Source organism: Bacillus sp. NMTD17 (assembly GCF_002998735.1).
Taxonomy (GTDB): domain Bacteria; phylum Bacillota; class Bacilli; order Bacillales; family Bacillaceae; genus Bacillus.
The window spans coordinates 458,767-516,437 of the sequence record NZ_PVRH01000003.1; the positions used below are offsets into that span (position 1 = coordinate 458,767).

Annotated in this window: 52 protein-coding genes and 3 pseudogenes (2 of these 55 only partly in view); 38 read left to right on the forward strand and 17 right to left on the reverse strand. The window is 42.3% G+C overall.

Going from position 1 to position 57,671, the window contains the following annotated elements; all coding sequences use genetic code 11:
* Both C6347_RS12030 and C6347_RS12035 read right to left on the reverse strand, forming a co-directional pair.
* Positions 1-180: pseudogene (locus C6347_RS12030) on the reverse strand (Tn3 family transposase) (its annotated part extends 267 nt beyond the left edge of the window); the annotation flags it as partial.
* A 451-nt stretch (positions 181-631) separates the two neighbouring features.
* Positions 632-1,378: an NADPH-dependent F420 reductase gene (locus tag C6347_RS12035; RefSeq protein WP_034660874.1), complete on the reverse strand. Its 747-nt coding sequence runs from the start codon at positions 1,376-1,378 to the stop codon at positions 632-634.
* 221 nt (positions 1,379-1,599) lie between these two features.
* Between C6347_RS12035 and C6347_RS12040 the strand changes: the two genes are divergently transcribed.
* From C6347_RS12040 to C6347_RS19555, 6 genes and pseudogenes are all read left to right on the forward strand, one after another.
* The gene (locus C6347_RS12040; protein WP_170938387.1) at positions 1,600-1,959 is read left to right on the forward strand and encodes a winged helix-turn-helix transcriptional regulator; all 360 of its coding nucleotides are present in this window, start codon (positions 1,600-1,602) and stop codon (positions 1,957-1,959) included.
* Positions 1,960-2,373: 414 nt separating this feature from the next.
* Complete coding sequence (locus C6347_RS12045) at positions 2,374-2,799, forward strand: MarR family winged helix-turn-helix transcriptional regulator (protein WP_034660872.1); 426 nt, start codon at positions 2,374-2,376, stop codon at positions 2,797-2,799.
* A gap of 261 nt (positions 2,800-3,060) precedes the next feature.
* Positions 3,061-4,401 carry an NtaA/DmoA family FMN-dependent monooxygenase gene (locus C6347_RS12050; RefSeq protein ID WP_106047897.1) on the forward strand — a complete coding sequence of 447 codons (1,341 nt, stop codon included), beginning with the start codon at positions 3,061-3,063 and terminating at the stop codon, positions 4,399-4,401.
* A gap of 16 nt (positions 4,402-4,417) precedes the next feature.
* A complete protein-coding gene (nfsA, locus tag C6347_RS12055) occupies positions 4,418-5,158 on the forward strand; it encodes an oxygen-insensitive NADPH nitroreductase (RefSeq protein ID WP_060596507.1) in 741 nt (246 codons plus the stop codon).
* A gap of 40 nt (positions 5,159-5,198) precedes the next feature.
* Positions 5,199-5,909: pseudogene (locus tag C6347_RS12060) on the forward strand (MFS transporter); the annotation flags it as partial.
* 83 nt (positions 5,910-5,992) lie between these two features.
* Positions 5,993-6,220 (forward strand): hypothetical protein, encoded by a 228-nt coding sequence (locus C6347_RS19555; RefSeq protein WP_308729465.1) that lies wholly within the window; start codon positions 5,993-5,995, stop codon positions 6,218-6,220.
* A 246-nt stretch (positions 6,221-6,466) separates the two neighbouring features.
* Here the strand turns inward: C6347_RS19555 and C6347_RS19460 are convergent, their stop codons facing one another.
* On the reverse strand, positions 6,467-6,727 hold the full coding sequence (locus tag C6347_RS19460; protein ID WP_141227720.1) for a hypothetical protein: 261 nt from the start codon (positions 6,725-6,727) through the stop codon (positions 6,467-6,469).
* A 183-nt stretch (positions 6,728-6,910) separates the two neighbouring features.
* Between C6347_RS19460 and C6347_RS12065 the strand changes: the two genes are divergently transcribed.
* Complete coding sequence (locus tag C6347_RS12065) at positions 6,911-7,930, forward strand: LLM class flavin-dependent oxidoreductase (protein WP_060596504.1); 1,020 nt, start codon at positions 6,911-6,913, stop codon at positions 7,928-7,930.
* Between the two features lie 38 nt (positions 7,931-7,968).
* Here the strand turns inward: C6347_RS12065 and C6347_RS12070 are convergent, their stop codons facing one another.
* Positions 7,969-8,589 (reverse strand): acetate uptake transporter, encoded by a 621-nt coding sequence (locus C6347_RS12070; protein WP_060596503.1) that lies wholly within the window; start codon positions 8,587-8,589, stop codon positions 7,969-7,971.
* 142 nt (positions 8,590-8,731) lie between these two features.
* Between C6347_RS12070 and C6347_RS12075 the strand changes: the two genes are divergently transcribed.
* Positions 8,732-9,553 carry a uroporphyrinogen-III synthase gene (locus C6347_RS12075; RefSeq protein ID WP_060596502.1) on the forward strand — a complete coding sequence of 274 codons (822 nt, stop codon included), beginning with the start codon at positions 8,732-8,734 and terminating at the stop codon, positions 9,551-9,553.
* Between the two features lie 40 nt (positions 9,554-9,593).
* Here C6347_RS12075 and uptA read toward each other — a convergent pair whose 3' ends face one another.
* Positions 9,594-10,196 (reverse strand): undecaprenyl phosphate transporter UptA, encoded by a 603-nt coding sequence (uptA, locus tag C6347_RS12080; RefSeq protein WP_095285257.1) that lies wholly within the window; start codon positions 10,194-10,196, stop codon positions 9,594-9,596.
* A gap of 357 nt (positions 10,197-10,553) precedes the next feature.
* On the opposite strand from uptA, the gene C6347_RS12090 reads away from it, so the two are divergent.
* Together C6347_RS12090 and C6347_RS12095 are read left to right on the forward strand one after the other, a co-directional pair.
* The gene (locus tag C6347_RS12090) at positions 10,554-10,784 is read left to right on the forward strand and encodes an excisionase family DNA-binding protein (RefSeq protein WP_034660863.1); all 231 of its coding nucleotides are present in this window, start codon (positions 10,554-10,556) and stop codon (positions 10,782-10,784) included.
* 79 nt (positions 10,785-10,863) lie between these two features.
* On the forward strand, positions 10,864-11,853 hold the full coding sequence (locus C6347_RS12095; RefSeq protein WP_223250437.1) for a hypothetical protein: 990 nt from the start codon (positions 10,864-10,866) through the stop codon (positions 11,851-11,853).
* Between the two features lie 12 nt (positions 11,854-11,865).
* Here the strand turns inward: C6347_RS12095 and C6347_RS12100 are convergent, their stop codons facing one another.
* From C6347_RS12100 to C6347_RS12125, 6 genes are all read right to left on the reverse strand, one after another.
* Complete coding sequence (locus C6347_RS12100) at positions 11,866-12,966, reverse strand: Ger(x)C family spore germination protein (RefSeq protein WP_106071669.1); 1,101 nt, start codon at positions 12,964-12,966, stop codon at positions 11,866-11,868.
* The gene (locus C6347_RS12105; protein WP_106071670.1) at positions 12,963-14,063 is read right to left on the reverse strand and encodes a GerAB/ArcD/ProY family transporter; all 1,101 of its coding nucleotides are present in this window, start codon (positions 14,061-14,063) and stop codon (positions 12,963-12,965) included. The genes C6347_RS12100 and C6347_RS12105 overlap by 4 nt, the downstream gene beginning before the upstream one ends.
* A 12-nt stretch (positions 14,064-14,075) precedes the next feature.
* Complete coding sequence (locus C6347_RS12110) at positions 14,076-15,563, reverse strand: spore germination protein (protein WP_060596497.1); 1,488 nt, start codon at positions 15,561-15,563, stop codon at positions 14,076-14,078.
* Positions 15,564-15,636: 73 nt separating this feature from the next.
* The gene (locus C6347_RS12115; protein WP_060596496.1) at positions 15,637-16,980 is read right to left on the reverse strand and encodes a (Fe-S)-binding protein; all 1,344 of its coding nucleotides are present in this window, start codon (positions 16,978-16,980) and stop codon (positions 15,637-15,639) included.
* A complete protein-coding gene (glcD, locus tag C6347_RS12120) occupies positions 16,977-18,386 on the reverse strand; it encodes a glycolate oxidase subunit GlcD (RefSeq protein WP_060596495.1) in 1,410 nt (469 codons plus the stop codon). Before glcD ends, C6347_RS12115 begins: the two co-directional genes overlap by 4 nt.
* Before the next feature lie 77 nt (positions 18,387-18,463).
* Complete coding sequence (locus C6347_RS12125) at positions 18,464-19,597, reverse strand: CdaR family transcriptional regulator (RefSeq protein WP_066030805.1); 1,134 nt, start codon at positions 19,595-19,597, stop codon at positions 18,464-18,466.
* Positions 19,598-19,722: 125 nt separating this feature from the next.
* Here C6347_RS12125 and C6347_RS12130 point away from each other — a divergent pair, with 125 nt between their 5' ends.
* Entirely contained in the window at positions 19,723-20,301 is a 579-nt protein-coding gene (locus C6347_RS12130) for a branched-chain amino acid aminotransferase (protein WP_106071671.1), read from the forward strand.
* Positions 20,302-20,325: 24 nt separating this feature from the next.
* On the opposite strand, the gene C6347_RS12135 is transcribed toward C6347_RS12130, so the two are convergent.
* Positions 20,326-21,096 (reverse strand): DeoR/GlpR family DNA-binding transcription regulator, encoded by a 771-nt coding sequence (locus C6347_RS12135; RefSeq protein ID WP_060596492.1) that lies wholly within the window; start codon positions 21,094-21,096, stop codon positions 20,326-20,328.
* A 122-nt stretch (positions 21,097-21,218) separates the two neighbouring features.
* Here C6347_RS12135 and C6347_RS12140 point away from each other — a divergent pair, with 122 nt between their 5' ends.
* From C6347_RS12140 to C6347_RS12185, 10 genes are all read left to right on the forward strand, one after another.
* Complete coding sequence (locus C6347_RS12140; RefSeq protein WP_060596491.1) at positions 21,219-22,025, forward strand: tyrosine-protein phosphatase; 807 nt, start codon at positions 21,219-21,221, stop codon at positions 22,023-22,025.
* A 24-nt stretch (positions 22,026-22,049) separates the two neighbouring features.
* Positions 22,050-23,588, forward strand: coding sequence for a glycoside hydrolase family 10-like protein (locus C6347_RS12145; protein WP_106071672.1), 1,539 nt, complete (start codon positions 22,050-22,052; stop codon positions 23,586-23,588).
* Positions 23,589-23,730: 142 nt separating this feature from the next.
* Entirely contained in the window at positions 23,731-24,873 is a 1,143-nt protein-coding gene (locus C6347_RS12150) for an acyl-CoA dehydrogenase family protein (RefSeq protein ID WP_106031129.1), read from the forward strand.
* 42 nt (positions 24,874-24,915) lie between these two features.
* Positions 24,916-26,553: an AMP-binding protein gene (locus C6347_RS12155; RefSeq protein ID WP_106071673.1), complete on the forward strand. Its 1,638-nt coding sequence runs from the start codon at positions 24,916-24,918 to the stop codon at positions 26,551-26,553.
* An 8-nt stretch (positions 26,554-26,561) separates the two neighbouring features.
* Positions 26,562-27,911, forward strand: a complete 1,350-nt coding sequence (locus C6347_RS12160; protein WP_095285246.1) for an acetyl-CoA carboxylase biotin carboxylase subunit — start codon at positions 26,562-26,564, stop codon at positions 27,909-27,911.
* Positions 27,908-28,123 carry an acetyl-CoA carboxylase biotin carboxyl carrier protein subunit gene (locus tag C6347_RS12165; protein ID WP_034660850.1) on the forward strand — a complete coding sequence of 72 codons (216 nt, stop codon included), beginning with the start codon at positions 27,908-27,910 and terminating at the stop codon, positions 28,121-28,123. The genes C6347_RS12160 and C6347_RS12165 overlap by 4 nt, the downstream gene beginning before the upstream one ends.
* 11 nt (positions 28,124-28,134) lie before the next feature.
* Positions 28,135-29,043, forward strand: coding sequence for a hydroxymethylglutaryl-CoA lyase (locus C6347_RS12170; RefSeq protein ID WP_106071674.1), 909 nt, complete (start codon positions 28,135-28,137; stop codon positions 29,041-29,043).
* Positions 29,044-29,057: 14 nt separating this feature from the next.
* Positions 29,058-29,840, forward strand: a complete 783-nt coding sequence (locus C6347_RS12175) for an enoyl-CoA hydratase (RefSeq protein WP_106071675.1) — start codon at positions 29,058-29,060, stop codon at positions 29,838-29,840.
* Between the two features lie 18 nt (positions 29,841-29,858).
* Positions 29,859-31,382 carry an acyl-CoA carboxylase subunit beta gene (locus C6347_RS12180; protein ID WP_106037285.1) on the forward strand — a complete coding sequence of 508 codons (1,524 nt, stop codon included), beginning with the start codon at positions 29,859-29,861 and terminating at the stop codon, positions 31,380-31,382.
* A gap of 13 nt (positions 31,383-31,395) precedes the next feature.
* Positions 31,396-33,330: an AMP-binding protein gene (locus C6347_RS12185; protein WP_106071676.1), complete on the forward strand. Its 1,935-nt coding sequence runs from the start codon at positions 31,396-31,398 to the stop codon at positions 33,328-33,330.
* Between the two features lie 29 nt (positions 33,331-33,359).
* Here the strand turns inward: C6347_RS12185 and cysI are convergent, their stop codons facing one another.
* The gene (gene cysI, locus C6347_RS12190) at positions 33,360-35,078 is read right to left on the reverse strand and encodes an assimilatory sulfite reductase (NADPH) hemoprotein subunit (protein ID WP_106071677.1); all 1,719 of its coding nucleotides are present in this window, start codon (positions 35,076-35,078) and stop codon (positions 33,360-33,362) included.
* A 37-nt stretch (positions 35,079-35,115) separates the two neighbouring features.
* Positions 35,116-36,936: an assimilatory sulfite reductase (NADPH) flavoprotein subunit gene (locus C6347_RS12195; RefSeq protein WP_106071678.1), complete on the reverse strand. Its 1,821-nt coding sequence runs from the start codon at positions 36,934-36,936 to the stop codon at positions 35,116-35,118.
* A 180-nt stretch (positions 36,937-37,116) separates the two neighbouring features.
* On the opposite strand from C6347_RS12195, the gene C6347_RS12200 reads away from it, so the two are divergent.
* On the forward strand, positions 37,117-37,791 hold the full coding sequence (locus C6347_RS12200) for a hypothetical protein (protein ID WP_106071679.1): 675 nt from the start codon (positions 37,117-37,119) through the stop codon (positions 37,789-37,791).
* Between the two features lie 180 nt (positions 37,792-37,971).
* On the opposite strand, the gene C6347_RS12205 is transcribed toward C6347_RS12200, so the two are convergent.
* Positions 37,972-39,399, reverse strand: a complete 1,428-nt coding sequence (locus tag C6347_RS12205) for an aldehyde dehydrogenase family protein (RefSeq protein ID WP_066030817.1) — start codon at positions 39,397-39,399, stop codon at positions 37,972-37,974.
* A 211-nt stretch (positions 39,400-39,610) separates the two neighbouring features.
* On the opposite strand from C6347_RS12205, the gene C6347_RS12210 reads away from it, so the two are divergent.
* From C6347_RS12210 to C6347_RS12220, 3 genes are read left to right on the forward strand one after another with little or no spacing between them, the layout of a single operon-like run.
* Entirely contained in the window at positions 39,611-40,036 is a 426-nt protein-coding gene (locus C6347_RS12210) for a DMT family transporter (protein ID WP_060596692.1), read from the forward strand.
* 13 nt (positions 40,037-40,049) lie between these two features.
* Complete coding sequence (locus tag C6347_RS12215; RefSeq protein WP_066030818.1) at positions 40,050-40,730, forward strand: Crp/Fnr family transcriptional regulator; 681 nt, start codon at positions 40,050-40,052, stop codon at positions 40,728-40,730.
* A gap of 21 nt (positions 40,731-40,751) precedes the next feature.
* Positions 40,752-41,237 (forward strand): DMT family transporter, encoded by a 486-nt coding sequence (locus C6347_RS12220; RefSeq protein ID WP_066030819.1) that lies wholly within the window; start codon positions 40,752-40,754, stop codon positions 41,235-41,237.
* 10 nt (positions 41,238-41,247) lie between these two features.
* Here C6347_RS12220 and C6347_RS12225 read toward each other — a convergent pair whose 3' ends face one another.
* The gene (locus C6347_RS12225; protein ID WP_060596476.1) at positions 41,248-42,654 is read right to left on the reverse strand and encodes a phospholipase D-like domain-containing protein; all 1,407 of its coding nucleotides are present in this window, start codon (positions 42,652-42,654) and stop codon (positions 41,248-41,250) included.
* Between the two features lie 159 nt (positions 42,655-42,813).
* Between C6347_RS12225 and C6347_RS12230 the strand changes: the two genes are divergently transcribed.
* The 5 genes from C6347_RS12230 (at position 42,814) to C6347_RS12250 (ending at position 47,410) form a co-directional block, all read left to right on the forward strand.
* Positions 42,814-43,590, forward strand: a complete 777-nt coding sequence (locus C6347_RS12230) for a MurR/RpiR family transcriptional regulator (protein WP_066030821.1) — start codon at positions 42,814-42,816, stop codon at positions 43,588-43,590.
* A gap of 130 nt (positions 43,591-43,720) precedes the next feature.
* Complete coding sequence (pfkB, locus tag C6347_RS12235; protein WP_060596475.1) at positions 43,721-44,635, forward strand: 1-phosphofructokinase; 915 nt, start codon at positions 43,721-43,723, stop codon at positions 44,633-44,635.
* Positions 44,636-44,648: 13 nt separating this feature from the next.
* Positions 44,649-46,064: a PTS fructose transporter subunit IIC gene (locus C6347_RS12240; protein ID WP_066030822.1), complete on the forward strand. Its 1,416-nt coding sequence runs from the start codon at positions 44,649-44,651 to the stop codon at positions 46,062-46,064.
* A 15-nt stretch (positions 46,065-46,079) separates the two neighbouring features.
* Positions 46,080-46,538, forward strand: coding sequence for a PTS sugar transporter subunit IIA (locus C6347_RS12245; protein WP_106037277.1), 459 nt, complete (start codon positions 46,080-46,082; stop codon positions 46,536-46,538).
* 2 nt (positions 46,539-46,540) lie between these two features.
* On the forward strand, positions 46,541-47,410 hold the full coding sequence (locus C6347_RS12250; RefSeq protein ID WP_034660835.1) for a class II fructose-bisphosphate aldolase: 870 nt from the start codon (positions 46,541-46,543) through the stop codon (positions 47,408-47,410).
* Here the strand turns inward: C6347_RS12250 and C6347_RS12255 are convergent.
* Positions 47,404-48,970 (reverse strand): annotated as a pseudogene (locus C6347_RS12255) (MDR family MFS transporter). The gene C6347_RS12250 and the pseudogene C6347_RS12255 sit on opposite strands and share 7 nt — an antisense overlap.
* Before the next feature lie 169 nt (positions 48,971-49,139).
* Between C6347_RS12255 and C6347_RS12260 the strand changes: the two are divergent.
* The 8 genes from C6347_RS12260 to C6347_RS12300 form a co-directional block, all read left to right on the forward strand.
* Positions 49,140-49,559: a MarR family winged helix-turn-helix transcriptional regulator gene (locus C6347_RS12260; protein WP_223250451.1), complete on the forward strand. Its 420-nt coding sequence runs from the start codon at positions 49,140-49,142 to the stop codon at positions 49,557-49,559.
* 487 nt (positions 49,560-50,046) lie between these two features.
* The gene (locus C6347_RS12265) at positions 50,047-50,322 is read left to right on the forward strand and encodes a DUF3986 family protein (protein ID WP_223250439.1); all 276 of its coding nucleotides are present in this window, start codon (positions 50,047-50,049) and stop codon (positions 50,320-50,322) included.
* A 582-nt stretch (positions 50,323-50,904) separates the two neighbouring features.
* The gene (locus C6347_RS12275; RefSeq protein ID WP_219905833.1) at positions 50,905-52,977 is read left to right on the forward strand and encodes a BglG family transcription antiterminator; all 2,073 of its coding nucleotides are present in this window, start codon (positions 50,905-50,907) and stop codon (positions 52,975-52,977) included.
* Positions 52,978-52,992: 15 nt separating this feature from the next.
* Positions 52,993-53,259 carry a PTS sugar transporter subunit IIB gene (locus C6347_RS12280; protein ID WP_060596469.1) on the forward strand — a complete coding sequence of 89 codons (267 nt, stop codon included), beginning with the start codon at positions 52,993-52,995 and terminating at the stop codon, positions 53,257-53,259.
* A 24-nt stretch (positions 53,260-53,283) separates the two neighbouring features.
* Positions 53,284-54,546 (forward strand): PTS ascorbate transporter subunit IIC, encoded by a 1,263-nt coding sequence (locus C6347_RS12285; protein ID WP_060596468.1) that lies wholly within the window; start codon positions 53,284-53,286, stop codon positions 54,544-54,546.
* 17 nt (positions 54,547-54,563) lie between these two features.
* On the forward strand, positions 54,564-55,256 hold the full coding sequence (gene alsE / locus C6347_RS12290) for a D-allulose 6-phosphate 3-epimerase (protein ID WP_060596467.1): 693 nt from the start codon (positions 54,564-54,566) through the stop codon (positions 55,254-55,256).
* 183 nt (positions 55,257-55,439) lie between these two features.
* Entirely contained in the window at positions 55,440-56,480 is a 1,041-nt protein-coding gene (locus C6347_RS12295) for a LacI family DNA-binding transcriptional regulator (protein WP_106061892.1), read from the forward strand.
* A gap of 216 nt (positions 56,481-56,696) precedes the next feature.
* On the forward strand, positions 56,697-57,671 hold the 5' portion of the coding sequence (locus tag C6347_RS12300) for an ABC transporter substrate-binding protein (protein WP_106071681.1). It continues 282 nt past the right edge of the window; only the first 975 of its 1,257 coding nucleotides appear in the window; its start codon is at positions 56,697-56,699; its stop codon lies off the right edge, out of view.

The window sequence follows — 57,671 nt, forward strand, 5'->3', positions numbered from 1 at the left end:
AATTTCTCCACCCTTTCCGTAAAAAATAAAGCTGTTGGCGGAATTCCAATTCTCTACAACATTGAGGCCTTCATTAATTTCTCTCCGAATGTCTTCCGAGCCTATATAATCACACAAGAAAATGGTTTTAATGACTTTTCCCAACTCAGAAAGGGCCTGATAAGTAGGGTCTTTTTTGTTACAGCAATTGCATAACAAACACTACTTTATAAAAAAGTAGTAAAGTTAAAAGCTCCAGTTACTCTTTTCCGCAATCAGGCCATATTGTCGAGGATTGTTTGAATGAATTTCCAGTTTGACTCGTTATGATTGTGACGATCTTTACTTAAACCAAAGGCAGTAAAGTTGAACAAGAATGTAAGTAAGTAATACGGATTAGACCATTACTGTGCAACACTGTCTTCATTTTAGATAACCTTTTGAAAGAATGTTCTTAAACGTGTAGGGCAGGTTAGTAGAAGAGGGATTTAAAACATAATTATAAATAAATTCTGTTTTGAAAGAATTAAGATCCAACTTAACGGACTCTTGAATCTTTCAGAATTTCAATTAGTAGTTATGATTTTTTTAGCAAAATAGGTATATATGGATATACAAAAAGGTACACCTTAACTGAGTGCACCTTTTGTTTTTATAAATTGTATATTTCTCTGTTTATATTCACAATATCCTTATGTGAAAATTCGCCTTCCTTTTTTTCTGCAAAGAGCTCTGCAAACCGTTCCATCACCTTGTCCCGTAGTAAGGGTGCTTTTTCTTTATTTGCCTTTTTCAACGCTTTCGTAAGATCATCTTTTGTTAACTCTGTGCAGTAAGCAGGAGTTCCTGGCTGCTGTCTCCAAGAGTCACTTAAAGAACCACTGTCTACTGCGTCAAAGCCTAACTTGTTTACTACTTCCATGATTTCGTATTTTTGTGTAGGATCATTACCAGCAACTGCCATCGCGATTCGTCCACTAGAATCCTCGGATTTTCCTTCATGTTCTAAAGTGTAGGCTAATAAGTTGTTGAAAGCTTTTATGATAGGTCTGCCTAATTGATTTGAAACCCAAACACTTTCAACCATCCCGTTCTCTATTTCTTCAATTTTACCGTTTCTAAAAGGATAATAATTTGAAGTATCTACAATGATGACTGCCTCACCAACTTGATCGATAGTGTTCCGAATGTTTGGAAGTACATTTATAGGGAGCGATAGTATTAGAACATCAATATTTTTAATGGCATCCTCTACCCGCACAGCTGTTCCAGCAAGTTCTTTTCCTTCTAAATGTTCAATTCCTCGCGCATCTGCAATTTTGACATCATGTCCAATCTTAACCAATTTTTTCGAAATAATTGACCCAATTGGTCCAGCACCTATAATTCCATATCTCATGATTGTTCCTCCTAAAGTATTTGTATATAAAAGAATTATTCAGCTTAAAGTTACACAATCATATGTTTATCAAATTGTAAACATATATTAGATAATAAAAAGTATTGAGTATTTCTGTTACATATACTAGAATAAAATCATTTCTCATCTTTTTAAAGTAGGCAAAAAAAATTGACGTAGTACAGTTTTTTGTACTTAACAGTAGAAAGCGGGTGAAGAAGGTGTCTAGGATATGTAAGGATGGATTTGATAAAGAGTGTATAAAGGAACAAAGAGAATTTTATGGCATTGCTTATACCCAAAATATCCTCTCCGGACGTTGGAAATATGTAATTCTATGGTATTTAAAGACCAAAGAGCGTCGCTATAGTGAAATTAAAGCCTTTTTATGGGATATTTCACAAGGTTCTCTTACAAAGCAACTTCGAGAACTGGAAACGGATGGTTTAATTAATCGCAAAGTTTTTCCAGAGGTTCCTCCTCGTGTTGAGTATTCACTAACCTCAAAAGGGGAAGAATTGATCCCTATTATTGATTTGATGGAAGAGTTCGGGAAGAAGTTTGGGGAGCAGGCAGACTAACCAAGGCCCTCACATTTATTGGTTACAAGTTACCCCTAATTCAAAACTAAATGATTTAAGGCCTAGGCTGTCATTGCGGCAGCTTTTTTGTAATACCAAGCTATTAAGTACAAAAAAATGTACTATGGCAACTTTTATTGCCCTCTTTTAAAAATTGAGAATTTGTTTTATTCTAGTGTCTGTAACAAAATTACTCCATACAACAAGTTGATAGGCAAAACGGTGTAATATACAGAATCCGGACATTTCAGTGTTTAACAGATATGATGCATTGATCCATATCCCTTTGTCGTCCGTTCTAGATAAATTCAGCCTGATAAAATGAGAGTAGTTCTCTTAAGTTAGATGGACAACTAATTTTTAACTATGATATAGTTAGCTTACTAAATACATCGTAGTAATGGGGGTATACCTATGAACGATATAGTTGGATGCGAAATTCGTGAGTCATTAGATAAAATTTCATCCAAAATGCGTCGAGATTATAGCGAAAATCTAAGAGAACTTAATCTTCATGTAGGCCAGGATAGACTACTCGCTCGTTTGTGGTTAGGTGATGGAATAACACAAATGCAACTATGTGAACATTTAAAATGTGAGCCGCCTACGGTAACAAATATGGTTAAATCGTTGGAGCAAAATGGGTTCATATACCGTAAACGTGATGAACAAGATGCAAGGGTTATGCGAATTTACCTAACTGACAGAGGGAAAGAATTAGAGAAACCTGTTGATTTCAAATGGAAGCAGCAACAAGAAAAATTACTCGGTTCAATTTTACCGGAAGAACGCTTAATCTTAAGGGAACTTATGAAGAGAATGGAGAGAAACTTATTCTAAAGTTTTCTCTATGTTGATATTTAGCATGCTAAATAAAATCAGTCTATATCGTTTAGTTACTAAGAAAAAGAAAAAGTTTATAGGAAACCACTGAAGAGGATGCGTCTAGTTGAAACATTGATATCCATACTTGCTAAAATGTTTCAAATTAGTTAGTAAGCTAATTTTGTGTTTTACAAATTTATTGAATCTAATTAGAAAGAGTTTACAGCGGCTTTTTTGTTTACTTGGAGCCTTTTAAAAATAAAGGAGTGAAGATACATGAAAAGAAAAGAAATGCAACTGGCACTACAAATGGTCTCTGGATATGGAGCTGAATTCAACGCTTGGAGAATGCCTGGTACAGACCCAGCAGCCTACACAAATACGGATGGTTATGTGGAGCGAGCTAAATTAGCTGAAAAAGGGAAATTTCAAATGATTTTTATCGCTGATACTCCTGGATTATACAATGACTTAGGTCCTCAGACTCCTATGTTCCCTATGGATCCTATGTTAGCACTAATGGCTGTAGCTAGAGAAACGAAACATATTGGGCTTGTTGCTACCCTATCAACGACATTCAATTATCCATATAACATAGCACGTCAGTTCAAAGCACTGGATGTTATAAGTCATGGACGTGTAGGATGGAATGCTGTCACCACATCAAATCCAGTAGCGGCAGCAAATTTTGGTGCTCAGATTGCCAGTCGCCAAGAACGATATGACATGGCTCATGAATTCATCCAAATTGTTCAAGCATTGTGGGGGAGTTGGGAATCAGACGCTTGGACGTTAGATGTAGAAGGAGGAAAATTTGCCGACATGGACAAAATTCGGCCTATTAATCTTCAAGGGGAATATTATGCATCTCGTGGTCCTTTGCCCATCCCACCCTCTGAGCAAGGTCAGCCAGTTATTTTTCAAGCAGGTGGAGGGGTTGAAGGATTGGAATTGGCGGGAAGATACGCTTCTGGTGTTTATGCAAATCCTTATGATATAGAATCTGCTCGTGAACACAGACAAGCGCTTCGACAAAGTGCTGCCCGTTTTGGCAGAAATCCCGATGACATCAAGATATATACAGGTTTTATGTTTTCCCTAGGCTCAACTGAAGAAGAAGGACTAGAACGACGAAGACAGCTTATGAGTTTTAATCCTGAGGAGATTCCAGGAAGGGTAAGTTACCTTGGTTCAATGGTTGGTTTACGACTATCGGAGAATTCGGTTGATATTGATCAACCTTTATCAGCTGACTTGTTGAAAAAGGCATATGCCAATCCAATGGATCCACGGTCCCACAGAGCTTTAGAGCTGCTGAAAAGAGGGATCTCCATTCGTGATGTTCTTGCTCATGGGGTTATTAACTATCATCCAGTAGTTGCAGGTACCCCCGTACAAGTTGCTGACTTCTTGGAAGAATGGTTTTTGGCTGGTGCATGTGACGGCTTCTCGGTTGTTCCGGATATAGCCTATGATGGAGTTGCTGATTTTGTGGAACTGGTTGTCCCAATTTTGCAGGACCGCGGTTTATTCCACAGGGAATATGAAGGGAAAACACTGCGCGAGAATATGGGAGTTCCTTACCAATACGGAAGGCTGAAAGAGAACAATAATTAATAGAGGAGAGGTTCAAATGAATAATACCCTTGAATTGCTTCATAATCATACATCCATTCGTTCTTTCACTAATCAACCACTGACAGAGGGACAACGAGATGCAATCTTTAAGGCAGCTAATCAAACTTCATCATTCAGTCTACTACAAGTGGTTTCTATCATTAGAATTACAGATCCAGAATTACGAAAAAAAGTGATGCAGCTCTCTGTAAATCAACCTTATATTGAAGAAGCAGCAGAATTTTGGATTTTTTGTGCAGATTTTAACAGGAATCATGAAATTGCACCCAAGGTTGACCTTGACTATATTGAATACCTATTAATAGGTACATTCGATGCTGGGTTAATGGCTCAAAATGCTTTAACTGCGGCGGAATCAATGGGACTCGGTGGTGTTTATATCGGTGGAGTAAGAGCTAATATCTCAGAATTAACCGAGGTATTAAATTTACCAAAGTATGTGATTCCGTTAGTGGGGCTATGCATAGGACATCCTGCTGGAGAGAAGCCTGGACTAAAACCACGTTTGCCTCAATCGATGGTCATGTTTGATAATCAGTATCAACCACTAGATGAAGAAAAATTAACAACTTATGACCAACAGATGCGTGAATATTACCAAAATCGTCCGGTTAAAGCGCCTTTCACAGTTAAGAAAGTAAAGGGATGGAAAGATCACATCGAGGATCATCTTGAAAGAAGTAGACTCCCTTTTATGCTTGAGTATTTAAACAAACAAGGATTTGCTAAAAAATAATCTGATATTAATTAAAAATAGATTTATGAGGATATATAAAATGAAGAATCAATACAATACGCGGGCCATCTTGACAGCGTTACTTATCTGCGGTGCTGTTGGCATGTTTAACGAAACCTCTCTAAATATAGCATTGACTAATTTAATAGAAGTGTTCCAAATTTCGCCTGCAACCGCACAGTGGTTAACAACCAGTTTTATGCCCTCTTGGTATTTTAATGCCAGTGAGTGGGTTGCTGTTGCAGACGTTTTCCACAAGGAAGCTGTTCATAGGTTTGGTCATGAGTTTAATCGTAGGTACATTGATTGCGGCACTGGCATTCAATTTTGAAATGTTGATGTTCGCCCGAGTTTTACAGGCGGTTGGCATGGGATTGTTGCTTCCACTCATATTTAATACCGTTCTTGTTATATATCCACTGGAAAAGCGGGGGGCGGCGATGGGATTGGTCTCTCTGGTTATCATGGTCGCACCAGCGTCTGACCGACTATAGGCGGTCTATTAATAGAATATTTAACATGGCATTACATCTTTTGGATCTCCCTGCCACTTTTGGTCATAGGGTTATTGATAGGGCTTAAGTATTTGAAAAACATTACCGATGTCACTAAGCCTCGGATTGATCTACTATCTGTTGGATTCGGAGGAGTTGTCTTTGGCTTCAGTAAGGCCGGCGAAGGATCTGAAGGTTGGAGTAGCATGGTTGTGATCACATCAATCGTCATTGGGCTCGTCGCGTTGGTATTATTCATAAAACAGGACGGGGGTATGTGTGTTGGAGGTATTTAACTTAAGCAACTTATTATTACCTTGATATTTCCTTATTGCGGGTGGTGTCAGCTTCGCTGGTACTACCCCGATCCGGTGATTCCAGTAGCCCTGGTAGTCCAGTAGGCCCAGTAGCACCGGTGATTCCCGTTTCACCAGTAGGTCCAGCAGCACCTGTGCTACCTGTTGAACCTGTAGCACAGGTGCTGCCAAAAGCGTATAATCCGGTGACGTATCTGGCGTACCTAAAGGTGGAGCAGAGTCCACAATATACGTACCACCTTCATAAGTGACCACTTGACCCACTGAATATGTTGATGCTATTGCAGGATCATATGCTTTAGCACCACTTAATTCTATCCCTGTAGGGCCAGTCGGACCAGTTTCCACAGAAGCTGCCAAAAGTGTATAGTCGGGGGAGAGCCCAGGTATTCCTGATGGAGCATCTACATTGGCTATATAAATACTGCCATTAAACGTGACAACTTGACCCGCCTCGTAATCTTGTGATTGTGAGGGGTTAAAAGGGAGGGTGCCGGTTAATCCGCCAGCAGGTCCAGTTGGTCCGGTTGGCCCAGCGGGACCTGCTGGGCCTCTTCGTCCAACCCTTTGAATTGTTTTTGATTGTTTTTCTCCTTTTTCACAGGGGGATTCCCTCGAGACCTGTTTTGTTTTGAATGTTCTTGATTGATAAATGGACAGTCTCTTCTTTGAGGACGGTCATGACGTGATCTTTTGTAATGAGGCTGCTCATGATATTTACCGCAAAAGGGACATTTGTGATCGAATTGATTGTACAAATTGCCCATCTCCTAAAATTGATATTTCATTCTATGTGCAAATTTTCAAATTTGAAGTAAAACCTAGAAACTCATCATTTCGAAAATCATCGAATCAAATCATTTAAATGTTTCATGATTTTATGTTATGGTGTTGAAAGTATATAACTAGTATGATTTTTGACAGAAATGGGGACATCATTTATGAGTCAATCAGTTTTACAGCGCACAGCTTATTCCGTTTTAAATTTATCCTCTGTGACAGAAGGAGGCACCATTAAGGAGTCTTTTGAACATAGTATGGATTTAGCAAAAAAGGCGGAGAAGTGGGGTTATCATAGATACTGGCTAGCAGAACACCATAATATGGAAGGTGTTGCGAGCTCTGCAACGTCCGTTTTAATTGGATATATTGCTGGGGGAACCGAAAAAATTCGAGTAGGATCTGGCGGGATTATGCTGCCAAACCACTCTTCACTTGTCATTGCCGAACAATTTGGGACACTTGAGACATTATATCCGGGGAGAATTGATTTAGGTCTTGGAAGAGCACCAGGGACAGATCAGTTAACGGCAAGAGCTCTCAGACGTAACCTTCATAACGGAGAAGATTTCCCTGAGCAGCTAGAAGAACTTCGGCAATATTTTAAACCAACCGGACAGGTCAAAAAACATGTAAGAGCCGTTCCAGGAGAGGGTCTAGACATTCCGATTTGGCTGCTTGGTTCAAGCGGTTTTAGCGCAAGACTTGCAGGAGAGCTTGGATTGCCATTTGCCTTTGCGGCACATTTTTCACCTAAAAATACAATTCCTGCTTTAGAGTTGTATAGACAGTCATTTAGACCTTCTGATGTGTTAAAAGAGCCTTATGCCATGGTGGGTGTGACAGTTTTTGCTGCAGATCAAACAGAGCGAGCTGAATATTTGGCGACCTCTCATTATCAGCGGTTTTTGAGTCTCATTCGAAATACTCCAGGAAAACTCAAAGCGCCTGTTGACAGTATGGACGGCCTTTGGAGTCCGTATGAAAAAGCGATGGTGGATGAACAATTAAGTTCGACAATGATCGGGGATAAAGAAAAGGTGAAAAAAGAATTGGAAGCCTTTATTGAAGCCACTCAAGCAGACGAAGTGATGATTAATTCGGATATGTTTGACCATCAAGAAAGAATGCGCTCGTATGAAATCATCGGAGAGATCTTCCAAGAGGCACAAGAAAAATAAACATGAAAAAAGAACTGCACAAAGCAGTTCTTTTTTATTTATGCTTTTGTAAAAATACGAAATGGTTGTCCAATTGGCAGCACAGTACGGCCAAAATGAGTATTGAGCACAACTGCTGCTGAACCATAAAACGAAAGCAGGGAAATGATCAATTCTGCGATACCTGCAATGGTATGAGTCACATCGTACATCACACCAAACGAGCTAAGGGAAAGACCAAGGAATAAGAAATCAATAAAGACGAAAATCAAAAATAATACTTTATGTGTTTCCATTGCACCAATCGTCATAAACAAGCTGAAAATCAAATAACCGATAAACGCAAAACCTAGTTGTTTTGGATCTGCTGCTCCCGCAAGCGTTTTCCCAAAAACGCCGGCTTGAATGAGCCAAGTCGTTCCAACGCCCATCCAAAAAAGACCGAATGCGCCAAAGGCAGTGGCTCCAAAAATATTATGATGCTTTGAATCTTGTATGGACGCGATTAGCTGCGCGATGCCTCCAAGGAAGATAGCCCAAGGTAAAATAAGGGAAGTGCCATCTGTAATTCCTAGTTTTTGTGAGGACGCAACGAGCGTCACCATTGCTAAACCAAACAAACCAAGTGGTGTTGGGTCTGCAATTGATAATCGAATAGCTTGAACATTCTGTTTTTCCATAATGACCTCCTACAATTTGCACTTACAAAAGATACTCGAATTAGACCGAAACGTCAAGCTCTTTTTTAGTAGACACTTGCAACGTCTTCCAAATAAATCTATATTTAATACATATCAAATGTGATAGAAAAAGAGGGATAAAATGAGTAAAGGCTTAGCTGGAAAAACGATTGCCATTTGTGGAACGAGAAAAACAGAAGAAATGCGTACACTTGTCGAAAAGCAAGGAGGACAAGCCGTTATTCGTTCTCTTCAAGGAACTGTATTTTTAGCCAAAGAGGAGTTAAAGCCAGGCATTGAAACCTTTGTGAAGCAAGGTGCGGATTGGGTGATTTTCACAACAGGCATCGGGACAGACACATTGATTGAGAGTGCAGAAGAGCTTCATCTGGGGGAAGCATTTATGCACATTCTATCAAATGCGCATATTGCTTCAAGAGGGTATAAAACCTTTGCAGCACTCAAAAAACGCGGAATTCAGCCAGACGTATCTGATGAAGATGGAACGGTTCGTGACATGATCTCAAAGCTTGAAGACAAGGAGTTTCATGGCAAACGCGTCATGGTGCAGCTTCACGGGGAAAACGCTCCGGCTCTCATCCAGTTTTTACATGACAAAGGGGCTGATGTTTTGCCGCTTTTACCTTATCAGCACACACCTCCTGAACCAGAGGCCGCAGAAACATTGCTTCAAGAAATGAAAGATGATAAAGTCCATGCCGTCTGTTTTACAACCGCTGTTCAGGTTCACGCCTTTTTCACACTAGCGGCAAAATGGGGCAGAAAACAAGAACTCCAAGAGCTATTCGAGCAGCACGTACTGGCAGTGGCCGTCGGAAAAGTCACAGCTGAAGCTTTAAAAGAAGAGGGAATAGACAGAATTCTAGCTCCGTCACTTGAGAGAATGGGTGCAATGATTATGGAATTATCCCAATATATGAAAAAACAATCATCACATTCATAGAAAAAACGCCTTTCACCCGATCAGTGGAAGGCGTTTTTCATTAGATTGTCCGTTTTCGGTTCGTACGAATTTTTTTGAGGACGAAATAGAGAACGATCAGGACGATCGCAATGGCCATAATAGGGGTTGTATAAGCGTGAGCAACACTTTGAATGTGATCCCACTTTGTCCCAAGCTGCATACCGAGATAGATAAATAAGATCGACCAAGGGATGGCAGCTAATCCTGTCAAGAGGACAAATTTCAAAAAAGGCATTTTGGCAATACCTGCTGGAATGGAGATGGCGTGGCGGACAACAGGAATAAAGCGCGCTGTAAACACCACACCGGTTCCATATCGGTCAAACCAGCGCTCTGCAGTTGCGATATGGTGTTCATGGATGAATAAGTATTTTCCGTACTTTGTTAAAAAAGGTCTTCCGCCATAAAGACCGATCCAGTATATAAAACACTGTGCGAGCGTACCTCCGATGACGCCAGCGATAACAGCTCCAACAAAACCGATTGTTCCTGTTGACACCATATATCCGCCATAAGCAAGAACAATTTCGCTCGGAATGATTTCAATCATCAGACCTAGTGCTACACCTACATAACCAAGGCTTGTCAGCCAGGTTAAAATTTCATTGAACAAGGTTCCCATTCATTTCACTCTGCCTTTAAATACGAATTTTCTTCAAGCATCCTTATAAAAGCCTATGCTTGTTTTGCTTTTCTCATGAGTATGCTTTCCGCTTACCTCCCACGGCTAAACCGAAAGACGCCTCATGAATGCCTGGCTTTTCCACCAAGTCTGTGACGATAAACTCTCGTCTAGCAAACTTTATCATACCATATTTGCTTGTACCTAGACGATCTACTTGCTGAACACTTGTTATGTGAAGAACTATCATGATGTCAGTGGTCAAATCAGTAAAGAAAATATGAACAGGCTGCATCCGTTTTTTTCAACAGATCATGATATAATTTGTTAGATGAAACGAACGGGTGGTGCACAAACATGTATTTAACAATCGCAGAAACAGCTGAATACTTAGAAGTAGCTGAAGCGTATATTGAGAAATTAATCCAGCAAAAAAAGATCCGCTATGTATTTGACGGCGAATCCTATCTGATTTATCAAGGACAGTTTCAAACGCATATGAAGCAGCTTGAACAATACAAAGAGCTCGTCCAAGAGATTTTAAATGAACCGATTCCTGAAGATCCAGATGTAAAGGACGAAGATTAGAAAACATTGTTCTTTTCACATGATTCAATGATGACAAATATAAAAGATCATACATATGCAATAAAAGGAAGTGAATGGAGTGGAAAAAGCCGCTTTATGTGAAGCCTGTCAAAAAAACGCAATGAATGTAGTAGAGAATTCTGATGAGCCGAAACAGCCTTATCAATTATGTCATCCGTGTCACAAGAGACTACTCAACTATTCATTACGACCTATTGAATGGTATAACTTAGCCGTTCTCCATTCTCCTAAACAATTTTTACTGCACGATGACTTTTATGGAGAGGACGGACAGGCTTTCCAATTAGAGGATGATGTCATCGTCACCAAAGAAGATAAAGCACCCACATTACAAGACGTTCGGCAAGATTTGGCGTCTTTATTAGACTTTTCAATCACTAGGTGGTTTCTTGAGGGTGATGTCATCGATGCTCTGAAACAGCACGATGAGAAAAAGATCTTAGACTCTGTTCAAAGTCGGTTTGATGAAACTCGGCATGTCGAAGTGAAATCACGAATGATAGAAATCGCGGCTGATGTTTTAGGTACATCTGCCGCTGGGTGGGTTAGGGAACTTTTGGATCAGGCTGACGAAGAATTTCTTTATCCACTTTCCTGGGCAGCAGCCAGCAGCCTGCCAGAAGATGAGGGTTTACAACATGTGATAGAGAAATTGAAATCGATCAGTGAAAAAGAATTGCCGACAGCTGCTTTTATCTGCCTGTACCGTTTCCGTTCTTACAAAATCATGGATTGGATGGAGTCTGCCTGTACCCAATTTCACGATCATTGGGGAAGGCTGGCAGCCGTAAGCTGTCCAACCTGGGATAGAATGAAAACATGGCTCGACAAAGGAAGACCTTTCAGCTTAATTGCACTGGATACAATGGCAAACTGCGCTAAAGGGAATAGACCAGTCCTTGTGGAACAATGTTCACCTAAAATCCTTAGAACAGATAAAAATGAAGTAGAGAACACTTTAAATGACTATCTTCAAAAAGATCGCGTGCCACGAGTCAAAATGAAAGTGTCTAAAATAATGAATAACAAAGAAGACATTTTCGAATAATTTTTCACTCATTTATTGACTGACACCGGTTTGAACAATTTTCATATGGCATTTAATTTGTACATCCGCATCAGGATAGATTTCCTGCCATTTTTCTGGTGTCATTGCTTTGTCTTTTGATCGATACCTCAAACCCAGCCCAAGCGGATCTATGTTTTGCTTTTTAAAGGACTGAACAAGGTCTTGTCCTTGCTGAGCGACACGTTTTTCAACTTTTTTTTCAACATGGTCCAATATAGAAGGTTTATCAATTTTTTTGGACTTCATAAATTCTTTTAATTCACCTTTCAGCTTGATATCAATCGTGATATGAGGCTTTTTTGTTAGGTTTTTCGTTGGTTTGATCTGGTAAGACACATGTGATTTGATATTTTCAATGACGACATGGGTCTTTGCTTGATCATCCAATTGAAACTCGTAGATGCCATTTTTATGATTTTCAATCATCGCTTTAAATGTGAACGTTTCTTCTCCAGGGATATGACCCACCATTTTTTCTTGATCAAACAGAGCGACTCCTGTGACCTTGATGGCATTGCTTGTTTTTTTGATGTAAGGGAGGTAAGCATCGACCCCTTTTGCCAGCATCTGATTCATAAAAATATGCTGATTGGTCACAGGTTCATTGCCATTTCGCATATTTTGGGTTAACAGATCAGAGAGATACACGCCAATATTCAAGTTCGTTTGATTCATTTTTGTGTATAATAACTCTTCAACTTCTCCGCCTACAATCGCAAACACTTGGCGTGAACCAATGATAGGATCACGATAAATGTAATTCATTAAATCGATCATGCCGACTTCTTTTGCTAATTTTTCACTGATTAAAATAACGAGCACCTGGCCCATGACCACTGGAAAAGGTGATTTTTCTGACACGAGAAACTGAATATTACTAATGGTGTTTGACCTCGCACTTAATATTTGATAACTTCCTTGCTCTTCACTTTTAAAGACAGGGAAGACGAAGAAGCCCTTCATTTCGCCATCTTCTACTAAATCAAATCCTGCCGCCTGAGAGATATTTAATTCATCTAAAAGGCGAGGCTGTGCACAGCTAGTTAACAAAAGACTAAACAACATGAGACCCATGAGTATATAACGTTTCATGCTCGTTTTTTCACCCACCTTTTTTTCAGCATCAGCCCAATGACCATACAGACAATCAATCCATATATAAGAATGTATCCGCTATATTCCACCCATTGATTAAAGGCTTCAAAAGAGGTTGCCCCGGCAAAAAACGAAAACATGACCAAAATGAGGATGCTGAGACAGATTAAAGTGACGCGCTGACTCGTATGAAATACTTGTTTCGCCATTCGGCTCGCTGCCCATAATGGAATGGCGATATTTGGAATGATCAGAAGCAGCCAGAGGGACACTTCAATAAATTCAAAGCGCTGGATAAAGGGAAGTTTCACAATACTTGTTAACGTTAATGTCGGCCATTTTGTTAATTTGAGCTGAGCACTAGAGTAATACGCAATGGAGACGAGAAAGACAAGTAAATTTAAGCATGTCGTGAATAATGCCCCCATGTGGGCAAATTTTTGTGACGTCTGTGCTTGTTTAATAAAGGGATAATAGACAAGCAGCGTGCCAAAACCAAACATGGATAAGGAGGCATCTTTGACGCCCATTACCAGCTGCGAAAATCTATGATCAAACATCGGAAACATGAAGCGAATGTGACTATATTTCATGACATAAAAGCAAATAAACGTCATCCAATACGTCAGTACAATGCTAAAAAATGCCCATCCAGCAATGGTTCTAAAGCCGCCGGTATGAATGTAATACACAAGCAGCAGCAGTACAGACGCAAACAATAGACCAGGAATTTCTTTAAACAGCCATACATGGATCACATCCATATAGTGGACGAGAACGGTCAACGACAAAGAAGCAAAATATAAGATATAGAGTATGTTGAATAATTGCCCAATCCATTTGCCAAATACGTATTGCGTGATATCACCAAATTCATCCGAAGGGGCCTTTCTAAACATCAAGTACATCAGAAAGATCATCACATTGACGCTGATGCCAGAAATAAGAATGGCGATCCATCCATCATTATTCATAGAACGAACAAGGTTTGTTTGAAAGTTTAAAATGCCGACACCTACTTGATTGGCATTGATGAGAAAAAACACAAAAAAAGGGGAAACTTGAAATTTTTCTTTCACAGAAGAAGAACTCATGCTTTCACTTCCTTATTCATAAAAATCATTTTTCCCCTTACGGCCTTGCTTAGGCTTTTGCCGGTGAATCGTTTCATTTTGCGGGCGTAAATTTTCCGGTCTTTTATTCAAAAAGCGGAGCTGAGGACGAATCAAACTGCCCTTTAAATCCGTCAGACGCAGCGGAAAAATAGGCTCTAGATACGGCCTTCCAATAGATGTTAATTTCATTAAATGGGTGAGTAGGAAAGATCCCATCACGGCAATGCCTAATGCACCCCAAATCTGTGCTGCAAATAGAAATGGAAATCTCAGCAGCCGAATGGCACTGCCCATTTTGTAAATAGGGGTGACAAATGAGGCAAGAGCAGAAAGGGCGACAATAATGAGTAAAATATTACTTGTTAAGCCTGCTGCCACAGCAGCCTGTCCAATGACAATCCCGCCAACAATCCCGAGCGTCTGCCCGACTTTAGCTGGGAGCCTCGAACCTGCTTCTCTTAGTAATTCAATCGAAATCTCTAAAAATAGGGCCTCAATAATCGGAGGAAATGGAACAAGATAGCGCGAGGACACAATGGTTTCTAATAAATCCTTTGGGATCAGCTCATAATGAAAGGTTAAAACGGCTACATATAAAGGTGTCGCAAAAATGGAGAATATCACTGCAAATATGCGTAACAGCCGAAAGCAAGAAGCCGCCATCCACGACATATTGTAGTCTTCCATTGTGGAAAAATACTCAAGTAAAATAGTCGGGGCAAGCAAGACATGAGGCGATCCATCGACTAAGATGGCAATTTTCCCTTCTGTTAAACCTGACGACACGCGGTCGGGTCTTTCTGTATTTAAAAACAATGGAAAGATCGTATTGGATACATCATAAAGCATTTGAGCGAGGTAATTCGCATCTAAAATCTGATCATAATCAACGTCCTCAATGCGCTGGAGAACGGTTTCGATGTTTTGCGGGTTGGCGATTTCTTCAATATATAACACCGCTACTTTTGTTTGAGATAGCGTGCCAACTGTCTTTTCTGCCACTTTCAGGTTCGGCGTCGGCAGCCGCCGCCTGACCAAATTTAAATTGGTATCCAAAACCTCCACAAATGCTTCCTGGGCACTGATAATGCCAAATTCAATCTCGGGGGGCCCAACTTGTCTGCCTTTCTTTTCTTCAATCGGTATCAGAAGTGCTTTGCCCCAGTCCGTTTCGAGCCGAATGGCCATATTGCCCAGATGAAGGGCTTCTTCCACTTTTTGAAGATCGGTCGTGATGACAGACTGTTCAATGGGGATTCGTTCTTTCAGCTCCTCAAGAGTGGGGGTGAGGTGCAACTCTTTCATGCAGGGCAAAATTTGTTCATGGAGTAGATGACCATTAATTAAAGAACGAAAAAAAGAGATTCGATAAAGAAAACCTTCACTTCGTGACAATTCGTTTGTAAAATCAGAGGAACGTGACAATGCCTCAAATACTGAATTTGGGTCCTTTTGATGTTGTTTGTTTTTCTTCAGCACTTGAATCATCTCCTTCCGCGATTTGCCTCTATTATCCAACTAATTGTCTGAAGATATGCATGAAAAAAAGCGTTCAGCTTGATGAGCTAGACGCTTTTTTTCCATATTGAACGGCTTCTAATAAAAAATCTGCGAGATGGACGGCACGCATGCTGGGCGATTGTCCTGAACGTTTGATACCCGCTGCCATTTGCAAATGACAGCCTGGATTGGACGTGACAATGGCAGCCGCCGCTGTTTGACTAGCTTCTGTCATTTTATGATCTAAAATTTGCATCGACATCTTTGGTTGCAAAATATTATAAATTCCGGCGGATCCGCAGCAGCGGTCGGCATCCTTCATTTCTTTAAATGATACCCCGTGAATCGCCTTCATCAGCACCCTTGGCGCTTGCTCTACACCCATTCCATTTCGTAAGTGACAAGAGTCTTGATAGGTGATGATCTGCTCTGGCAAGGCAAGCGATGTACGCCGGTGAAACTTAAGCTCCACGAGAATATCTGATATATCCGTGATTTTATTTGAGAAGGCTTCACCTCGCTTTTGAAAAGCCGGATCATCCTTTAGCAAATGATCATAATCACTTAAAAAGGCACCACATCCGCCCGCATTCATGACAATGGCATCTGCCTCAATCTCCTCAAATGCTTCAATATTCCGCCTTGCTAACTGTTTCGCTTGCTCCTTTTCTCCGCTATGGCCATGAAGTGCACCGCAGCAAGTCTGAACAGGAGGGACGACAACGTCACAGCCGGCCAGCTGCAAAAGCTGGATGGTCGCTTCGTTTGTGCTGGAAAAAACGGTGTCCATTAAACAGCCAGTAAAAAAGGCCACACGCTTTCTTGCCGTGCCAATGGCTTTGTATTCTAACGCACGGCTTTTTTGTTGACGCGGCACCTTTGGAAGGGCCTGCTCCATCAGCTGTAAATGCGGCGGAAGCACCTTTAGCATGCCAGACTTGCGGGCGGCCGTTTGCAGACCAGAGGTTTGATAAAATCGCAGAAGTCCAGCCGCTTGACGCATTCGACTTTGTGAAGGAAAGAGTCCTTTAAACACAACACGTCTCACAAATTTGACAGGAAGAGATTGTTTTTTGTGCTGCTGAAGGATGTCTCTCGCATCCTCAAGTAAACGTCCATATTTGACGCCGGAAGGGCAGACCGGTTCACATGCACGGCATCCAAGACAAAGGTTCAGTGAATGTTCGACATCTTCATCCGGCTCAATCACGCCGTCTCTCACCGCCTTCATTAAAGCAATCCGGCCGCGGGGAGAGTGAGTTTCTTGTTGACCGGATTCAATATAAGTAGGGCAGGAAGGGAGGCAGAAGCCGCAGCGCATGCAGTTGAGCAGCTCCTTTTCATCCATTTGCTGCTGAAAGTTTTGCTGAATCTCTGATTGTTTAGGGGAATTCATGAGACCACCACCCGCTTTCTTGCTGCTTTTCCAAACACCTTATCAGGATTCATAATATTTGCTGGATCTAGCGCTTGTTTGATTGCTTTCATTGCAGCGATTCCTTCTTTTTTGACCTTTAGCTCTAAATAGGGGGCTTTCATCAGACCCACGCCATGTTCACCCGTAATGGTGCCGCCAAGGGAGACTGCTTTTTCAAAAATGGCCTGAAAGGCTTCTTCGACCCGCTTCATTTCTTCTTCATTTCTTGCATCGGTTGCACAAGTAGGATGTAAATTCCCGTCACCTGCATGACCAAATGTACAGATTTTCACTTCGTACTCTCTCGCAATGTCTTCGATCGCCCGCACCATGTTCGCAATTTCAGACCGGGGGACTGTAGCATCTTCTAAAATCGTTGTGGGGCTTAAACGGGCGAGGGCAGATAAAGCGGCTCGTCTCGCTGTTAAAAGGGCACTTGCCTCTTCTTCAGAATGTGCGATATTTACTCCTTTTGCACCGTGCTGCTGACAGACCTTTGCGATGTTCTCTATATCACGGGAAACGGCCTCAGGGTTGCCGTCCTGTTCGATTAATAGCACCGCTTGAACGTCAGTCGGCAGGCCGATTTTGGCAAAGTCTTCGACGACTTTCAGTGTCGGCTGATCCATAAATTCTAATGTGGCGGGGATAATACGCTCTGCAATAATCGCCGAAACTGAAGCGGCTGCTTCCTCTAGGCTTTCATATAAGCAAAGCATCGTTTGTTTGGTTTCTGGAAGCGGCAAAAGCTTCAGCGTGGCTTCTGTGACAATTCCGAGCGTTCCTTCTGATCCAACAAATAAACGGGTCAGATCATATCCGGCCACGTCCTTTGCGAGCTTGCCGCCCGTTTTGATGATGTCACCGTTTGGCAGAACCACTTCAAGTCCAAGTACATAATCTCTCGTCACGCCATATTTTAACCCCCGGAGACCACCTGAATTTTCATTAATATTGCCGCCTAACGTGGAGATTTTCATCGAGCTTGGATCTGGTGGGTAGAAGAGACCTCTTGCCTCTACTTGGCGAATAAGTTCCTGTGTGATCAAACCAGGCTGGACCGTTGCGGTGAGGTTTTCTTCGTCTATTTCGATTAATTGGTTCATTCTTGTAAACAACATCACAAGTCCGCCTTGTGTAGGACAGGTTCCTGCACAAAGGTTCGTTCCTGATCCTCTAGGCACGATCGGCACCTTATATGAAGCGCAGAGCCGGACAATTTGCTGGATGTCCTCAGCCGCGCGCGGGCTTACGATGACATCTGGCATATGCTGAAAATTAGGTGTTGCATCATAAGAGTAGGCAAGCCGATCGGCTTTACTGTCTTGTACATAGGGCGCCCCGACAATCTTTTTTAATTGACTTAAAAATTCAGAATTTAACATGCGCATTCACTCCTACTGATTAGACATACCGTTTCTTTCAGTATAAAAAAAGAATCGCCTCATGCCTATGGACGATTCTACAAAATATTGGGCTGTTCGCCTCGTTTATTTGGATGATGATCTAATAGCATCAAGGCTAAATAAAAGAGCATCGCATCTTGCATGCGTTTTGGATCAAGTGTCGTTAAATCTTGGATACGTTTTAGTCTGTAATGCAGTGTATTGATATGTACGTGCATCGCTTCCGCGGTATACTTCAATGAGTAATCTGATGTTATGAGTACACGCAATGTTTTCACTAGTTCAGGGTAGGGGAGAAGTGGGGCGATCGTTCGATCAAGGAACACTTCTTTTGTTTCCTGACTCACTTCTTCTATAAAAAGTTCAAGTGTTAAATCCTCATCAAACACAATCGGTGTATCCACATTCGCCAATTTTAAGGCACGAAAGGCTTGATGAAAGGATTGCTTCATCATATGTCCAGCTGCTGGTTTTCCCGCACCTATCAAAACCTTTGACGTGGAACGTGAGGTGAGGGAAGCATGGATGTGAAAAAGACGCTGCTGCAAGGTATCACGATCATTTGCCGAGGTTTGCAGCATGAGCAAAAAGCGGGCATGTCCCCAGCGAACGATCATTTCCTGACTTGTGAGATGCAGCATTTCCTTTACTTTTTTGTATTGATCCTGCTTCATAAACGATTCATCGTGACAATCAATGAGGACGACGACACGCTGTTTTTTGACATCAAGCTGAAGCCGCGCTGCTTTTTCAGTGAGATTGATTGCTGTCTCTGGCAGATGAAGCCAGTCGAACACAAACGCTTCAAGCTGCCGTTCATCGGTTTCCGTTTCTAGAAAAAATTCATGCTCTTGAATAAGCAGTTCGGTCATTTTTCGTAATATTTCGCCAAATGGAGAGACATGGACGGGATTTCCTGTCATCCCAATCACCCCAATGACCTCTTGCTTAAAATAAATAGGCAGATTGATGCCGGCTTTGACCCCTTTCATTTGCTGCTCATCATCCTTTGTGAGGATTCGTTTTTGTCCTTCAAAGGATGTCAGATACGCCCCTTCATGAAATTGACCAATGCGCGCTGGATCTGTTGCCGCAATGATGGTGCCGTTTGTTTGTGCGATGATGATTTCCTCAGTCAGCACTTTTTTGACCTCGTCTACGATTTTTTCTGCCAGTGTCATTGTGAGCAAAACGTACCCCTCCGAGATGTTTCTTTTGACACTATCATACCATCATATGCTGAGTCATATCTTTCTTTTCATGAGTTATGCTAAAATAATAAACGCACATGAAAGAGAAGAAAGGAGACATAGCCATGTCATTGCAAAATCGCTTACAAGATCTATTGAAAGAAGGACAAGCGCTGACAGACTTTGAATATGACGAAGCGGCGCGCCACAATTGGCCTTTAGAAGGTGCAAGAATAAAGGAAGAGGCACGCTTTAGCGATGTATATATAGAGCGTGTAGACAAAGAATCCGAGGACATGATTCAAACAGAAGGCGCCTCATTTCTAAACACACCGCTTACATATGTAAAACAACATCAAAAAGAATTCATTTATATCGAATCGAAGTGGTTTGATGTGGTGAGAGTCGATGGATTAGCCATTGAATGGGACGAAGTGTTTCAAACGTATACCGTGTTATTCGGTTTAAAACGTCCTAAAAAAGACACAGGCATTCTAAAGGACATGCTGGCTCCATTAAATGGTGCGCAGCTTCAATTTAATGGGCAAGACGGCTTATTCGATGTGAATTTACAGCTTCTTGAGCTTGAGGACATCCACGAAGATATGCCTTTCATTGAAGTCATCTCAGCCGTATACCGTTTTTTATTCCGCATAATCATGCAGCTTGAAATGAATGAATCAAAAAACGGCTCAAATTCCTGAGCCGTTTTTTTGTGATCCATTTATTTACGTCTGCTCATTTGATGAAGGCGTGGCAAACCGTACATCATGCTCTTTTCCATATTGAAGATAATCTTCACTTGGCTGTTTATTCGTGACGACGACATCAAGATCGTGTAAATCACAAAACGTGGTCAAAGCGTAGTGATCGAACTTACTATCATCAACTAATAAAAACGTTTTGGCACTTTTTTCAACAACTGTCTTTTTAATATCCGTTTCAAGTGGGGACGAATTCGTGACTCCGTGATCAATGGATAAACCAGTTGATGCGATAAAGGCTTTATTGACATTGTAAGCTTTCAAACGCTCTACACTTTGATAGCCAACGAAAGAATTCGTTTTTCTCTCAAGCATCCCGCCGGTGGAAAAGATAGTGAGATTTTCATAAGGCATCGCCTGTGTAATAAAATCTACATTATTGGTCACAACGGTCACCTGTTTCTCAGTCAAATAGGGAAGCATCTCAAGTGTTGTCGTACCAGAATCAACAAAAATCATATCCCCATTTTCCACAAAAGCAGCAGCCGTTTGTCCGATCAATTGCTTTTTACTGAGCTGGCGGGTCTTTCGCTCTTGATATACTACTAATGTTGAATGGTTCACAGCGACTCCGCCATATACTTTTTTGAGCACGCCGGATTCGACCAATGCTTGTACATCTCGGCGTATCGTGTTTTTTGAGACGCCAAAATGCGCCACAAGCTCATCAAGTGAGGCAGATTCCCGGTCAAACACATACTCTTTGATTTGCTGAATCCGTTTTGTTTTTATCATGCTTCATATCTCCAATCCATCCGAATCTCCTTTTTCCATTATACCAAATGGCTTCTCTTTTCCCCATCTCAATAAAAGCGTATGATAGAGAAAAGAACGTAACGGAAAGGATTTTCACTTCTATGAATCAATCAAACAACCCATTTTCAAAGCTTGCGAATTTTAGAGAAGTAGGGGGACTTCAAACAACAGGTGAGATGGTGATCAGGCAGGGAATGATTTATCGATCCGCAGATCTATCGCGTCTCACAAAACAAGATATGTTGACGTTCTCAAAGCTTAGGATTCAAACCATTTGTGATCTCCGAACAAGCTCAGAACGCAAATCACATCCGCCAAAAATCAAGGAACACAACAAAATCGTTCATATCCCGATGCAGCCTGACAGTAAGATGCCAAGTAAGTGGACCATGTTTCGTATGCTGACAACTGAAGGGAAATCTCTTTCATTTGCACCGATTATGAAAGATTTATATCAAAGTATGCTCACAGAACGTAAAGAAGAGATTCAGCAGCTGTTCTCGCTGCTTTCAGATAAGAGCAATTACCCGCTGATGCTTCACTGCACGAGCGGTAAGGACCGGACAGGCTTTTTATCTGCCCTCATTCAATTAGCAGCAGGTGTACCGATGCCGGCCGTTTTAAGTGAATATATGCGTTCCAATGAAGGTGTGAAAATGCTTGTCAGAAGGCAGCAGCGATTTGTCCGCATGATGAGTTTATACCGGGTGTCAAAAGAGCAAATTCAACCGCTTCTCGGTGTGCAGCAAGATTATCTGGAAGATGTGCTAAACGAAATGATGGACACATACGGAAGTGCAGAGCGGTATTTAATCGAGGCTTGCGAAATACCTGAAGCTCAGCTCAAGGAAATGAAAAACATCCTGCTGACACCATCTGCTGGCATTCGATCTCAAAAAGCGGAATAAACTGAATATGAGGTGATGCAAAAAATGCTGAAAAAAATCAGTATGACGTGTCTAACACTAATTTTGATGTTTGTATTCTTATTGATTCCTTCTAGCAGTCTAGCTCGTCCAATGCCAAAAGGGAAGCTTGAAAGCACAAGAGAGATGCGCGCGGTATGGATCGCATCGGTTTATAACCTAGATTGGCCTTCAAAGAAAGGACTGCCTGTCAAAGAGCAGAAACAAGAGTTTATTCATTTGTTAGATGAGATCAAAGCGATGAATATGAATGCCGTGATCATGCAAATTAAACCGACAGCAGATGCCTTTTATCCTTCGGCATACGGCCCGTGGTCCGAATATTTGACCGGCACGCAAGGGAAAGATCCCGGGTATGACCCGCTTGAATTCATGATCGAAGAAGCTCATAAACGCGGGCTCGAATTTCACGCTTGGTTTAACCCGTATCGAATCACAATGAATCATACCGACCTCAGCCGTTTATCAGCCGATCACCCTGCAAAAAAACATCCAGATTGGACTATTGCGTACGGTAATCAGCTTTACTACAATCCAGGCATTCCTAAAGCTCAGGAGTTCATTGTCGGCAGCATAGAAGAAGTCGTGAAAAACTACGATATTGATGCAGTGCATATGGATGATTATTTTTACCCGAATAAAATAGCCGGTGTGCCGTTTCCAGATCAAGAAACGTATGAAACATATGGAAAAAAGGCATTCACGCATATAGAAGATTGGCGAAGAGATAATGTGAACCAATTGGTCAAGCAAATCAACGACACCGTGAAGAAAGTAAAGCCGTATGTGAAGTTTGGTATTAGCCCCTTCGGAGTCTGGCGCAACATAAAGGATGATCCGACTGGTTCAAACACCACAGCAGGGATGACCAACTATGAAGATTTGTATGCTGATACAAGAGAGTGGATTCAGCAGCACGATATCGATTATGTCACCCCGCAAATTTACTGGAGCATCGGCTTTCAGGCAGCCGCATACCATGTGCTAACAAAATGGTGGTCAAATGAAGTGAAGGGAGAGCCTGTTCACCTGTACATTGGTCAGGCGACGTATAAAATTAATCAAAACAGTGATCCTGCTTGGTCTGATCCAGAAGAATACTTTCGGCAGATCAAACTGAACAGACAGTCGCCTCTCGTGCAGGGAAGCATGCACTTTAGCCTAAAGGATATCAATCGCAACCCTTTGAATGTCAAAAATCGATTGATAGAAGATGCTTACCGTAAACCGGCTCTCATTCCAGAAATGCCTTGGCTTCATCAGAAAGCGCCAAAAAAACCAATCATTCAATCTATTAAAAAGACAGCAGAGGGTGCGGCTTTACAGATCAAAAATGATCCGCAATCTACCGCATCCTATTACGCGGTCTATCGCTTGACGACGAAAGGAACATATGAATTGCTGCAAACCGTTAGAAAAGAAGCCGGCACGCTGACATCTGTCAAAAATCTTTCAGTTCATCAGAATAAGAGTGATACTTACAAAGTAACGGCTCTCAATCGACTTCATCACGAAAGCAAGCCTTCTACAATAAAAGTGAGATAACGAAAAAGCATGAATGAGGATTTTCTTCGTTCATGCTTTTTTCTATTATTTTTGTTTTAATTTTCTGAATTCAGCCAAGCTTGGCATGAAGCAGCCACTTGATTAATAAATATGATAGAAAAGAGCCAAAGGGGGAAACAAGATGGATTTTGAATTAACGAAAGAACAACAAATGATTCGGCAGATGGTCAAAGAATTCGCCAAGGAAGAAATTGCTCCACTCGCTCAAACCATTGATGAACAGGCCGTATTCCCTGTCCAAACTTTTCAAAAAATGGGAGAACTCGGCTTGATGGGCATTCCTTTTCCAGAGAAATACGGAGGCTCAGGAGGAGATACGATCTCATATGCGCTCGCTGTAGAAGAAATCGGAAAACAGTGTGCCAGTACAGGTCTTAGCTATGCCGCAGCCGTTTCCTTAGGCGCAAGCCCGCTTTATTACTTCGGTACAGAGGAGCAAAAGATGGATCACCTTGTCCCGCTGGCATCTGGAACAGCACTCGGTTCCTTCGGATTAACAGAGCCAAATGCAGGATCAGATGCAAAAGGGACGAAAACAAAAGCGGTCAAAGACGGACAAGAGTATGTGATTAGCGGGGAGAAGTGCTGGATCACAAATGCCAATTTTGCCAGAACCATTATCGTCACCGCTGTCACGGATCATGATGAGAACGGCCGCCCGATCATCTCCGCCTTCATTGTAGAAAAAGGTCAAAAAGGGCTGTCCATTACAAATCCATACGACAAAATGGGGGTGCGCGGTTCAGATACGGCTGAAATCATTTTAGACAGCGTACGTGTACCAGCACATCATATATTAGGAGACCCAGCCAAAGGCTTCAAGCAATTTTTATATACATTAGACGGGGGACGCATATCAATTGCTGCCTTATCTGTTGGTATCGCGCAAGCTGCACTAGATGCTTCTCTCTCCTATGCAAAGGAAAGAAAGCAATTTGGGCAGACCCTCTCGTCCTTTCAAGCCATTCAATTTAAACTGGCAGATATGGCGATGCAAATAGAACTTGCTCGTCAAATGGTGTGGAAAGCCGCTTGGCTGAAAGATCATGGAAAGCCATTTACAAAAGAAGCTGCCTATGCCAAGCTTTTCGCTTCGGAAATGGCCACAAAAGCAAGTCTTGATGCTGTCCAAATTCACGGAGGAACAGGCTACATGAAAGAGTGCGGGGTAGAACGGCTTGTGAGAGATGCCAAGCTCATGGAAATCGGAGAAGGCACCTCTGAAATTCAGCGTCTAGTCATCGCGAGACAACTGCTATCATAACCCTTTTATGAAAACGCTTACCACTGATGGAGGAGGAAAATCATGATGTCGATTCATCCACAAACGATCGGCTCCCTATTAAAAGAGAAAAAGGAGCAGCACCCAGCACATGAAGCCATTGTGTATCCAGAACGTTCATTACGTTATTCATACGAAGCGTTTTTTAGAGAGGTCAAGGAAACAGGGAAAGGTCTTATGGCATTAGGGGTTCAAAAAGGGGATCATATCGCCATCATGGCACCTAATGTCCCTGAATGGCTCATGCTGCAATTCGCCTGCGCCTCCATTGGAGCCGTTCTTGTCACCGTGAATACGAACTTTCAATCACAAGAACTCGCTTACTTACTAAAGCACTCTGATAGCAGCATGCTGTTTATCGTTGACGGGTTTAAAGAGACATCATATGTCAGGATGCTTGAAAACCTCATTCCAGAGCTTCAAACAGCTCATCAAGACGAGATCACTTCATCATCATTTCCATATTTAAAAAGTGTTGTATATATTGGCGAGCACACGCCAAAGGGCATGCGCAGCTGGGACAGTATTCAAGCTGCTGCTAAAAGAATGGAGGATGATGCATGGGAGAAACGAATGGATGAGCTGGCGCCTGATGACGTTATTAATATGCAATATACCTCTGGCACAACCGGCTACCCAAAAGGCGTCATGCTCAGCCATACAAACATCGTCTGCAATGCCAGTCAGATCGCAGATTGCATGAAGCTCACCCATGAAGACCGCATGTGTATCCCCGTGCCGTTCTTTCATTGCTTTGGATCTGTTCTTGGCGTACTTGCTTGTCTCGCAAAAGGAGGCACGATCATTCCAATTGAATCTTTCCACCCAGAGCGAGTCCTTCAAACAGTGGAACAAGAGAAGTGCACTGTTCTTCACGGCGTCCCGACAATGTTCATTGCAGAGCTCGATCATCCGAATTTCCACCAATACGATCTGTCCACATTACGAACAGGCATTATGGCAGGATCTCTTTGCCCATCCCATGTGATGAAAGCAGTCATTGAACAAATGGGCCTGAAGGAGCTCACGATTGCCTACGGTCAGACCGAAAGCTCACCTGTCATTACCCAAACAAGAACAGATGATTCATTTGAAAGGCGGGTTCAAACAGTCGGTCGGGCACTTCCTCACATCGAGGTAAAAATCACCGCCCCAGGTACGCCGGATGAAGTACAAAGAGGAGAACAAGGCGAGCTGTGTACAAGAGGCTATCATGTGATGAAAGGCTACTATAAAAATGAAGAAGCCACAAATGAAGTCATTGATGAGGACGGGTGGCTTCATACAGGGGATTTAGCGGAGATGGATGAGGATGGCTATGTGAAAATCACAGGACGGCTGAAAGATATGATCATTAGAGGCGGGGAAAATGTTTATCCAAAAGAGATTGAAGACGTTCTTTACACGCATCCAGCCATTCTTGATGCACAGGTCGTTGGTATTCCTGACGAGACCTATGGAGAGGAAGCCGCCGCATTCATTCGGCTCAAACAAGGTCACACAGTGACGATTGAGTCATTAACCAGCTATTGTCAGTCACAAATGGCTCGCTACAAAATTCCAAAATATTTTTTCATCACAGACGAGTATCCGATGACCGCATCAGGGAAGATTCAAAAATTTCGTCTGAAAAAACAGGCGCTTGATCTAATAAAGGAGTGAGGGCAGCGATGTTCAAAAAAGTACTCATTGCGAATCGAGGCGAAATTGCTCGTAGAATTATTCGGACTTGTAAAAGGCTCGGGATCAACACCGTGGCTGTTTATTCAGAGGCAGATCAGCATGCGCTTCATGTGCAAGAAGCAGACAGCGCCTATCTCATTGGAGGAGCGAAAGTATCTGAAAGCTATTTAAACATGGAAGTGATCATCGAGGTTGCCAAGCAGACAAATACAGATGCCATCCATCCTGGATATGGCCTCTTATCAGAAAATGCGGCCTTTGCTGAACGCTGCCGCAGCGAAGGAATTATTTTTATTGGACCATCCGCACAGGTCATTCAGCGAATGGGGAATAAAATTGAAGCGAGAAAAACGATGGACCATGCGGGGATTCCCATTGTACCAGGCGTTTCAGCCCCGCTCCATGACGCAGAAGAAGGAGTCAGTAAAGCCCAGTCACTCGGTTATCCGATCATGCTCAAGGCATCAAGCGGAGGCGGGGGAATTGGCATGCAGCTTGTGCGAAATGACGAGGAGCTGCATAAAGCTTTTGAAGGAAATCAAAAAAGAGCGCAAAGTTTTTTCAACGACGGGACGCTTTATATGGAAAAGGTCATTGAAGACGCGCGGCACATTGAAATTCAGGTCCTCTTTGATTCCTTCGGCCATGGGGTTCACTTATTTGAGCGCGACTGTTCACTCCAAAGAAGACACCAGAAAATCATCGAAGAAGCACCTGCCGCCTGTCTCGATGAATCGGTGAGACAACAGATGGGACAGATGGCCGTCAAAGCAGCCAAAGCCATTGGCTATGAAAATGCAGGGACGATTGAATGTTTAGTCGATCAAAACCAACAATTTTATTTTCTAGAGATGAACACGAGATTACAAGTAGAGCACCCTGTCACAGAAGAAATTACAGGTATTGATCTTGTCGAGGAGCAGCTGAAAATCGCTGCATCAGAGCCGCTTTCCTTCATTCAGGAGGATATTCATCAAATTGGGCATGCCATCGAGGTCAGAATCTATGCGGAGGACCCCGTTACCTTTTATCCGTCACCAGGAACAATCACTCGGCTATTTATGCCAGAAGCTCCCTATATACGCCATGAATCAAGTGTGACAAGCGGGAGCGTCATTACCCCATATTACGATCCAATGATTGCGAAGATGATCGTTTACGGTGATACACGAAAACTTGCAATAGAACGATTAAAAAAGGCGTTACAAGCATATGAAATAGAAGGGATCAAAACCAACTTACCGCTTTTAAGGGAAATGGCTGGATCTTCTGCTTTCTTACATGGCAGCATCACAACCGATTTTCTCATGAAAAAAAGGGAGGGGAACCGTTCATGAAAATGGTCACGATACAAATGGCCGGAAACTTATGGAAGCTTCTTGTGAAACAAGGCGATGAAGTGCAAAAAGGACAGGAGGTCGCTATCTTGGAATCAATGAAAATGGAGATTCCAATTGTTGCAGAAGAGGCTGGTGTCATCAGCAAAGTGTATAAGGCAGAGGGGGAATTTGTCGATGAAGGAGAGGTCCTTCTAGAGCTGACAGAATAGGAGGGAGCGAGATGGCATTACCAAAGCGTGTACTTATCAGAGAGGTCGGCCCGCGGGACGGACTGCAAAATGAATCCACTTGGCTGGACACAAGCGAGAAGCAAAGGTGGATTGAACTGCTCACAGCAGCCCGGCTCCCTTATATTGAAGTCACCTCATTTGTTCATCCTAAATGGGTCCCAGCCTTAAAAGACGCCAAAGAGTTAGCTCAATCCTTACACAAAAATGACAACATCACCTATGCTGCACTCATTCCTAATGAAAAAGGCTTGGCTCACTTTTTTGAAGCAAATCTTGACGCAGGCGCTATGTTTATCTCTTCGAGTGAAACACATAACAAAAAAAATATGAATCAATCCATCCACGAAACACTTCCTGTCATCAAACAAATGACAGCTGATTTAAAAGCAGCAGGAAAGATCACGCGCGCATATATTTCTACCGTGTTTGGCTGCCCTTATGAACATCAAGTGCCAATGGATCAAGTTCTGCGGTTAACGGATATTCTGCTCTCTTATGGCATTGATGAAATATCACTCGGCGACACCATTGGAGAAGCCCATCCGCTTCAAGTAGAAAGGCGATTAGACATTTTACTTGAACGTTTTCCTGCTGATAAAATCGCTCTACATTTTCACGATACGAAGGGGATGGGTCTTGCCAATATTTATACGGCATTAAAAGCGGGAATCACAACATTTGACTCCTCTAGCGGCGGGCTTGGTGGCTGCCCATATGCACCTGGCTCTAGCGGAAATGTCGCGACAGAAGATGTAGTGCATATGCTTCAAAAACTAGGAATTAAAACAAATATCAATTTTCCTGCATTAATAAAAGCGGCAGAATGGATCGAAACAAAAATAGATCGAACCCTGCCTAGTCATTGTTTACGTGCTTTTCACTCTCATACTACTTCATAAAGGATGAATGTGACATGACATCATTGGTTAATTTTATGATACAAGATGAACGGATTGGGATCATGACCTTAAACAGGCCGGAACAAGCGAATTCCCTATCCGCTGCGATGCTTGATGAAATCAATCAAATCATTCAAGAAATCAAACACGATCAAAGCATCCGCTGTCTGCTCATTACAGGAGCTGGTTCTAACGTCTTTTGCGCAGGAGCTGATTTAAAAGAGCGACGATTGATGACAGAAGAAGAAGCAAAAGCGGCGGTTCTGTCGATTCAGCAAACCTTTACAGAAATTGACTCCCTTCCTGTGCCTGTCATTGCCGTGATGAATGGACACGCACTTGGCGGAGGCCTTGAGCTCGCACTGGCTTGTGATCTCCGCATCGCACGAGCCGGAGCAAGACTCGGCCTGCCAGAAACTGGACTAGCCATCATACCAGGAGCCGGAGGAACCCAGCGGCTTCCGCGCCTGATTGGACTCGGTAAAGCAAAAGAACTGATTTTCACAGGTGGTTCATTACAAGCTGAAGAAGCCATTCAAATCGGGTTGATTGAGCACCTCTCTTTAACAGATTCTCTTATGGATGACGCCATTTCTCTCGCAAAACAAATCGCCAAAAACGGCCCAATTGCTTTAAAAGAAGCGAAACAAGCGATTCAAATGAGCCTTGATCATGATTTACGTACAGGTCTGATGAAGGAATACGAAGCCTATGTACGGCTCATTGATACAGAAGATCGAATGGAGGGACTTCAAGCTTTCCAAGAAAAACGAACGCCTCATTACCGAGGCAACTAGCAAGAAAGGGGAATGGGCATGATCGAAGAATATGAAGTGAAAAAACAGCGGATTGTAAAAGGAGGAGCCGAACGATACCATCAAAAAAACAAAGAAAAAGGAAAATTGTTCGTCCGTGACCGGCTCCAGTTGTTATTAGATGAGGATTCTTTCATTGAGGATGCCATGTTTGCCGAGTGTAAAGATCAACATTTACCAGCAGATGGGGTTGTCACAGGGACGGGGCGGATGAATGGGCAAACGGTTTGCGTCATGGCGAATGATTCTACCGTCAAAGCTGGATCATGGGGCGTCAAAACGGTAGAAAAAATCATTAGAATCCAAGAAACAGCGGAAAAGCTCAACTGCCCGATGCTGTATTTAGTCGATTCTGCGGGTGCAAGAATCACCGATCAAATTGCCATGTTTCCAGGCAGAAGGGGCGCGGGACGCATTTTTTATAACCAGGTGAAGCTGTCTGGACGTATCCCGCAAATTTGTTTACTATTTGGTCCTTCTGCAGCAGGAGGTGCTTACATTCCTGCTTTTTGTGACATCGTCGTTATGGTCGAAGGGAATGCCTCGATGTATTTAGGCTCTCCGAGAATGGCCGAAATGGTGATTGGAGAAAAAGTATCACTAGAAGAAATGGGCGGGGCAAACATGCATTGCAGCATATCAGGATGTGGTGATATTTTAGCCAAAACAGAGGAAGAAGCCATTCAAATCGCTCGCGACTATTTAACCTACATGCCTGCCAACTATACAGAGAAACCAAAACGGGCAGCCGCAAAAGCACCTCAGCCATCTGAGATGACCATCCAAGACCTTATCCCTAAGGGGCAGAATACCCCTTTTGATATGTATCAGCTCATTTATTTACTCATTGATGAAGGGTCATTTTTTGAAATCAAAAAACTGTTTGCCGCGGAGCTGATTACAGGCTTTGGCCGCATGAATGGTCAGCCTGTTGGTCTTATTGCCAACCAGCCTAGGGTGAAAGGCGGGGTGTTATTCCATGACTCAGCTGACAAAGCCGCCAAGTTTATTCAGCTATGTGACGCCTTTCATATCCCGCTCCTTTTTCTTGCGGATATACCGGGATTTATGATTGGAACAAAAGTGGAACAAGCTGGCATTATTAGACACGGGGCGAAAATGATCTCCGCTATGTCAGAGGCAACCGTTCCGAAAATATCGGTCATTGTGCGTAAAGCATACGGTGCAGGTTTATATGCAATGGCAGGACCAGCGTTTGAACCAGACTGCTGTCTTGCTCTTCCATCAGCGCAAATTGCTGTCATGGGGCCAGAAGCGGCTGTGAATGCTGTCTATGCGAATAAAATTGCCGAGCTGCCTGCCGAAGAGAGAGCTGCATTTATACAAGAGAAACGTAAGGAATATCAGGAAGATATGAATATATATGAGCTTGCCTCTGAAATGATTGTCGATGGCGTCATCCCGTTTGACCACCTGCGAGCTGAGCTTTGTCATCGATTACAAGCCTATTCCTCAAAAGAGATGACATTTACAAGGCGAAAACATCCGGTCTATCCGGTCTAAAGGGGGCATCCTTATGATGAACCTGAAACCAGCATGGGTACCGGAAGAGCAGAAGGTCAAACATACACGTCTTTACAAATGGATGCACTCACTTGGTTTTTCTACTTATGATGCATTCTACAAAGCTAGTATCGAGCGTACCGATTGGTTTTGGAGAGAAGCTGAAAAGGCGGTCGGCATCAAGTGGAAGGTGCCGTATGAAGCCGCATTAGGTCAAGATTCATTCATGTGGCCGAAGTGGTATAAAGGCGGTCAACTAAACGTGACCGAAACCGCCGTGGACAAATGGGCAGAGAACGAAGAGACCCAGCATCAGCCAGCCGTGATTTGGAGAAATGAAGTTGGGGCAGAGAGGAAATGGACGTATCTCGACCTTCAGGAAAAGGTTAATCGCCTCGCTGCTGGTTTTTTGAAGAATGGGCTTCAAAAAGGAGATGTAGCGGTCATTTATATGCCAATGCTTCCTGAAACGGTTGCCGTCATGCTAGCCTTTGCAAAAATTGGTGTCATCTTTAGCCCCGTCTTCTCCGGCTATGGAAGCGAGCCTCTTGCCGTGCGTATTCGTGCATCAGGTGCATCCATTGTCGTCACAGGCTCCGACATGACGCGACGCGGGAAGACGATCAATATGCGGGAATGTGCGGCAGATGCGATTCACAAAACAGACACTGTCAAAACCGTCATTGTACACAATTCCTCTGATACTGAATATGAAGGAGTTATCAGGCTAAACGATTTGTTAAAAGAAGATCCGATAAGTGAAACGACCTATCTCACAAATGAAGAGCCTCTCATGATCTTATACACTTCTGGAACAACCGGTACGCCAAAAGGAGCTGTCCATACACACGCAGGCTTCCCTGTAAAAGCTGCTTTTGACGCCGGTCTTTGTATGGACGTTGCAAAAGGAGACCGTTTGTTTTGGCTCACAGACATGGGCTGGATGATGGGGCCATTTCTCGTCTTTGGCGGCTTGATCAATGGAGCTGCAATCGTTTTATATGACGGTGCACCCGATTATCCAGATGAACAGCACCTCTGGTCATTCATCCACGAGCAAAAAGTCACCCATTTTGGACTTTCACCTACTTTTGTTCGGTCTGCAATGCAGCAAAACCTTTCAGGTATTCAGCTGCCGCATGTCAAAGCCATCATTTCTACAGGTGAACCGTGGAATGAAGCACCATGGCAATGGCTTTTTGACAAGATCGGTCAAAAGCATATTCCGATCCTAAATTATTCAGGGGGAACAGAGGTCTCTGGCGGAATTGTAGGAAGTACGCTGCTTCGCCCAATCAAACCAGTTCTTTTTAATGCGGCGATCTTAGGAATGGCGGCAGATGTGTATAATGAAGCAGGTCAGAGCGTCATAAATGAAGTAGGAGAACTTGTTTTGAAAAAACCATGGGTCGGCATGACATGTGGTTTTTGGAAAGATCCGGGGCGATATGAAGACACGTATTTCAGACGATTTGATGGGGTGTGGACACATGGTGATTGGGTGATGCAATCAGCGGATGGCACATTCCATATCACGGGCAGATCAGATGATGTCATTAATACAGCAGGAAAACGTGTCGGTCCAGCAGAAATTGAATCCATTCTTGTCAGTCATCCAGCTGTACATGAGGCAGCTGTAATTGGGGTAAAGGATGAGGTGAAAGGGGAGGCACTCGTGTGCTTCATCGTGACTAGCTCACAATCTTGTGACGAAGCAAAACTGATTCGAGAGCTCAAAACACATGTTGGTTCATACGCGGGAAAAGCGCTCATGCCAAAGGAAATTCATCTCATTTCAGCTTTACCGAAAACAAGAAACGGAAAAATCGTCCGGCGTTTATTAAAAGGAGCCTATGAACAGCAGCATTCACTAGATCTTTCTTCTTTAGAAAACCCTCATGTGTACAAAAGCATTTGCGAATACTTGAAACGGAAACAGAATCCATAAAAAAAGACAGGAGAGTGTCCTGTCTTTTTTTATTGCACATGAAAATTCGTACCATCTGTTGTTTCTTTGACAATCCCTGCCCGAACGACAAAATCACCGAAATGTTCTTGGTCTTCTCGTTCTTTTGCATAGCGAGGGAGCAGAGAGCCAAGCTCGTTTAAAATGTCTTCCTCACCAACATTTTCACGGTACAGCTTACTTAATCTGCTGCCATCAAACGCAGCGCCAAGATACATGTTGTATTTGCCAGGTGATTTGCCGATAAAGCCAATTTCACCTAGCGCATGGCGGGCACATCCATTTGGACATCCAGTCATTCGAATCGTGATTTCTTTATCACTTAAGCCATTTTCTTCAACAATCTCTTCAATTCGGTCAATCAAGCGTGGAAGGTAGCGTTCTGCTTCTGCCATCGCTAAGCCGCATGTTGGAAGAGAAACACAGGCCATTGAACTGCGGCGGAGTGCAGAGTGCTGCTGGCCATCTGATAAACCGAACTCCTGAATGAGCTGCTCGATTTGTTTCTTTTTATGAGAAGTGACATTTCCAATGATCAAATTTTGATTCGCTGTTAAGCGGAAGTCACCTGTATGAATCTTTGCAATTTCCCGAATACCTGTCATCAGCGGGTAGTCATCGTAATCCGTGATGCGGCCGCCTTCTACAAACATCGTATAATGCCATCTGCCATTGATGCCTTTTACCCAGCCATAGCGGTCTCCGTTATGATCAAAGTGATAATCTTTTGCGTCTAAAAGGGCAAACCCAAGGCGTCGTTCAAGCTCTTCTTTTACATTCTCAAGACCGAGGCGGTCCACTGTATATTTAAAGCGGGCATTTTTTCGCACGGAACGGTTTCCGTAGTCTCGCTGAATGGTAATCACTCTTTTGGCAATCTCTACAACTTGATCCGGTGTACAAAAGCCAATCACCTTTGCCAGCTGAGGGTAGGTTGCTGTATCACCATGCGTCATGCCCATTCCGCCGCCAATCGCGACATTAAAGCCGACTAATTGATCATTTTCAATAATCGCGATGAAGCCTAAATCCTGCGAAAAAACATCAATATCGTTAGCAGGAGGGACCGCCACACCAATCTTGAATTTTCTTGGCAAATAAAGCGGGCCATACATCGGCTCAACCTCTGTATCAGGCGTTGCCGCTACCTTTTCCTCATCAAGCCAAATTTCATGATACGCTCTCGTTTGCGGAAGCAGGTCATCACTTAATTTTTTGGCCAGCTCGTATACATCATGGTGCACTTCTGATTGATAGGGGTTTGATGTACACATGACATTCCGGTTCACGTCGCCGCAAGCAGCGATTGTATCTAGCATAGTAGAATGGATGTCTTGAATGGTCTTTTTCATGTTCCATTTTAAAATACCGTGAAGCTGAAAGGTTTCACGAGTAGTCAGCTTTAACGTACCGTTTCCGTATTTGTGAGCAAGCTCATCCATCACTAGCCACTGCTTAGATGTGGCGATTCCGCCAGGCAGGCGTACGCGCAGCATAAATTGATAGGCTGGCTCAAGCTTTTGTTTTTGCCGTTCATTTCTGAGGTCTCGATCATCCTGTAAGTAGCTGCCGTGATGCTTCATCAGGCGGTTGTCATCATCAGGAATTCCCGCTGAAATCGGATCAAGCATCACTTCTTTTAACGTACCCCGTAAATAATCACTTTTTTCTTTGATTTCCTCTACGTCGCTCGGAGGTCCATCCGGCGCTGTTAATGCTGTCTTCACCATGTAAGTAAAAGCTCCTTTCTTTCAAGCATCAAATCAATCAATATACGTCACGCTGATAGCGTTTTTGCTGCTGCAAATTGGCTAAATAGCTTTCTGCTTTCTCTTTGCTCATCGCACCTTCTTCTTGGATGATCGATAGAAGGGTACTATGAACATCATGCGCCATATGTTTTTCATCTCCGCAGACATATACATAGGCACCTTGCTCCAGCCATTCGAATAATTCTTTACTTTGTTTCTTCATTTGGTGCTGGACATATACCTTTTCCTCTGAATCTCTTGAAAAAGCCACGTCCATTTTCGTTAAGACACCATCTTTTAACCACTTTTGCCATTCAGTTTGATATAAGAAATCCGTCACAAAGTGCTGATCACCGAAGAATAGCCATGACTTTCCGTTTGCACCGATTTCTTCTCGTTCCTGCATAAACGAACGGAAAGGAGCGATACCTGTGCCTGGTCCCACCATAATGATCGGTGCATCAGGGTTTTCAGGAAGCTTAAAGTTTTGGTTGTGCTGGATATAAACAGGCAGTGTATCACCTGGCTCTAAGCGCTCCGCACATAAGATGGAGCAGACACCTTGGCGTTCTCTCCCGTGTGCATCATATCTCACAGCACCTATTGTCAAATGAACTTCTTCTTCATTGGCTTTCAGGCTGCTTGCAATCGAATAAAGGCGTGCAGGGATTTTTCTTAAAATAGCGGTGAAATCTGCGGCTGTTCCTTCAAAAGGACCAAAATCGCGCGCAGCATCTACTAGATCTCTTCCTGCTATATACGCTTTTAACTTTTCTTCATTCCCTTCTTCTAAAAGGGCATGGAGGGCTTCACTTTTTGTAAAGTCCGCCATCTTTTGAAGAAGGGGTTTTGTTAATACTGTAATCTCAAAGTGCGAGGTGAGTGCTTCTTTCAAAAGAAGAGTGTCGCCGTTTTTATGCACGGTTACGGCTTCCTCTGCATTCCATCCGCATGTCGTGAGCAGTTCATCAACAAGCGCAGGATCATTTGTTGGATAAATACCAAGGCTGTCACCCGGCTCATAAACAAGTCCTGATCCTTCAAGAGAGAGCTCCAAATGGCGGGTTTCTTTGTTAGAGCCGCGGCCATTTAGGTTGATATTTTCAAGAACTTCCGCATAAAAAGGATTCGTTCTTGAATATTCAGAAGCTGCTGTTTGGTTGTTTGCTCCTGCTGATTCTTGCGGGAATGCTGCGGCTTCACCTTCGCTAAGTGCCGATGTCACCCCTTGAAGCCATTCAGAAAACGGCTCATCATAATCAAGGTCACAATCCACTCGGCCTATAAGGCGCGTTCCGCCAAGTTCTTTGAAGCGCTCATCAAATTCTTTTCCAGTCTGACAGAAGAATTCGTAAGAGCTGTCGCCAAGCGAAAGAACAGAAAAGCTTAAATGATCGAGCTTTGACGCACGTCTACCATGGACATATTCATGGAAAGAAAGGGCATTATCAGGCGGATCTCCCTCGCCATGTGTGCTGACGATCATCAGTAAATTGTGTATTTTTTTCAGATTATTTGGTTTAAAATCTGACATAGAAGAGAGCGTCACTTGAAAACCTTTCTCCTCGAGATGCTGCGCTGTCTTTTTCGCTAATCCTTCAGAATTGCCTGTTTGCGAGCCATAAAGTACGGTCACATCTTTACTGACAGGCTGCGCAGGGGCTGCGGCAGAAGGAGTAGGGGCCAGAGCGGCCGTTTCTGATCCGGCTAGAGCTGCCTGTGCTGATAAATAACCGGTAAACCAAATTTTTTGTTGATCTGTTAAAGTCGGAAGCAGCTGATTAAGCAAGTCTGCCTGCTGCTGACTAAAAGGACTGTTCAATACATGAAGTTGCAACGATATCCACCTCACAAGAAATATAAACATAGATTAATTCGATAGGAATTATATATATAGGTTCAATTTGAACTTTACCGAAAGTTTGCCATTAAGTAAAATATATAATATTGATTGTCATGATTAAGATTTCTAATAGCTTTATATGGTGAAATGAATTTGTTTAGTCAAGGAGGTAATATGAGTATTATTAGAGATTTAGAAGATCCAAAAGTTAAGTTTAAATTAGCAAAGAATGTGTCTATCTATAGAAAGGAATTAGAAAAATTAAATCTGAGTCAAGTTTCAGATTTGCGAATTTATGCGAAAGATAAGTACGAAAGAGCTGCCAATTTTTCTACAAAAGCTTCAGTTATTACAATAACAATTGTGCCAATATTTTTATTTTTGAACTCTTACTTTAATTCATATTTTAATTTTGGTTTAAATTTTATTTCTAGAAAATACAATTCTAACGATTCGAAATTACTAGATAACTCACATGAGCAGCAGAATGATTTTGATAAACTTTCAATCAATATATTTGATACTTATTTATATTTTGCTTCAAGTATTTTAATATTTGTTTTTATTGTTCTTCTCATTAGAAGGTTTGATGTTTCCAAAACAAATAAACTTTTCAATTTAATTGATGAAATATATGTCATGAAATTAAATCGAGAGGAAAAATTCCAAGAGGATTATAAACAATTGCAAAAGATCAGAGCTATGAATTGGAAAGTAATCTCTTTTGGTTATTATTCTGATCGTTTAGAGATTTTGATGAAATCTCCAAATCGAAAAGAAGCTGAATTTTTTATGTTCTATGAATTAGACCATATTAAAGAAGTTGAAGTAATTTTGAGAATTAGTTAAAAATTGATTTCACGATTATTCATTAAATAATACTCTTCTTATTGATAAGTAATTTCAAGATCTAATCATCATGGATAAGAATAAATAGAGGAGTATGAGCAGTTCTTAAAATTCGAACTGAGTTCTTATTATTAAATAAAAAAAAGGAGAAAAACCTTAAGGTTTTTCCCCTTTCGTAAATTATGCCGTTGGAAGTCCCATCACAGCTTTCACTTCTAAATATTCCTCGATGCCGAAGTCTCCCCATTCTCTTCCGATACCAGATTGCTTAAAGCCGCCAAATGGGGCAAAGTAATCTGTTTCGGCATTGTTAATGGTGATTTGGCCAGCACGGATATGTTCAGCTACATATTTTAAAGTTTTTTCATCTTTTCCAACAACATACCCGGCAAGGCCATAAACCGTATCATTGGCGATGTCAAGGGCATGATCTAGGTCCTGATACGTAATCACACTCATGACCGGTCCGAAGATTTCTTCTTGCGCAATGGTCATATCATTTTTCACATTGGTGAAAATGGTATGCTTGGCGAAATATCCTTTATCGATTCCGTCCGGCTTTCCAGTTCCCCCTGCAAGCAGAGTAGCACCTTCATCAATTCCTTTTTCAATATAAGATTGCACGGTATCCCATTGTTTCTTGGAGACAAGCGGGCCTGTGGCGTGATCTTCTCTCGGATCACCAACTGTAAACTTCGGCAGGGCATTCAGCAGCGCTTTTTCAAACTTGTCTTTCATTGATTCTGGAATAAGCACACGCGTAGCTGCAGAACACACTTGACCTGTATTCATCGCAATATGATGAATGGCGGTTTCTGCTGCCTCATCCACATCTGCATCATCTAAAACAATAAGAGGGGATTTCCCGCCAAGCTCAAGAGCCACTTTCTTCACATTGTCCGCGGCGTTTTCCATAATTTTCGAGCCGACAGCACCTGATCCAGTAAATGAAACAAAGTCAATATCAGGATGTGAGCTAATACCGTCACCAATCACGTCACCAGTTCCGTTTACTAAGTTGAAGACTCCTTTCGGTACGCCTGCTTCATCAATGATTTCTGCAAGAATCATCGCAGCAAAAGGTGTAATTTCCGCTGGCTTTAAGACAACTGGTGAGCCTGCCGCAATGGCACCCGCAATTTTAAGAGATGTTTGATTCGTTGGGAAGTTCCACGGTGTAATCAATCCGCTGACGCCAATCGCTTCTTTTATAATGGTATGTCCGCCGCGGTCCTCGGTAAATGTATAAGATTTAAGTGCTTCCGCTGCTTTAGAAAAATGTTCATAGCCCATTGTGTAATGAACTTCTTCTGATACTTTCAGCGGTGCACCGAGCTCTTGTGTCATCACTTCTACAAGTTCATCCTTGCGTTTTTCGTACCCGCGCACAATGTTTTCCAGCATCTTCACGCGTTCATTTCGAGATGTTTTCGAGAAAGAAGGGAAGGCGGCACGAGCTGCTTTCACTGCCTTATCTAAATCTTCTTTTGTTCCTAAGCTAATGGTGCCAATGACTTCTTCTGTCGCAGGGTTGATGACCTCTGTCTTTTCGTTTCCTGTTGAAGCAATCCATTCTCCGTTAATAAAATGTTTCTCTTGATTTCTCATTCTGACATGTCTCCTTTTTATATGTGATTCATTCAATATTCTGTTTTCAGCTGATATAAAACTGTACCCACTGTGAAAAATCTAAAACGAAGAAACTGCAAAAGAAAAAGTTTCTGATATAATACGCAAAGTGGGACATATGTCCTTTTCAATAGATGGGCATGTATCATTTAATGGAACTAGACTGAAAAAAGAAGGAGAATTTGAACGAATGAAAGGTGTTATTTTCGCTTTATTAGGAGGCGCTTGCATTACACTGCAAGGCGTGGCCAACGCAAGAATCAGCCAGGATATCGGCACATGGCAGGCAGCAACTATCACACAGCTAACCGGTTTTATCATCTCGCTTGTCATCTTACTGATCGTTCGAGACGGGCACTTCAGGGAATATCAAAAGGTGCGGCCACTTTATTTAATAGGCGGCGCATTTGCAGCCATTATTATTTTTAATGAAGTCACCGCGATTCAAATGATCGGTGTCACACTCACCATCGCAGCGTTACTTATTGCACAGCTTGCTTTTACCTTTGCAATCGATGCAAAAGGATGGTTTGGTGTACAGAAGAAGAAAATGAAATGGCCTCATTATGCAGGAATTTTACTGATGGTCGCAGGCGTGATCATTTTAAAGCTATAAAGGAGGGCGTCAGATGGAGGAGCTTTATGATGAATCTCTTTTTGCCTCATATATGAAGGCACATCAATTAGAAAACGTCTTTCATCAAAAGCTCATATCACACGTGAGCTTGTGGCGCTATGAGCAGGGTGAGCTCGTTTGTTCAAAAGGGGATAAGAGGGAGTACCTGTACTTGTTAGTGAAAGGAAAATTAAAGATTTTCACGACCACAAAGGAAGGGAAGACCTTTATTCTTAGCTTTAAACATCCCCTTGAAGCGATTGGAGATATTGAATACGTTCAGCAGACGGATATGGTCAATACAGTCGAAGCTGTCACAGAAGTACATATGCTAAGGGTTTCTCATCAAGCGCTCATGCGCCATGCGAAGGATGACCCACGCGTGTTAACCTTTCTGCTAAAAGGCATCACAAACAAATTTTATACAAAATCAAACGATTTGAGTTTCCACCTTTTATATCCTGTGGAGGTCAGGCTTGCAAGCTACTTATTGTCTGTTGTGACAAATGATGACAGCGCGAGCGCCCTTCGTCTCACTGATGCGGCAAGCTTAATCGGTACAAGCTATCGTCATATTAACCGGGTCATTCAGCAATTCTGTGAAAAAGGGCTGATAGAGAGGCGTAGAGGAGAGATTACGATTTGTGACCGGAAAGGGCTCCTAGAAATAGCAGAGCACAATATTTATGAATAGAAGAAATGAAGGGATTTATATATGATCATAGGAATACTATTAGCTATCACTGCTGGCGCACTCGTCAGCTTACAAACCATTTTTAACAGTAAGGTCAATGAGCATACAGGCTCTTGGTCAACTACAACCCTCGTTCTTGGAATGGGCTTTATTGCTTCACTCCTGATGGGTCTCTTACTAGAGGGAACTGGCATGTTTCAATTAAGACATATGGAAGCTTGGTACTGGATCAGCGGAGCCATTGGGGTAGGAGTGGTCATTTGTCTTGTTCAGAGTATCAAACGTCTTGGACCGACTTATGGCATCTCGATTGTCCTCACGTCACAGCTGGGCTGCGCTCTTTTGTTTGATTCGCTTGGCTGGCTTGGGTTAGAAAAAGTGGCATTTTCTTTTACAAAACTATTAGGTGTCATTGTGATTGTTGCTGGGATCTTAGTGTTTAAATTGACCAAATTGGAGTCAGCAGAAAAAGATCAACCGCAAGAAAAAGGGCTGCCACAAGAGTAGCCGCCCTTTTTTAAATCAATCGCCGCCATAATACCGTTATCGCGGATAATCCATTTAAAAGGAGCCTTTTCATCAAAGGCTTTTTTTTCTGCCCATATGCGCTCGCATGATAGGCTGTTCGGTCTTTAGCAACGAGATTACTGTAGGCGATTTTTCGTTCGATTGCCTGTGTAAGTGATAACGCAAACGGGGCACTGTCAATCACCAAAATCGACTCTGTGTTTAAAAAACTAGACCTCGCATCTAAGTTATATGTCCCAATAATACTCAAGTAATCATCAATCACCATTGATTTCCCATGAATGGAATAGGGACCTTCATATTCATACAAATGAACGCCTGTTTTCATCAGTTCCTTTTTCGTGCTTAAATATCCAGCAAAGGCTAACGGATTTGGTGTCGCTGTAAGAGAATTCGTGACCATTGTCGTTTGAATCTCACTACCTAAGGGGGTGAGTCCGGCTTTCATTGGGCGTGTTGGGATGACATAAGGCGTTTGTATAAGCACAGAACGCTTTGCCCGGTGCGCAAGATCGTTCAGTTTTTTCAGCACAAGCGGCCGCTTATTGAAGCGTTCCACAGGATTTGTGAAAAAGGCAATCTGTTTCACTGAAGTGGCATCTGCTGCCCAATCAAAGGAGGACATCACAAAAGGTTCTTTTGTGCGCACTGCTTCTTGATAGGATCTGAGCAGCTGTTTTCTAAGCTTTAACCCTTTTTTCGCTTTTGGCTTGGAGAACACATCTTTTGTTCTTTTCGTAAAATCATGATTCCATAGATAAACGAAATATTGCTCCATTTCATCTAATACTTTTCCCTTTTTGGCGTTATAGAGCAGCACATCGCGGTCAAAAGCAAAGTCTTTCGGCGGCTGATCTGCAAAGTATTTATCACCGATATTTCTTCCGCCCATCACAGCCACTCGACCATCTGCTAGTAGCAGCTTATCGTGAAGCCGATTATGCCACGTCCATGGCTTGAACAAACGAAAGGGCTCATAAAAACGAATCGACATGTTCGGATGATTTGCCACCGCATAGCGCAAATGCTTCAGCGGCCCGCGCAAACTGTGACAAATGCCATCTAACAACACCTGGACTTTCACACCTCGATCAGCTGCTTCAATTAAAGCACCTAGTACCCATTCGGCTGTTTTTCCCTTTTGAATGGAATAGTAACTGAGACGGATCACCTTCTTTGCCTCACGAATCATTTGGATTCTAACCTGACCAGATTCAAACCCATCGTCAAGAAGCATCACTTGATTTGTCCCCTGATCGTCTCCTGAGATAGAAGAGGCTTTATAAATACAATGTTCTTTGCATGTTTTTCGTATCGGTAAATAAAACAAAACAAATGCGGTCAAAAATACATAGACGACATAGAGAAGGATGAGAAAAAACAAGAGATGAAGCATAGGTATCAGCTCCTTTCACACAGACACAACTTTTCCTTAGTGTATGTCAAAAATCAAATTTCACTCATTTTGGCTTTCCATCAAAATATATGACAAAAGAATCACCTTGTTTTTATTGGGTATTTAATTATAGTATGAAATGAGTAAGGGGGAATCGAATTGAATGAACCACTATTTAACATTCCAAGCGATGTGTATCAAACGTTAAGTGAAACAGAACGTTATTTACTCCATTATATTCACCAGCATCTAGAGGATATCTCCACCTTATCCATCGTCACATTAAGTGAAAGAGCGAATGTGTCGACAGCCACAATTGTCAGATTGATGAAAAAAATTGGTTACAACGGCTATACCTCCTTTAAGTATCGATTGAAACAAGAAAAGAAAATGACCGATGCAAGTGATCAGCTAAAAAACATCGATGAAGACATCAAACTAGCGATTCGGAAAAATGAAGAAGAGGTTTTAAAGACGATTCAGCTGCAAAGTATTGGGCAAATTGAAGATGCCGTTCAAAAAATACATAATGCGGACAAAATTTATATTTTCGGCAGAGGGTTCTCAGAGATGATTGCTAAAGAAATGACCATCAAATTACAGCTCATCGGAAAAACATGCGAAGTACACGACGACCCGAATATCATTCGGCTGAAATCACGAGATATTGGTAAAAATGAACTTGCGATCTTTGTTTCATTAAATGGCGAAACAGCAGAGCTCGTTGAAGCGTGTCAAAATCTCAGCATGAAGCAAGTCACAACCATTACCGTCACGACAAGAATAGATTCTACATTAAGCAAAATATCAGATATGACTCTAGTCGGATATAAAGGCGAACAATCTTTCTTCCCAGATTATGAAGTCAGATCGCGCCTGTCTCTTCATGTCATTGCCCGCATTTTACTAGATGCCTATGTGATCCGAATGAAATAACCGCTTAAGAAGCCTTCGAGACTTTGATCTGGAAGGCTTTTTATCATGAAAACCTTTACACAATCTGAAAACATTTTCACTCCATCGTATGAGATACTTTCTTTAGAGAAAAGAAAGAAGGTGAAACCAATTGATTTATACCTGCACCTTAAATCCTGCTATTGACCTATATATTGCATTAAAAGAAATGAGGGCAAATGCAGTCAACCGCACAGAAGATGAAGACTATCAGCCGAATGGCAAAGGAGTCAATGTCTCCATTATGCTAAAGAAATATGGATTCACCAGCACTGCATTAGGATTTATTGCTGGGTTTTCAGGCTCTTATATTGAACAATCCTTAAAGGACCTTTCCATTCAAACCGATTTTATCTCGGTTGAAGGAATTACACGCATTAATGTTTTTATTAATACGACAGAAGAATACAAGCTCGTGAACCAAGGACCTGCGATTGAAGCAAAATCGCTTCACGCCTTTCGTGAAAAAATAGCGGCCATCCCGCAGGGGGGCATCCTTATCATGTCAGGCAGCCTGCCAAAGGGCGTACCCGCCAGCATTTTTTCAGAAGTAGCAGCTATTTGTCATCAGCACAACGTTAAGTTTATTTTAGACACAAGCTCCGCAGCAGTTCTTGAGACGCTTCAATACAAGCCGTATTTATTAAAACCGAATGAAGAAGAAATCGCTGCTTTTTTCGGCAAAATACATCCTATGTCAGAAAAAGAACTCATTCAATCAGGAGAAAAACTCATTGAGATGGGTGCAGAGCAAGTGCTTATTTCCCGCGGAGGAGAAGGGGCTTTGTTCATTACGAAAGACGTCATCTTAAAAGGAAACGCACCGACAGGCACTGTGGTAAACACAGCTTGTTCTGGAGATGCAATGCTCGCAGCCTTTCTTAGTAAACAGCTTGAAGGTCATTCACCTGAAGAATGCTTACGTTACGGCATTGCAACGGGCGCATCTACTGCATTTTCTAAAGGCTTAAGTGATTTACATGACATTCATTCATTAATTGAGCAAGTACACATTCACAAGATATAAGGGGGAATCAGATATGAGCCGTAAAAAAATTGTCGCTGCAACTGGCTGTCCAACAGGCATTGCACACACGTTTATGGCAGCTGAGGCATTAAAAATAGCTGCTGAGCAATTAGGGGTCGACATCAAAGTCGAAACGCATGGTCAAGTAGGAATTGAAAACGCTTTAACCGATCAAGACATTCTGGAGGCCGATGGGGTCATTGTCGCAGCTGACAAAGATGTGAATACAGATCGTTTTCACGGCAAACCACTGATTGAAGTGCCTGTAGCGAAAGGCATCCGCACGCCAGAAGAACTGATCCAAGGCATTATCAATGGAGATGCACCCGTTCATCAAGTGAAAGGAAGGGCTCCTGGGACGGAGAAAACATCTGCTCCTTCATCCTCTCAACAAAAGACGACGAATAAATGGATACACACGATCTACAAACATTTAATGAACGGTGTATCACACATGCTTCCATTTGTCGTTGGAGGCGGAGTCTTAATTGCTATTTCTTTTCTATTCGGTATTTACTCAGCTGATCCTCAGCATGAAACGTATCATCCGTTTGCTGCCTATTTAAAAAGCATTGGTGGACTCGGCTTTAGCTTAATGGTGCCTATTTTAGCAGCATTTATCGCTGATTCAATCGCCAGACGCCCAGGGATGGTTGTCGGATTTATCGGCGGCCTGCTTGCAAACGACGGTGGCGCTGGATTCTTAGGTGGTATTATCGCAGGTTTTGCAGCAGGATATATCATCGTATTCCTTCAATTCCTGCTTCAAAAATTACCTGCATCACTTGACGGTTTAAAATCAATCTTCATCTATCCTGTTATCGGTATTTTCTTGATTGGAGCTGTGATGACACCACTATTAGTTCCGATCACAGGCCTAAATAATTCATTAATGGATTTTCTCTCAGCTGTTCAATCCACGAACCCGCTGCTCTTAGGTTTAATTGTTGGCGCGATGTGTGGATTTGATATGGGAGGTCCTTTTAACAAAGCAGCCTATGTCACAGGAACGGCTTTACTTGCACAAGGCAACCTTTACTTCATGGCAGGTGTGTCCGCAGCATGTATCACACCGCCGCTTATCATTGCGATTGCCACAACGATTTTCAGAAAACATTTCACACCGCAGGAACGAAATGCAGGGGCAATCAACTATATTCTAGGGGCGACACATATTACAGAAGGTGCCATCCCATTTGCGGCAAAAAACCCGATCGTTGTCCTGCCAATTATCATGTTTGGCTCAGCCATCTCTGCTATATTGACGTATCTATTTGGCGTACAGGTTCCAGCTCCGCATGGTGGATTCCTTGTCCTTCCAGTCGTCACAGGTGCATTTCAGTGGGTACTATCCATACTGATCGGATCACTTGTAGGTGCCATTCTATACGGACTTTACCGTAAAAAAATAGACAAACCCGCAGTTTAATAGGGAGGAAGAGAAATGATGGAACATATCTATATGAATCTTCATGAAACAGCTTCTTCACAGGCTGGCGTTTTCACAGCCATTGCTGACATTGCCTACAAAGCAGGTATTTGTACATCAGCAGAGGATGTCAAAAAAGGCTTAGCTGAAAGGGAAGCACTGAGCACGACTGGATTTCAAGATGGATTTGCCATTCCACATACACAAACAGAAGCCATCACAAAACCAGCACTCGTGATCGTCCGCACGGAAACAGGCATTGAATGGGACGCTTTTGATGGGAAGCCATGCTTTTTCTTCTTATCCTTACTGATCCCCAAAAATGAAGCGGGCACCACTCATCTAAAGGCTCTTTCTGCCCTTTCACGAGGATTAATGGATGAAGCGAAACGACAAAAGCTACTGGAAACAAGAACAAATGAAGACATGCTTACTGTTTTAGAAACAGATATTTTAACGAGAGAGGATGTTTGATCATGCCTTTACTTTCAACAACACCGATGCTTGAGGCTGCGAAAAAAGAAAAATACGGAATCGTTGCATTCAATGTACATTCCTTTGACAGTATTTATTGGGTGCTCGAAACGGCCGCAGAATTAAAATCACCTGTCATTTTGCAAACAACGGTTGGAACGGTTCAATCACTTGGAGCAAAAGCGATTGCAGATACAGTCAAAGCGGCGGCTGATCAATATCAAATCCCAATCGGTCTGCACCTTGATCACTGCACGGACTTTGATGTGATTCTCACCTGTATTCGAGCGGGATATACATCCGTCATGATCGATGCATCCATGCATTCATATGAAGAAAATGTACGCCGCACAAAAGAAGTCGTAGACCTCGCGTTAAAAGTAGGGGTGAACGTCGAAGCAGAATTAGGCAAGGTAGGCGGCGTAGAGGATGATATCGTCGTCGATGAAAAGGATGCTGAAAAAGCCATTCCATCAGAATGCCGTCAATTTGTAGAAGAAACTGGGGTACCTACTTTAGCGCCTGCGATTGGTACCGCTCACGGCATTTATAAAGGGGTACCGGATATTGACTTTGACCGCATTGAACAAATTGCAGCGCTGGTCGATGTTCCCCTTGTGCTGCACGGTGGTTCCGCTGTACCGGATGAGGACGTCAGACGATGTGTAGCACTTGGTATGGCAAAGGTCAATGTCTCTACTGAATTGAAAAATGCGTACTCTGAAGCCATCCGTGATCATTTCTCAAACGAACCTGAAAGCTTAGATCCACGTATGTATTTACAAAAAGCAAAACAAGCAGCAAAAGACATGGTCACATCGAAAATACGGATCGTTGGCAGTGAGGGCAAAGCCCATCCTCTATATCAGTGAAACAAAAAAGCAGAGCCGCTAAGGCTCTGCTTTTTCACATTATTCGCTTTCTTTCATTTCATTTGATGTGCGTACTCGTGCATTTCCCATAAATAGGACCGTAATCGCTGCAAGGGCAATAGGGAATAACGCAATCAAAAATACGTACGTAATGCTTTGTGACATCGCATCGATGACTTTATTTAAAATATCAGGCGGAATTTGTGAGCGAGCACCTTCTTGAAAAATGGCTTGTGGATCGCCTATTTGAGAAGGGGCTCCTTTTATTCCGCTAAAGGCATCTGCTAAGCGATTCGTTAGGACATTGGTTTGAATCGTCCCAAAAATCGTGACACCAAGCGTCATCCCAAGTGATCTCATAAATGAATTGGTTGAGTTTGCACTGCCTCGGTAACGAGGGGCAAGATCATTCATTGAAGCTGAAGGCAGAAGAGAGAAGCTAAAGCCGACGCCAAAGCCTGATATCATCATAAAGAGTGTAAGCCACAGTCTAGCTGTATCTGGTGACATATTGGCAAGAAGCAGCATCCCAGCAAAAAATGAAATAACAGAGATCGTCATAAGACGTCTGAAAGGCACTTTCGTCTGCATCGTTCCGCCAATCATACTGCCAATCACAGATCCTATCATCATCGGTGTTAAAATAAACCCTGCACTTGTCGCAGATTCACCATACACCGCTTGCACGAAAATAGGAATAAAGACGGCAAGAATAATAAATGTCCCCCCATATAAAAACGCCAATATTTGAGATGTCGCAAATAAACGATTTTTAAACATCCAAAAAGAAATAATCGGTTCCTCCGCTTTACGCTCAACAATAAAGAAGATGGTACCAAACACAAGAAACACGGCAAAAAGTGTGAGGATTTGCACCGAATCCCACGCATAAGATTTACCGCCAAGCTCAAGTGCGAACATTAAGCTCACAACTGCCACGACAAGTGTAATAGCACCTGACCAGTCAATTTTTTGCTTGCGATGTTCCAGCGATTCATGATAGTATCTGGCGATCAAGAACACACTAACAATACCGATTGGCACGTTAATATAGAAAACCCAATGCCAGCCGATCGAATCTGTGATAATAGCTCCTAACAGTGGTCCTAGTACACTCGATAAACCAAATACTGCACCAAACATACCGGACATTTTTCCGCGCTTTTCAGGCGGGAAGATATCAAAGATGATCGTAAACGCGATCGGAAGAAGGGCACCGCCTCCAAGCCCTTGAATGGCCCGGTAAATAATGAGCTGATCCATCGTTTGTGCGATACCGCACAGCGCTGATCCAATTAAAAAGAAAATAAGTCCAAACAGAAAAAAACGCTTTCGACCATACATATCAGAAAGCTTTCCGTAAATCGGCATTCCAGCCATCACTGCCACCATATAAGAAGCCGTCACCCAAGCAAATTTATCAAAACTGCCCAAATCTGCTACGATGCTTCCCATCGCTGTTGCAACAATGGTATTGTCCATCGCTGCCATAAAAATCCCTAACAGCAAACCGATGACAACAAAGCGAGTGGATGCCTTGCCTTTATCCACATGATTCATTTCATTTACCTCCTGCTTACGTTCTCTTCTTATTTTTGCTATGATCAACTTAACCATAAGTAAGAGAACATTTATCTTGATGATCAAGATAAATTGATTTTAAAGGGAGGAGAACAAGTTGTCAATAAAGAACGAGACTGAAGACAGAGCAGACCTGATCATACATACAATGAGGCGCCTCGCCACACGAACGGTTTTATTCCATCAAGCGGCCGCGCAATCGCTCGGCCTTTTCCCAACAGACCTCAAATCAGCCGATTTATTAAACGAACTCGGTCCTCTCACAGCAGGAGAATTAAGTGAAAAAACAGGTCTTAGCTCAGGTGCGGTCACAGCTCTTATTGATCGCCTTGAAAAAGCGGGCTACGTCAAAAGAGAAAAAGACCCAAAAGACAAACGAAGAGTTATCATCGTTCCATTAACGGCAGGGAAATCACAGGTAAAAGAACTTTTCCAATCCTTATCGGCATCAACTAAACAGCTCACAAACGAATACAAACGAGAAGAATTAGACTTAATCATTCAATTTATTAACGAAGCAGCAGATATTATGGACCAAGAGCTGCAATTGCTTAAGTCTAAATCGTAAGAAGGCGCACTGATGCGGGTGTGCTTTTTTATGGAAAAATGGACTCAAAGGCTGCACGCTGTTTTTGAAGATGGTTTAGCTGAAAGTATAACTGATGATAAGAGGAGGACTGAGCTGTCAAAGATAACTATCTTGGGCTGAAAACATAGATGAGGCTCTGACTGAAGCTGATCTGAAGGCTTTGATTATTTGTCTTTAGATTTAAGGGACGAACATCTCTTTTTGAAATTCTAACTACAAAGAAAATTGAAAGCACATAGAGTTGGGAAGAGTAAAACTCCTAATCTTAGACGGAGTTAACCACAAAGCCTATTTATCAGACATTCCTGATTACGGAAAGACTAGTATTCATTCAAAAAACGGAGTACCTATAAGGATACAATATGATTAAGGATATAAAATAACATGAGTATTGTTATAATATACCTTATCACGTTCCACCTAATCTAAAAGATCATCATGTTATTTTCTAAAGGAGAGATCAACGTTGCTTAACTTAGACGATACAATGCATTTGCATGTAGGCTATTATGAAAATGATTCAGATTATGAAGGTGTGTTTTTTAAAAGTTTAGATTCAGGGAAATGGTTATTGTTTTTTGATCAAGAAAGCTATGGTATAAAACTTAAACAAAAATATGAAAAATATGATGATTTTGGTTTGTTGGTTGGAGAGTATAATATTGATGATGAATATATTGAGGATAAAGGGGATGAATTGTTCGAACGGTTTCTAAAAGAAAACGGTATTATTAAAGCATAGTGTTTTTGTGGGATACGTTACAATAAAACAACAGGATATAGAAGAAGACAGCTTTATCTGTTTGAAAACGTTTATGTAGACTTTAAAACTTTTGTTGAGGAATATATTTATTACGAAGGCGATGCGTTTTGGGAATAATATAAAAAAAGTGTCCATGTTTATGGGCACTTTTTCTTATTTGTATTGGCCGAGAAAAAGGGGACCTTTTTTTCTAAGTGGATCATCGTATGATAGAGGCAAGCAAAACGAACGTGAATATTTTGTCCAGAAGAAAGAACATGCGGACACTGATGCAGTACATATGTGTGAATCAAGAATGCCAAAAGCATTGTGAAGGATCAAAAAAATTCAAAAAGATTTTTCAGTACATCCATGACCTCATTACAAACGTTTTCTATCACATAAAAGAAGACAAAGGGTTCTTTTTGTACAAATCTCAAAGCACACTCAAGCGGGTGTGCTTTTTCTTATGGCAAAAGAGCACCCAAAAGCTGCACAGCATGTGCTGAAGACATTTGGGCTTCTTTGACGCATGTGAGTTGATTAGACTTATAACCAAAGGGAAGAAGGGAGGAATTCCAACTGTATTTAACCAAAAGGGGCACGACTTTACTATCAATGCTGATTCACACGACATCTTATTTATCAATTGAAGATTTACAGAATCGACTGAATGTCTCTACTCGAACCGTCTACTCTGAAATCAAACGCATGAATAGCTGGCTGGAAACTCAGCAGCTGAGTGGTATTCAGCGAAAAGATCAACTTGGCTACTACTTACACCCACATGAAAAAGAAGTCATTATTCAAAAAGCGAACACCATTCTCGTTGGCCATGATTATGAACCATGTGTAAAGGAAAGAAGAGCCATCCTGCTCTTATCCATTGCATGCAGTGAGAAACGCCTAAGAATTGATGATTTTATGAAGATGACCAAAGTGAGCCGGAATACATTGCTTGAAGATATGAAACAGCTAAAAGAAGCACTTTCAAAGCAGCAGCTTATCCTCCACTATCAGGCAGCCTGCGGCTATTTGATTTCAGGAGAAGAAAGAGCGATTCGATTGGCGCTGAAACCTTATATTCATTCCATTCGCACAATGATAAAAAACGAAAAAGCGTTTCCACCTTTTTGGTTAAAGGGGCCAATTTCATATAAACGGTTAAAGCATCTCCTCGAGCAGTCAGAACAAGAGCTTAAGTTCGAGTTTGCAGATGACATGCTGGATCAGCTGTCTTTGGATCTCTTTTTCTACTTTAAGCGGATGAAGCTAGAACGTGCTGTACACCTTTCAAACGAAGAGAAGCGTACATTGCAGGAAACAGATGAATGCTTTGCGGCTATTCGTTTCATGGCACGAATTCAAAGAGAAACCGGCCTTCATGTTCATGATGATGAAATCTATTTTCTTACTACTCTATGGCTCAGCGCCAAGAAACAAAAGCTTCCATCAAGTAAAAAACCAGAAGAGCATCTCATTCGCACCATTGCCAGACAAATGATTTTTGACTTTCAGCGGTATGCATGTATTTCCTTTCAAGAGTACGAAGCCTTGGAGCAAAACTTGACAATGCATCTCATCCCGGCCTATTACAGACTCGTCTATCACATTGATATCAACAATGAATTAACAGAATCTATTAAAAAAGCACAGCCAGAGGTGTTTGAAATCACTCAAAAGGTCGTATGCCATTTAGAAAAGGCGACCTGTTCAAAGATCAGCGACCATGAAATTGCATATGTGGCGATGCATTTTGGTGGTTGGATGAGAAGAGAAGGGATTTCACCAATTGTGCGGCGTTCTGTATACATTGTCTGCGGCGAAGGAATTGGCACAAGTCACATGCTGAAAACACAGCTTATCGAATTAATCGGTTATATCGAAGTACGTGAACTATTATCAAAGCGTTCATATGAAGAAATGTCATCCATTGATGTCGACTTTGTTGTGTCAACAACACCTATTTCGTTTAAAGGAAAACCCGTTCACCTCGTTCATCCCATTCTCACTGCCTATGAGAAAAAAACCTTACTTCAATATGGGGAAGGTGCAGAAATCAGGCTTGATGAGAACAATGTGGACGCTTTATTCAACATCATTCAGCAGCATACCATCGTACAAAATGAAAAAGCACTGCTTCGTGATCTTAAAGAGCTGCTTCATCCCGCATATGTATCCCATCAGAAAGGGTGGAAACCAGTGTTAAACGATTTATTAACAGAAAAAACCATTCATCTCCAGCAAACAGCAGAAACTTGGCCAGAGGCCATCACAAAAGCAGCGCAGCCTTTACTCGATCAAAATGCCATTCAGAGAGGTTATGTGGAGGCCATGATTCAGTCTGTGCATCAAAATGGACCTTATATTGTGATTGCACCACAAGTAGCCATTCCGCACGCCAGACCAGAGGACGGCGTGAACAAATTAAGCATGTCACTCATGTCATTTGAACCGCCCGTTTTTTTCTCTAAAGATGGAAAAAAACAGGTTCGTCTCATCATTGTGCTAGCAGCCATTGACAGTATGACCCACTTGAAAGCACTCAAACAGCTGACCATGCTGTTAAGTGATGAAAAACGGAGGAAACAACTGGTTGAAGCAAAGGAATTAGCATCGGTGCAAAAACTAGTTGATCAATTTTCACAACTATAAAGGAGGAAAAAGAGAATGAAAAAAATTCTTGTTGTGTGCGGAAACGGATTAGGAAGCAGCTTTATCGTAGAAATGAATGTCAAAAAAGCATTAGAAGAGTTAGGACTTGTAGCTGAAGTAGATCATACCGATCTCAGCACAAGTAAAAATGAACAGGCCGATCTATATATCGGAGCAACAGACATTATCGATCAGCTGGATGACGGCACAAGAAAGGTCGCTGGATTAAATAACTTGTTAGACCAGAAAGCCATTAAAGACGTCCTTCGTAAACACATATAAGCCACAAAAAAGGGGGATCACATCATGATGGAACTGATCATGAACGATATATTGGGCACACCGGCAATTCTCATCGGTTTGTTTGCACTGGCCGGTTTACTTTTGCAGAAAAAATCAGCCGCAGATACCGTGTCAGGCACCTTGAAAACAACCATGGGTTTTTTAATATTAGGAGCGGGCGCCACGGTCGTGTCTGATTCACTTGGAGTTTTTCGAAAAATGTTTGAAGCAGCCTTTCACATTCAAGGGGTTGTCCCAAATACAGATGCCATGGCGGCTATTGCTCAAAAGGAATTCGGGACACAGACGGCTCTCATTATGATTTTTGGCATGCTGGTCAATTTGTTATTGGCAAAATTCACGCCCTTTAAATACGTCTTTTTAACAGGGCACCATACCTTGTATATGGCTGCAATGCTCGCAGTGGTTCTCTCGACAGCCGGAATGCAAGGAGGATTTCTTGTGACCACCGGTTCGATTATATTAGGAACGGCTATGGTCATTGCACCCGCTATTCTTCAGCCATTCACAAGGAAAGTCACCGGAAGCGATGATCTCGCGCTTGGACACTTCAGTACCTTTGGTTATTTTACAGCGGGAATGATCGGCAAATGGATCGGTCGTCCAGAGAGATCAACGGAAACCATTCAAGTGCCTAAATCACTCGGCTTTCTAAGAGATACATCTGTTGCCATTTCGATCACGATGGCTTTGCTGTTCTTTGCGATTGCACCGTTTGCAGGGATTCCCTTTATAGAACAAATTAGCGGGGGCACGAACTTCGCTGTCTTCATTCTCATTCAGGCTATTACCTTTGCTGCAGGTGTGTACATTATTTTAGCCGGGGTGCGGATGGCAATCGGTGAAATCGTGCCTGCTTTCAAAGGGATTGCCGATCGTTTTGTGAAAGGGGCAAAGCCGGCACTTGACGCGCCAACCGTTTTTCCATTTGCTCCAAATGCAGTCATTATCGGATTTTTATGCAGCTTTGCAGGAGGCATCGTATCCATTTTTCTTTTACCTTTGTTTGGTTTAACTGTCATTGTCCCTGGTCTTGTCCCGCACTTTTTTTGCGGCGCTACAGCAGGAGTGTATGGTAATGCAACAGGAGGCGTAAGAGGTGCTGTCGCTGGGGCCTTTGTGAATGGATTGCTTCTTTCCTTTTTACCTGCTTGTTTATTACCTGTGTTAGGAACCCTTGGCTTTGAAGGGACAACTTTTGGAGATACAGACTTTGGTATCATCGGAATCTTGATTGGATTGATCAAGCTTTTATTTCAACTCTAAAAAGGAGGAGCCTCAGAATGACAGCCATTTTTTCACCTTCATTGATGTGCATGGATTTAACGCACTTCCGCGAACAAATTCATATACTCAACACAAGAGCAGATCGATATCATGTCGACGTCATGGATGGTCATTACGTGAAAAATATCACCTTATCGCCCTTTTTCATAGAACAGCTTCGAAAACTGACAGATAGACCAATTGATGTTCACCTTATGGCGGAATACCCCCAAGAATTTTTAATCGATGCCTGCATTGATGCAGGCGCAAGCATGATCTGCTTACACCCAGAGGTCGTGCAAAGAGACGTTTTTAGAATCATTCGGCATATCCATCAAAGAGACTGCAAGGTCGGCTTTGTCTTAAATCCCGCCACACCAATTGCGGTGTTAAATTCCTTTATACATTTAATAGACCGAGTGACGATCATGACGATCGATCCAGGCTTTGCTGGACAGCCTTTTATTAAAGAAATGCTTCGTAAAATCAAAGAGGTGAGAAAGATAAAAGAGCAAGGAGGATACTCATTTTCAATTGAAGTAGACGGCTCTTGTAATGAGAGCACGTTCCGGCTGCTTGCTGAGGCTGGAAATGAGATCTATATCATCGGCAACTCAGGTTTATTTGGACTTCACAATCAACTCGATAAAGCTTGGGAGACAATGAAGCAATTGTTTGCAAAAGAAACAGCCTCAATTGAATCACGTTAGTAAAAGAGGATGTAATCCATCCTCTTTTTTACGCAATTTTACTAAAACACCGCAATCTCACCAAAACATAACCAAATACAAAATAAAAAAATTACAAATCCACAATTGAAAGCGCTTTACTTATATGTTATCCTTCAAATATCTTTAGTAAATATTTAGTCAAAATCTAAGAGGAGTTTGCCTATGACCACACTCAAAGATATTGCCCATGATGCAAAAGTGTCCGTATCCACTGTATCCCGTGTGTTAAATGGCGATCAAACACTTGCCGTTTCACACGCAACAAGACAAAACATCCTCGACATTGCAAAGAAGCTAAACTATACCCCAGTGAGAGCAAGAAAAGCCGATCAAGCAGAAGAAAAACCTCCATCTGAATCCCCAGTCATCGGTATCGTTGTCGCTCAATCCATTGACGAAGAATTAAATGATCCCTTTTTTTCATCGATTCGAAAAGGAATTGAAAAAGAATATGCCAAACAAGGGCTGTCCACCCTCCATACCTTTCGCCTGAGAAGCATGGACAAAGGGGCGATGCTAAAGGATATTGACGGTTTGATTGTCATTGGACGAATCAGTCCCGATACAGTTGAAAAAATGACAAACCGAATGGAACACATTGTTTTTATTAATCATTATGCGGATGAAGATTTGTATGATTGTGTACATGTTGATTTTGTAAGAGCGGCAGATCGAGCAATTCGCCATCTGCAATCGCTTGGCTATACACATCTAGGCTATATTGGCGGAAAGGAGCGGGAGCATTATTTCGAAGGAAACGCTGTGATTGAGGACGAAAGGCAAACGACGTTTATGAGAAGAATGCAGGAGGCGGGATGTCTTCATCTGGATGACATCCACATTGGGGAATACTCCATGCAAGAAGGCTATACGCTTATGCAGCAAGCCATTAAAAAAGGAAACCTTCCACAAGCCTTTTTTATCGGAAGTGATTCAATGGCGATCGGTGCAATGCGTGCGCTCAACGAAGCCGGTCTGCGTGTTCCTTTCGATGTATCCATTGTTGGGTTTAATGACATTGAAGCTGCTTCATTTTCAAGTCCGCCGCTTACAAGCGTAAAAGTATATACAGAAGAAATGGGGGAAGTCGGCTTGAAGCTTTTGCTTGAGCGAATAAACGGAAGAAAGCTCCCTCTAAAAGTCGTCGTGCCAACAAAACTCATCGAACGGGGCAGCACATGTCTCATCCATGAAAGGGGGTGAACCAAGATCTCAGCAAACAAAAAAGAGACAAAAAAGCAGAAAGCAGCTGCTCAGCATGATGGCCAGATCATGCTAAGAACAAGGCAGCCTGCCGTTATGCTCTCTTATCTCTTTGAAAAGAATAGAATTCCAGTATAATGGACTTCTTTTGTTTCCGCAACTGCATGAATTCTACCGATTATCGTCTGAATTTTCAGTGATCAAAAGGAGGAAACCATGAATAAAAAATTCATGCTGCTGACTGCGGCCTTTGTCTTGACCATTCTTTTGTCTGCTTGCGGCAATAACGGTACGTCCGAAGCAAACGGAAAGGTCACCCTGACTCTCTTTTCGACGATGAGCAACAGCGGGGAAAGAAAAGCATTTGAAGAAGTGATTCGTGAGTTTGAAAAAGAGCATCCACATATTCGAATCGATGCCAACTTCCCAGGCAACAGCTATGAAGATATGATCCGCGTCAAAATGGGGGCAAACGATATGCCGGATCTGTTTGACACACATGGCTGGGCCAAACTGCGCTACAGAGAGTATGTGGCTGATTTAAAAGAGATGGATTGGGTCAAACAGCTTGATCCATCACTCGATCAGATTTTAAAGGACCAAGATGGCAAAGTATACGCGTATCCGCTGAATCAAGCAAAAGACGGGCTTAGCTTTAATGCCAATCTATTAAAGGACTATGACATTGAAGTCCCTAAAACACTTGATGAATTAAAATCTGCTTTGCTGACAGTTAAAGAAAAGAGCAAAGGAGATGTTGTGCCGCTCTGGATACCAGGAGGAGATAACTCAAATATCGCCCAAGTCTTTGATGAACTAGCCACACCTTTATTAATCACCGCTCCAAAACATCAATACGGAAAAGAACTTGAAAACGGATCTTTTGATTGGTCTCACTATACACCGCTTGCACAGTTCATGAAGGAGCTGAAGGATCAAGATCTTTTAAACAAAGATGTCCTGACAGCGAAACTATCTCAAGCACCTGAACTGATGGCACAAAACAAAATAGCCTTCACCTTTGTCGGAGGATCATTAGGACCTGAAGCGTCTGAACTCAATCAATCGATCAAAGTAGGCACGATACCTGTTCCTGCCATTCATGAAGGAGATGAGCAAAGCTGGATTGGGGGAGAACGGTTTACTGTCGCTGCCTGGAAGGACTCCAAGCATCTAAAAGAAGCAAAACAA

What these genes read in the sequence shown, in the direction of transcription:
- C6347_RS12070 (WP_060596503.1), bottom strand. Translation starts at nt 8,589, where the DNA reads ATGGAAAAACAGAATGTTCAAGCTATTCGATTATCAATTGCAGACCCA.
- C6347_RS12145 (WP_106071672.1), top strand. Translation starts at nt 22,050, where the DNA reads ATGCTGAAAAAAATCAGTATGACGTGTCTAACACTAATTTTGATGTTT.
- C6347_RS12045 (WP_034660872.1), top strand. Translation starts at nt 2,374, where the DNA reads ATGAACGATATAGTTGGATGCGAAATTCGTGAGTCATTAGATAAAATT.
- C6347_RS12155 (WP_106071673.1), top strand. Translation starts at nt 24,916, where the DNA reads ATGATGTCGATTCATCCACAAACGATCGGCTCCCTATTAAAAGAGAAA.
- glcD (WP_060596495.1), bottom strand. Translation starts at nt 18,386, where the DNA reads ATGTTAAATTCTGAATTTTTAAGTCAATTAAAAAAGATTGTCGGGGCG.
- C6347_RS12295 (WP_106061892.1), top strand. Translation starts at nt 55,440, where the DNA reads ATGACCACACTCAAAGATATTGCCCATGATGCAAAAGTGTCCGTATCC.
- C6347_RS12205 (WP_066030817.1), bottom strand. Translation starts at nt 39,399, where the DNA reads ATGAGAAATCAAGAGAAACATTTTATTAACGGAGAATGGATTGCTTCA.
- C6347_RS12220 (WP_066030819.1), top strand. Translation starts at nt 40,752, where the DNA reads ATGATCATAGGAATACTATTAGCTATCACTGCTGGCGCACTCGTCAGC.
- uptA (WP_095285257.1), bottom strand. Translation starts at nt 10,196, where the DNA reads ATGGGAACCTTGTTCAATGAAATTTTAACCTGGCTGACAAGCCTTGGT.
- C6347_RS12180 (WP_106037285.1), top strand. Translation starts at nt 29,859, where the DNA reads ATGATCGAAGAATATGAAGTGAAAAAACAGCGGATTGTAAAAGGAGGA.
- C6347_RS12035 (WP_034660874.1), bottom strand. Translation starts at nt 1,378, where the DNA reads ATGAGATATGGAATTATAGGTGCTGGACCAATTGGGTCAATTATTTCG.
- C6347_RS12130 (WP_106071671.1), top strand. Translation starts at nt 19,723, where the DNA reads ATGTCATTGCAAAATCGCTTACAAGATCTATTGAAAGAAGGACAAGCG.
- C6347_RS12170 (WP_106071674.1), top strand. Translation starts at nt 28,135, where the DNA reads ATGGCATTACCAAAGCGTGTACTTATCAGAGAGGTCGGCCCGCGGGAC.
- C6347_RS12175 (WP_106071675.1), top strand. Translation starts at nt 29,058, where the DNA reads ATGACATCATTGGTTAATTTTATGATACAAGATGAACGGATTGGGATC.
- C6347_RS12135 (WP_060596492.1), bottom strand. Translation starts at nt 21,096, where the DNA reads ATGATAAAAACAAAACGGATTCAGCAAATCAAAGAGTATGTGTTTGAC.
- C6347_RS12200 (WP_106071679.1), top strand. Translation starts at nt 37,117, where the DNA reads ATGAGTATTATTAGAGATTTAGAAGATCCAAAAGTTAAGTTTAAATTA.
- C6347_RS12160 (WP_095285246.1), top strand. Translation starts at nt 26,562, where the DNA reads ATGTTCAAAAAAGTACTCATTGCGAATCGAGGCGAAATTGCTCGTAGA.
- C6347_RS12165 (WP_034660850.1), top strand. Translation starts at nt 27,908, where the DNA reads ATGAAAATGGTCACGATACAAATGGCCGGAAACTTATGGAAGCTTCTT.
- C6347_RS12185 (WP_106071676.1), top strand. Translation starts at nt 31,396, where the DNA reads ATGATGAACCTGAAACCAGCATGGGTACCGGAAGAGCAGAAGGTCAAA.
- cysI (WP_106071677.1), bottom strand. Translation starts at nt 35,078, where the DNA reads ATGGTGAAGACAGCATTAACAGCGCCGGATGGACCTCCGAGCGACGTA.
- C6347_RS12115 (WP_060596496.1), bottom strand. Translation starts at nt 16,980, where the DNA reads ATGAATTCCCCTAAACAATCAGAGATTCAGCAAAACTTTCAGCAGCAA.
- C6347_RS12245 (WP_106037277.1), top strand. Translation starts at nt 46,080, where the DNA reads ATGATGGAACATATCTATATGAATCTTCATGAAACAGCTTCTTCACAG.
- C6347_RS12215 (WP_066030818.1), top strand. Translation starts at nt 40,050, where the DNA reads ATGGAGGAGCTTTATGATGAATCTCTTTTTGCCTCATATATGAAGGCA.
- C6347_RS12260 (WP_223250451.1), top strand. Translation starts at nt 49,140, where the DNA reads ATGAGGCGCCTCGCCACACGAACGGTTTTATTCCATCAAGCGGCCGCG.
- C6347_RS12150 (WP_106031129.1), top strand. Translation starts at nt 23,731, where the DNA reads ATGGATTTTGAATTAACGAAAGAACAACAAATGATTCGGCAGATGGTC.
- C6347_RS12050 (WP_106047897.1), top strand. Translation starts at nt 3,061, where the DNA reads ATGAAAAGAAAAGAAATGCAACTGGCACTACAAATGGTCTCTGGATAT.
- C6347_RS12240 (WP_066030822.1), top strand. Translation starts at nt 44,649, where the DNA reads ATGAGCCGTAAAAAAATTGTCGCTGCAACTGGCTGTCCAACAGGCATT.
- C6347_RS12140 (WP_060596491.1), top strand. Translation starts at nt 21,219, where the DNA reads ATGAATCAATCAAACAACCCATTTTCAAAGCTTGCGAATTTTAGAGAA.
- C6347_RS12210 (WP_060596692.1), top strand. Translation starts at nt 39,611, where the DNA reads ATGAAAGGTGTTATTTTCGCTTTATTAGGAGGCGCTTGCATTACACTG.
- nfsA (WP_060596507.1), top strand. Translation starts at nt 4,418, where the DNA reads ATGAATAATACCCTTGAATTGCTTCATAATCATACATCCATTCGTTCT.
- C6347_RS12250 (WP_034660835.1), top strand. Translation starts at nt 46,541, where the DNA reads ATGCCTTTACTTTCAACAACACCGATGCTTGAGGCTGCGAAAAAAGAA.
- C6347_RS12065 (WP_060596504.1), top strand. Translation starts at nt 6,911, where the DNA reads ATGAGTCAATCAGTTTTACAGCGCACAGCTTATTCCGTTTTAAATTTA.
- C6347_RS12075 (WP_060596502.1), top strand. Translation starts at nt 8,732, where the DNA reads ATGAGTAAAGGCTTAGCTGGAAAAACGATTGCCATTTGTGGAACGAGA.
- alsE (WP_060596467.1), top strand. Translation starts at nt 54,564, where the DNA reads ATGACAGCCATTTTTTCACCTTCATTGATGTGCATGGATTTAACGCAC.
- C6347_RS12105 (WP_106071670.1), bottom strand. Translation starts at nt 14,063, where the DNA reads ATGAGTTCTTCTTCTGTGAAAGAAAAATTTCAAGTTTCCCCTTTTTTT.
- C6347_RS12090 (WP_034660863.1), top strand. Translation starts at nt 10,554, where the DNA reads ATGTATTTAACAATCGCAGAAACAGCTGAATACTTAGAAGTAGCTGAA.
- C6347_RS12225 (WP_060596476.1), bottom strand. Translation starts at nt 42,654, where the DNA reads ATGCTTCATCTCTTGTTTTTTCTCATCCTTCTCTATGTCGTCTATGTA.
- C6347_RS12280 (WP_060596469.1), top strand. Translation starts at nt 52,993, where the DNA reads ATGAAAAAAATTCTTGTTGTGTGCGGAAACGGATTAGGAAGCAGCTTT.
- C6347_RS12285 (WP_060596468.1), top strand. Translation starts at nt 53,284, where the DNA reads ATGATGGAACTGATCATGAACGATATATTGGGCACACCGGCAATTCTC.
- C6347_RS12100 (WP_106071669.1), bottom strand. Translation starts at nt 12,966, where the DNA reads ATGAAACGTTATATACTCATGGGTCTCATGTTGTTTAGTCTTTTGTTA.